The organism is Companilactobacillus baiquanensis (genome assembly GCF_003946605.1).
Lineage (GTDB): Bacteria > Bacillota > Bacilli > Lactobacillales > Lactobacillaceae > Companilactobacillus > Companilactobacillus baiquanensis.
The window spans coordinates 1-56,308 of sequence record NZ_RHOQ01000008.1 but is presented as its reverse complement, the minus strand read 5'-3'; the positions used below and the strand labels follow the sequence as shown (position 1 = coordinate 56,308).

The 56,308-nt window shown below is 34.0% G+C and carries 62 protein-coding genes, 1 pseudogene and 1 other annotated feature (1 of these 64 cut by a window edge); of the genes and pseudogenes, 34 read left to right on the top strand and 29 right to left on the bottom strand.

Features of this window, described 5'->3' with window-relative positions; genetic code table 11:
• Positions 1-81 (bottom strand) — a binding site (T-box leader) (it extends 171 nt beyond the left edge of the window).
• A 68-nt stretch (positions 82-149) separates the two neighbouring features.
• Positions 150-758 (bottom strand): LysE/ArgO family amino acid transporter, encoded by a 609-nt coding sequence (locus tag EKM77_RS09815; protein ID WP_125593888.1) that lies wholly within the window; start codon positions 756-758, stop codon positions 150-152.
• Between the two features lie 136 nt (positions 759-894).
• Here EKM77_RS09815 and EKM77_RS09810 point away from each other — a divergent pair, with 136 nt between their 5' ends.
• A complete protein-coding gene (locus EKM77_RS09810) occupies positions 895-2,349 on the top strand; it encodes an aminotransferase-like domain-containing protein (RefSeq protein WP_125593887.1) in 1,455 nt (484 codons plus the stop codon).
• A 152-nt stretch (positions 2,350-2,501) separates the two neighbouring features.
• Here the strand turns inward: EKM77_RS09810 and EKM77_RS09805 are convergent, their stop codons facing one another.
• Entirely contained in the window at positions 2,502-3,230 is a 729-nt protein-coding gene (locus tag EKM77_RS09805) for a matrixin family metalloprotease (protein WP_125593886.1), read from the bottom strand.
• Between the two features lie 103 nt (positions 3,231-3,333).
• Between EKM77_RS09805 and EKM77_RS09800 the strand changes: the two genes are divergently transcribed.
• A complete protein-coding gene (locus EKM77_RS09800) occupies positions 3,334-4,017 on the top strand; it encodes a CPBP family intramembrane glutamic endopeptidase (protein ID WP_125593885.1) in 684 nt (227 codons plus the stop codon).
• Here the strand turns inward: EKM77_RS09800 and EKM77_RS09795 are convergent.
• Entirely contained in the window at positions 4,010-4,843 is an 834-nt protein-coding gene (locus EKM77_RS09795; RefSeq protein WP_125593884.1) for a mechanosensitive ion channel family protein, read from the bottom strand. The two genes, EKM77_RS09800 and EKM77_RS09795, sit on opposite strands and share 8 nt — an antisense overlap.
• Positions 4,844-4,928: 85 nt before the next feature.
• Between EKM77_RS09795 and EKM77_RS09790 the strand changes: the two genes are divergently transcribed.
• The 4 genes from EKM77_RS09790 (at position 4,929) to EKM77_RS09775 (ending at position 7,346) form a co-directional block, all read left to right on the top strand.
• A complete protein-coding gene (locus EKM77_RS09790; protein ID WP_125593883.1) occupies positions 4,929-5,432 on the top strand; it encodes a PAS domain-containing protein in 504 nt (167 codons plus the stop codon).
• Positions 5,422-6,345 (top strand): FAD:protein FMN transferase, encoded by a 924-nt coding sequence (locus EKM77_RS09785; protein WP_125593882.1) that lies wholly within the window; start codon positions 5,422-5,424, stop codon positions 6,343-6,345. The genes EKM77_RS09790 and EKM77_RS09785 overlap by 11 nt, the downstream gene beginning before the upstream one ends.
• Before the next feature lie 44 nt (positions 6,346-6,389).
• On the top strand, positions 6,390-6,692 hold the full coding sequence (locus EKM77_RS09780; RefSeq protein WP_125593881.1) for a bacteriocin immunity protein: 303 nt from the start codon (positions 6,390-6,392) through the stop codon (positions 6,690-6,692).
• Between the two features lie 72 nt (positions 6,693-6,764).
• The gene (locus tag EKM77_RS09775; protein ID WP_125593880.1) at positions 6,765-7,346 is read left to right on the top strand and encodes a peptidylprolyl isomerase; all 582 of its coding nucleotides are present in this window, start codon (positions 6,765-6,767) and stop codon (positions 7,344-7,346) included.
• Between the two features lie 65 nt (positions 7,347-7,411).
• Here the strand turns inward: EKM77_RS09775 and EKM77_RS09770 are convergent, their stop codons facing one another.
• Positions 7,412-7,762: a DUF2200 domain-containing protein gene (locus tag EKM77_RS09770; RefSeq protein WP_125593879.1), complete on the bottom strand. Its 351-nt coding sequence runs from the start codon at positions 7,760-7,762 to the stop codon at positions 7,412-7,414.
• A gap of 490 nt (positions 7,763-8,252) precedes the next feature.
• Here EKM77_RS09770 and asnB point away from each other — a divergent pair, with 490 nt between their 5' ends.
• Complete coding sequence (gene asnB / locus EKM77_RS09765; protein ID WP_125593878.1) at positions 8,253-10,211, top strand: asparagine synthase (glutamine-hydrolyzing); 1,959 nt, start codon at positions 8,253-8,255, stop codon at positions 10,209-10,211.
• A 62-nt stretch (positions 10,212-10,273) separates the two neighbouring features.
• Here the strand turns inward: asnB and EKM77_RS09760 are convergent, their stop codons facing one another.
• From EKM77_RS09760 to EKM77_RS09750, 3 genes are read right to left on the bottom strand one after another with little or no spacing between them, the layout of a single operon-like run.
• Positions 10,274-10,915, bottom strand: coding sequence for a TetR/AcrR family transcriptional regulator (locus tag EKM77_RS09760; RefSeq protein ID WP_125593877.1), 642 nt, complete (start codon positions 10,913-10,915; stop codon positions 10,274-10,276).
• A gap of 11 nt (positions 10,916-10,926) precedes the next feature.
• A complete protein-coding gene (locus EKM77_RS09755; protein ID WP_125593876.1) occupies positions 10,927-12,060 on the bottom strand; it encodes an ABC transporter permease in 1,134 nt (377 codons plus the stop codon).
• Positions 12,060-12,782, bottom strand: coding sequence for an ABC transporter ATP-binding protein (locus EKM77_RS09750; RefSeq protein WP_125593875.1), 723 nt, complete (start codon positions 12,780-12,782; stop codon positions 12,060-12,062). The genes EKM77_RS09755 and EKM77_RS09750 overlap by 1 nt, the downstream gene beginning before the upstream one ends.
• 138 nt (positions 12,783-12,920) lie before the next feature.
• On the opposite strand from EKM77_RS09750, the gene EKM77_RS09745 reads away from it, so the two are divergent.
• The 3 genes from EKM77_RS09745 (at position 12,921) to EKM77_RS09735 (ending at position 14,470) form a co-directional block, all read left to right on the top strand.
• Complete coding sequence (locus tag EKM77_RS09745; RefSeq protein WP_125593874.1) at positions 12,921-13,142, top strand: DUF2829 domain-containing protein; 222 nt, start codon at positions 12,921-12,923, stop codon at positions 13,140-13,142.
• Positions 13,139-13,867 (top strand): 3-oxoacyl-ACP reductase, encoded by a 729-nt coding sequence (locus EKM77_RS09740; protein WP_125593873.1) that lies wholly within the window; start codon positions 13,139-13,141, stop codon positions 13,865-13,867. The genes EKM77_RS09745 and EKM77_RS09740 overlap by 4 nt, the downstream gene beginning before the upstream one ends.
• A 99-nt stretch (positions 13,868-13,966) precedes the next feature.
• Entirely contained in the window at positions 13,967-14,470 is a 504-nt protein-coding gene (locus EKM77_RS09735; protein WP_125593872.1) for a QueT transporter family protein, read from the top strand.
• A gap of 24 nt (positions 14,471-14,494) precedes the next feature.
• Here the strand turns inward: EKM77_RS09735 and EKM77_RS09730 are convergent, their stop codons facing one another.
• The 3 genes from EKM77_RS09730 to EKM77_RS09720 all read right to left on the bottom strand — a co-directional run bounded on the left by EKM77_RS09730 (position 14,495) and on the right by EKM77_RS09720 (position 18,593).
• A complete protein-coding gene (locus tag EKM77_RS09730) occupies positions 14,495-15,202 on the bottom strand; it encodes a TVP38/TMEM64 family protein (RefSeq protein WP_125593871.1) in 708 nt (235 codons plus the stop codon).
• Positions 15,203-15,230: 28 nt separating this feature from the next.
• Positions 15,231-15,416 (bottom strand): DUF6440 family protein, encoded by a 186-nt coding sequence (locus EKM77_RS09725; protein ID WP_125593870.1) that lies wholly within the window; start codon positions 15,414-15,416, stop codon positions 15,231-15,233.
• A gap of 234 nt (positions 15,417-15,650) precedes the next feature.
• Positions 15,651-18,593, bottom strand: a complete 2,943-nt coding sequence (locus EKM77_RS09720) for an LTA synthase family protein (RefSeq protein ID WP_164507767.1) — start codon at positions 18,591-18,593, stop codon at positions 15,651-15,653.
• A gap of 290 nt (positions 18,594-18,883) precedes the next feature.
• On the opposite strand from EKM77_RS09720, the gene EKM77_RS09715 reads away from it, so the two are divergent.
• A complete protein-coding gene (locus tag EKM77_RS09715) occupies positions 18,884-19,729 on the top strand; it encodes an aldo/keto reductase family protein (protein ID WP_125593868.1) in 846 nt (281 codons plus the stop codon).
• 63 nt (positions 19,730-19,792) lie between these two features.
• Here the strand turns inward: EKM77_RS09715 and EKM77_RS09710 are convergent, their stop codons facing one another.
• Positions 19,793-20,851: a permease gene (locus EKM77_RS09710; protein ID WP_125593867.1), complete on the bottom strand. Its 1,059-nt coding sequence runs from the start codon at positions 20,849-20,851 to the stop codon at positions 19,793-19,795.
• A 208-nt stretch (positions 20,852-21,059) separates the two neighbouring features.
• On the opposite strand from EKM77_RS09710, the gene EKM77_RS09705 reads away from it, so the two are divergent.
• Positions 21,060-22,211 carry a MalY/PatB family protein gene (locus EKM77_RS09705; RefSeq protein WP_125593866.1) on the top strand — a complete coding sequence of 384 codons (1,152 nt, stop codon included), beginning with the start codon at positions 21,060-21,062 and terminating at the stop codon, positions 22,209-22,211.
• A gap of 203 nt (positions 22,212-22,414) precedes the next feature.
• Here EKM77_RS09705 and EKM77_RS09700 read toward each other — a convergent pair whose 3' ends face one another.
• Together EKM77_RS09700 and hemH are read right to left on the bottom strand one after the other, a co-directional pair.
• Positions 22,415-23,731: an Nramp family divalent metal transporter gene (locus EKM77_RS09700; protein ID WP_125593865.1), complete on the bottom strand. Its 1,317-nt coding sequence runs from the start codon at positions 23,729-23,731 to the stop codon at positions 22,415-22,417.
• The gene (hemH, locus tag EKM77_RS09695; protein ID WP_125593864.1) at positions 23,724-24,662 is read right to left on the bottom strand and encodes a ferrochelatase; all 939 of its coding nucleotides are present in this window, start codon (positions 24,660-24,662) and stop codon (positions 23,724-23,726) included. Before hemH ends, EKM77_RS09700 begins: the two co-directional genes overlap by 8 nt.
• Positions 24,663-24,753: 91 nt before the next feature.
• Between hemH and EKM77_RS09690 the strand changes: the two genes are divergently transcribed.
• The gene (locus EKM77_RS09690; RefSeq protein WP_125593863.1) at positions 24,754-25,563 is read left to right on the top strand and encodes an SDR family NAD(P)-dependent oxidoreductase; all 810 of its coding nucleotides are present in this window, start codon (positions 24,754-24,756) and stop codon (positions 25,561-25,563) included.
• A gap of 70 nt (positions 25,564-25,633) precedes the next feature.
• Here the strand turns inward: EKM77_RS09690 and EKM77_RS10980 are convergent, their stop codons facing one another.
• From EKM77_RS10980 to EKM77_RS09680, 3 genes are all read right to left on the bottom strand, one after another.
• The gene (locus EKM77_RS10980) at positions 25,634-25,744 is read right to left on the bottom strand and encodes a putative metal homeostasis protein (protein WP_164507766.1); all 111 of its coding nucleotides are present in this window, start codon (positions 25,742-25,744) and stop codon (positions 25,634-25,636) included.
• Positions 25,744-26,643 carry a metal ABC transporter solute-binding protein gene (locus tag EKM77_RS09685; protein WP_125593862.1) on the bottom strand — a complete coding sequence of 300 codons (900 nt, stop codon included), beginning with the start codon at positions 26,641-26,643 and terminating at the stop codon, positions 25,744-25,746. Before EKM77_RS09685 ends, EKM77_RS10980 begins: the two co-directional genes overlap by 1 nt.
• A gap of 198 nt (positions 26,644-26,841) precedes the next feature.
• On the bottom strand, positions 26,842-27,468 hold the full coding sequence (locus EKM77_RS09680) for a CBS domain-containing protein (RefSeq protein ID WP_125593861.1): 627 nt from the start codon (positions 27,466-27,468) through the stop codon (positions 26,842-26,844).
• Between the two features lie 289 nt (positions 27,469-27,757).
• Between EKM77_RS09680 and EKM77_RS09675 the strand changes: the two genes are divergently transcribed.
• Positions 27,758-28,198, top strand: a complete 441-nt coding sequence (locus tag EKM77_RS09675) for a Fur family transcriptional regulator (protein WP_125593860.1) — start codon at positions 27,758-27,760, stop codon at positions 28,196-28,198.
• Between the two features lie 114 nt (positions 28,199-28,312).
• Here the strand turns inward: EKM77_RS09675 and EKM77_RS09670 are convergent, their stop codons facing one another.
• A complete protein-coding gene (locus tag EKM77_RS09670; RefSeq protein ID WP_164507765.1) occupies positions 28,313-28,528 on the bottom strand; it encodes a hypothetical protein in 216 nt (71 codons plus the stop codon).
• A 154-nt stretch (positions 28,529-28,682) separates the two neighbouring features.
• Here EKM77_RS09670 and EKM77_RS09665 point away from each other — a divergent pair, with 154 nt between their 5' ends.
• On the top strand, positions 28,683-28,949 hold the full coding sequence (locus EKM77_RS09665) for a hypothetical protein (RefSeq protein ID WP_125593858.1): 267 nt from the start codon (positions 28,683-28,685) through the stop codon (positions 28,947-28,949).
• A gap of 51 nt (positions 28,950-29,000) precedes the next feature.
• On the opposite strand, the gene EKM77_RS09660 is transcribed toward EKM77_RS09665, so the two are convergent.
• Complete coding sequence (locus EKM77_RS09660) at positions 29,001-29,915, bottom strand: metal ABC transporter solute-binding protein (RefSeq protein WP_125593857.1); 915 nt, start codon at positions 29,913-29,915, stop codon at positions 29,001-29,003.
• 185 nt (positions 29,916-30,100) lie between these two features.
• Between EKM77_RS09660 and EKM77_RS09655 the strand changes: the two genes are divergently transcribed.
• The 4 genes from EKM77_RS09655 to EKM77_RS09640 all read left to right on the top strand — a co-directional run bounded on the left by EKM77_RS09655 (position 30,101) and on the right by EKM77_RS09640 (position 33,747).
• Complete coding sequence (locus tag EKM77_RS09655; RefSeq protein WP_125593856.1) at positions 30,101-31,126, top strand: sugar kinase; 1,026 nt, start codon at positions 30,101-30,103, stop codon at positions 31,124-31,126.
• Positions 31,127-31,295: 169 nt separating this feature from the next.
• Positions 31,296-32,153: a GRP family sugar transporter gene (locus EKM77_RS09650; RefSeq protein WP_125593855.1), complete on the top strand. Its 858-nt coding sequence runs from the start codon at positions 31,296-31,298 to the stop codon at positions 32,151-32,153.
• Between the two features lie 126 nt (positions 32,154-32,279).
• A complete protein-coding gene (locus EKM77_RS09645; RefSeq protein WP_125593854.1) occupies positions 32,280-32,882 on the top strand; it encodes a TetR/AcrR family transcriptional regulator in 603 nt (200 codons plus the stop codon).
• A gap of 22 nt (positions 32,883-32,904) precedes the next feature.
• Positions 32,905-33,747, top strand: coding sequence for an aldo/keto reductase (locus tag EKM77_RS09640; protein ID WP_125593901.1), 843 nt, complete (start codon positions 32,905-32,907; stop codon positions 33,745-33,747).
• A gap of 82 nt (positions 33,748-33,829) precedes the next feature.
• Here the strand turns inward: EKM77_RS09640 and EKM77_RS09635 are convergent, their stop codons facing one another.
• Complete coding sequence (locus EKM77_RS09635; protein ID WP_125593853.1) at positions 33,830-34,567, bottom strand: sugar phosphate isomerase/epimerase family protein; 738 nt, start codon at positions 34,565-34,567, stop codon at positions 33,830-33,832.
• A gap of 224 nt (positions 34,568-34,791) precedes the next feature.
• Here EKM77_RS09635 and EKM77_RS09630 point away from each other — a divergent pair, with 224 nt between their 5' ends.
• Entirely contained in the window at positions 34,792-35,310 is a 519-nt protein-coding gene (locus EKM77_RS09630) for a helix-turn-helix domain-containing protein (protein WP_125593852.1), read from the top strand.
• Here EKM77_RS09630 and EKM77_RS09625 read toward each other — a convergent pair.
• Positions 35,307-35,525, bottom strand: coding sequence for a DUF3923 family protein (locus EKM77_RS09625; RefSeq protein ID WP_125593851.1), 219 nt, complete (start codon positions 35,523-35,525; stop codon positions 35,307-35,309). The two genes, EKM77_RS09630 and EKM77_RS09625, sit on opposite strands and share 4 nt — an antisense overlap.
• Positions 35,526-35,730: 205 nt before the next feature.
• Positions 35,731-36,195, bottom strand: a complete 465-nt coding sequence (locus tag EKM77_RS09620; protein WP_125593850.1) for a Fur family transcriptional regulator — start codon at positions 36,193-36,195, stop codon at positions 35,731-35,733.
• A gap of 207 nt (positions 36,196-36,402) precedes the next feature.
• Here EKM77_RS09620 and EKM77_RS09615 point away from each other — a divergent pair, with 207 nt between their 5' ends.
• From EKM77_RS09615 to EKM77_RS09605, 3 genes are read left to right on the top strand one after another with little or no spacing between them, the layout of a single operon-like run.
• Complete coding sequence (locus EKM77_RS09615) at positions 36,403-37,092, top strand: VIT1/CCC1 transporter family protein (RefSeq protein WP_125593849.1); 690 nt, start codon at positions 36,403-36,405, stop codon at positions 37,090-37,092.
• A 13-nt stretch (positions 37,093-37,105) separates the two neighbouring features.
• Positions 37,106-37,810 carry a VIT1/CCC1 transporter family protein gene (locus tag EKM77_RS09610; protein ID WP_377728779.1) on the top strand — a complete coding sequence of 235 codons (705 nt, stop codon included), beginning with the start codon at positions 37,106-37,108 and terminating at the stop codon, positions 37,808-37,810.
• Between the two features lie 56 nt (positions 37,811-37,866).
• On the top strand, positions 37,867-38,703 hold the full coding sequence (locus EKM77_RS09605) for a putative RNA methyltransferase (RefSeq protein ID WP_125593848.1): 837 nt from the start codon (positions 37,867-37,869) through the stop codon (positions 38,701-38,703).
• A gap of 68 nt (positions 38,704-38,771) precedes the next feature.
• Here the strand turns inward: EKM77_RS09605 and EKM77_RS09600 are convergent, their stop codons facing one another.
• On the bottom strand, positions 38,772-39,041 hold the full coding sequence (locus tag EKM77_RS09600; protein ID WP_125593847.1) for a metal-sensing transcriptional repressor: 270 nt from the start codon (positions 39,039-39,041) through the stop codon (positions 38,772-38,774).
• Positions 39,042-39,212: 171 nt separating this feature from the next.
• Between EKM77_RS09600 and EKM77_RS09595 the strand changes: the two genes are divergently transcribed.
• A complete protein-coding gene (locus EKM77_RS09595) occupies positions 39,213-39,536 on the top strand; it encodes a thioredoxin family protein (protein ID WP_125593846.1) in 324 nt (107 codons plus the stop codon).
• A gap of 135 nt (positions 39,537-39,671) precedes the next feature.
• On the opposite strand, the gene EKM77_RS09590 is transcribed toward EKM77_RS09595, so the two are convergent.
• On the bottom strand, positions 39,672-40,694 hold the full coding sequence (locus tag EKM77_RS09590) for an LCP family protein (RefSeq protein WP_125593845.1): 1,023 nt from the start codon (positions 40,692-40,694) through the stop codon (positions 39,672-39,674).
• A gap of 204 nt (positions 40,695-40,898) precedes the next feature.
• On the opposite strand from EKM77_RS09590, the gene EKM77_RS09585 reads away from it, so the two are divergent.
• Positions 40,899-42,242 carry a M20/M25/M40 family metallo-hydrolase gene (locus tag EKM77_RS09585; RefSeq protein WP_125593844.1) on the top strand — a complete coding sequence of 448 codons (1,344 nt, stop codon included), beginning with the start codon at positions 40,899-40,901 and terminating at the stop codon, positions 42,240-42,242.
• Positions 42,243-42,414: 172 nt separating this feature from the next.
• Positions 42,415-45,084 (top strand): HAD-IC family P-type ATPase, encoded by a 2,670-nt coding sequence (locus EKM77_RS09580; protein ID WP_125593843.1) that lies wholly within the window; start codon positions 42,415-42,417, stop codon positions 45,082-45,084.
• Between the two features lie 151 nt (positions 45,085-45,235).
• Here EKM77_RS09580 and EKM77_RS09575 read toward each other — a convergent pair whose 3' ends face one another.
• Positions 45,236-45,754: a MarR family winged helix-turn-helix transcriptional regulator gene (locus EKM77_RS09575; RefSeq protein WP_125593842.1), complete on the bottom strand. Its 519-nt coding sequence runs from the start codon at positions 45,752-45,754 to the stop codon at positions 45,236-45,238.
• Positions 45,755-45,905: 151 nt separating this feature from the next.
• Here EKM77_RS09575 and EKM77_RS09570 point away from each other — a divergent pair, with 151 nt between their 5' ends.
• Both EKM77_RS09570 and EKM77_RS09565 read left to right on the top strand, forming a co-directional pair.
• Positions 45,906-46,841 (top strand): ATP-binding cassette domain-containing protein, encoded by a 936-nt coding sequence (locus tag EKM77_RS09570; RefSeq protein ID WP_125593841.1) that lies wholly within the window; start codon positions 45,906-45,908, stop codon positions 46,839-46,841.
• Between the two features lie 15 nt (positions 46,842-46,856).
• The gene (locus EKM77_RS09565) at positions 46,857-47,633 is read left to right on the top strand and encodes an ABC transporter permease (RefSeq protein ID WP_125593840.1); all 777 of its coding nucleotides are present in this window, start codon (positions 46,857-46,859) and stop codon (positions 47,631-47,633) included.
• 191 nt (positions 47,634-47,824) lie between these two features.
• Here the strand turns inward: EKM77_RS09565 and EKM77_RS09560 are convergent, their stop codons facing one another.
• Both EKM77_RS09560 and EKM77_RS09555 read right to left on the bottom strand, forming a co-directional pair.
• On the bottom strand, positions 47,825-48,391 hold the full coding sequence (locus EKM77_RS09560; protein ID WP_125593839.1) for an LOG family protein: 567 nt from the start codon (positions 48,389-48,391) through the stop codon (positions 47,825-47,827).
• An 87-nt stretch (positions 48,392-48,478) separates the two neighbouring features.
• Entirely contained in the window at positions 48,479-49,507 is a 1,029-nt protein-coding gene (locus EKM77_RS09555) for a lipoate--protein ligase (RefSeq protein WP_125593838.1), read from the bottom strand.
• A gap of 131 nt (positions 49,508-49,638) precedes the next feature.
• Between EKM77_RS09555 and EKM77_RS09550 the strand changes: the two genes are divergently transcribed.
• The 4 genes from EKM77_RS09550 to EKM77_RS09535 all read left to right on the top strand — a co-directional run bounded on the left by EKM77_RS09550 (position 49,639) and on the right by EKM77_RS09535 (position 53,524).
• The gene (locus EKM77_RS09550; protein ID WP_125593837.1) at positions 49,639-51,066 is read left to right on the top strand and encodes a C69 family dipeptidase; all 1,428 of its coding nucleotides are present in this window, start codon (positions 49,639-49,641) and stop codon (positions 51,064-51,066) included.
• A gap of 153 nt (positions 51,067-51,219) precedes the next feature.
• Positions 51,220-51,891: an L-serine ammonia-lyase, iron-sulfur-dependent subunit beta gene (gene sdaAB / locus EKM77_RS09545; RefSeq protein ID WP_125593836.1), complete on the top strand. Its 672-nt coding sequence runs from the start codon at positions 51,220-51,222 to the stop codon at positions 51,889-51,891.
• 11 nt (positions 51,892-51,902) lie between these two features.
• Positions 51,903-52,769 (top strand): L-serine ammonia-lyase, iron-sulfur-dependent, subunit alpha, encoded by an 867-nt coding sequence (gene sdaAA / locus EKM77_RS09540; protein ID WP_125593835.1) that lies wholly within the window; start codon positions 51,903-51,905, stop codon positions 52,767-52,769.
• Between the two features lie 215 nt (positions 52,770-52,984).
• Positions 52,985-53,524 (top strand): ClbS/DfsB family four-helix bundle protein, encoded by a 540-nt coding sequence (locus EKM77_RS09535; protein ID WP_125593834.1) that lies wholly within the window; start codon positions 52,985-52,987, stop codon positions 53,522-53,524.
• A gap of 192 nt (positions 53,525-53,716) precedes the next feature.
• Here EKM77_RS09535 and EKM77_RS09530 read toward each other — a convergent pair whose 3' ends face one another.
• Together EKM77_RS09530 and EKM77_RS09525 are read right to left on the bottom strand one after the other, a co-directional pair.
• Complete coding sequence (locus EKM77_RS09530; RefSeq protein WP_125593833.1) at positions 53,717-54,151, bottom strand: nuclear transport factor 2 family protein; 435 nt, start codon at positions 54,149-54,151, stop codon at positions 53,717-53,719.
• Positions 54,152-54,216: 65 nt separating this feature from the next.
• On the bottom strand, positions 54,217-55,326 hold the full coding sequence (locus EKM77_RS09525) for an SLC13 family permease (RefSeq protein WP_125593832.1): 1,110 nt from the start codon (positions 55,324-55,326) through the stop codon (positions 54,217-54,219).
• A gap of 190 nt (positions 55,327-55,516) precedes the next feature.
• Here EKM77_RS09525 and EKM77_RS10975 point away from each other — a divergent pair, with 190 nt between their 5' ends.
• The gene (locus tag EKM77_RS10975; protein ID WP_164507764.1) at positions 55,517-55,669 is read left to right on the top strand and encodes a hypothetical protein; all 153 of its coding nucleotides are present in this window, start codon (positions 55,517-55,519) and stop codon (positions 55,667-55,669) included.
• A gap of 70 nt (positions 55,670-55,739) precedes the next feature.
• Positions 55,740-55,937: a hypothetical protein gene (locus EKM77_RS09520; protein WP_125593831.1), complete on the top strand. Its 198-nt coding sequence runs from the start codon at positions 55,740-55,742 to the stop codon at positions 55,935-55,937.
• Positions 55,938-56,090: 153 nt separating this feature from the next.
• Here the strand turns inward: EKM77_RS09520 and EKM77_RS09515 are convergent.
• Positions 56,091-56,294 (bottom strand): annotated as a pseudogene (locus EKM77_RS09515) (helix-turn-helix domain-containing protein); the annotation flags it as partial.
• Between the last annotated feature and the right edge of the window lie 14 nt (positions 56,295-56,308).

Sequence of the window (56,308 nt, the reverse complement as noted above, 5' to 3'; positions counted from 1 at the left end):
AACCAACGCTGCTTGGGTTCTCACCATTCCCAATTCACTGTCAGGTTAATTAAACTTACTCTTCTTTCTTGTCGTCTTTATCTTGTGACATTTATACTAGCATTATTTTTTGAAATGTAAACAGTTATTTTAAAATAAAGTTCAGAAAATTAAATTATTGTTAGAAAACTATATAGTAATTTTAATCCATAAATTATGATGATGGAGCCACAAATAATATTTATGTATCTTAATACTTTCGGATTAAACCAATTACTGAACATAGATATTATCAAGGTCAAACTGGTAAACCAGATTAAAGAAGCCGATGCCACACCAGTAATAAACGGAGTAGAGCTCGATACTGGAAGTGTTGCATTAAAGGCTCCCAGCATCATAGTACCGTCGATAATTGCCTGCGGGTTGGCCCAAGTTACTATGAATGCCTTGGTAGTGGTTTTTTTAATTGAAGAAGGGGATCTTGTATTATGAATTTCTGATTTATTAGGTCTCAATAGTCCAATTCCAATATATATCACAATTAAACTCCCGAGTAACAGGATCACCAATTGCAGCCATTTGTAGTTTTTCATAACTAAACCAATGCCAAAGAAACAGCTAATGGACAAAGCTATATCAAAGAATATTACGATGAAAGTGGTTAATAGTGCTCGACGCCTAGTGTGTGTTAAAGCTGAATTGATTACAAATAAATTTTGCATGCCGATAGGTGCGACATAAGCTAATCCCATAGTTAATCCTTGAAAGAAAAAATGCATTTTATCTTACTCCTTACCAGCCAAATTACGTATAATTAAAAATGATTTATTATCACTTTTACGATTATAAGGTGAACTTAGTGATAAGTAACCAACCAAAATACCAATTTGTACCCAACCAAAAGGAAAAATTATTATGAAAAAAATTTCACCTATTCAAATTCATTGGCAACCGAATAAGACTAGTAATATTCCAATCTATAAGCAAATCGTTCAATTTGTTTGTAATAAAGTATCGAATGGAGAATGGAAAGTGGGGACTATTCTGCCTTCCCAAAGAGCATTAGCTGAGTTATTCAAAGTTAATCGAAGTACCGTTATAACGGCAATTGAAGAATTAACTTCCTATGGGATCATTTCAGGACGGTTTGGCGCTGGAACAAGGATTATAAGCAACACTTGGTCGTTACTTTTACCGAATACAGCAGAATGGAATGAATATCTATCATCAGGTTATTTTCAAGAAAACAATATGATTGTCCAAGCTATTAATAAGCTGGAATTTGAACCTGATGTTATTAGAATTGGTACCGGTGAAATTGATCCCAGACTATTTTCAAAAAGTATGTGGAATGATGTTTTGAATAAAATAGGTTCAAAGATCAGTTCTTTAGGATATTTAGAGAATTTAGGATTATTGGAATTGAGACAGGCAATTGCTAAACATATTGCCAAATCAGGCATAATTGCTAAACCAGAAAATATTTTGATAACGTCTGGTTCACTTCAAGCACTGCAATTGATAGCAGTGTCTTTATTACAGAAAAATAGCGATGTTTATACCGAAGCACCTAGTTATTTAAAATCTTTACAAATGTTTCAATCTGCGGGGATGAATTTAAAAGGTATACCTATGGACGAAAAAGGCTTAGAGTATTGGAAATTATCCACAAGTGGAAAACAAAATAGTATTTTATATACGATTCCGACCAATCAAAACCCCACAGGTATAACTATGACTAAAGCAAGAAGACAGGAACTGATGAATTTTTGTTTAGAAAATAGGCTCCCAATTATTGAAGATGGAGCGTATCAAGAACTCAATTATAATGGATCAATACCACCGCTAAAATCTATGGATAGCAACGGAACTGTAATTTATCTAGGAACATCTTCTAAGACTTTGGCACCAGGTTTAAGAATTGGTTGGGTAGTCGCTTCAGAACCAATTGTTCAAAGATTGGGCGATGTAAAAATGCAGATGGACTATGGTGCAAGTTCCTTATCGCAGTGGGCGTTGGTAGAATTCTTGAATAGTGGTTTATATGATCAATATTTAGAGGAATTAAAAATAGAATTAAAAAAGCACCGTGATCAGGCACTTCAAAGTTTAAAAAAATATTTTTCTAATTTGGCCAGCTGGAATAAACCATCTGGTGGATTTTACATTTGGTTAACTTTTAAGAAGGATATTAAAATTGAACGACTTTTTGAAGAAGCCATTAAAGAAAATATCTTACTGAATCCTGGTGATATATATGATTTCAAAGAAAATCATTCTTTAAGATTGTCATTTGCATATGTTGATAGTGAAGAATTTGCAAGAGCAATGGAGAAATTATCTATAATAACAAAATCGAGAGTGGGATAAAACGTGTTCAGCTTTCGAGCATTAAGGCGAAAAGATCCAGTAATCTGATTTTAGATTACTGGATCTTTTCGTTTTAAGCGGAAAAAGCTATGTTTTATTCCACGTTTATGCTGCATATTTCGGAATAAAATAGTTTTGTCACACACCTCGTTTTAATAAATATTCTTCAAGCCATCTATATCACCTTGGGATAATTGAGTGACATTTTTATTAGTTGGATACATGACGGAATTCATGTCATCGCTGTGATCCAAACCTAAGGCGTGACCAACTTCGTGCATCGCTACGGATGTTGTAACGGATTCAGAATAGTTTAAATTGATTGAAGCCGTTGCATGATTGATGGCGTGTTTATTAACGTCGGCAGTGTTGTAAATTAATTTAGGTCCACCAGTACCTAGTTCCACAGTAGAAGTGGTTGCGCCTTCGTCTTTATAGTAAATTGAAAAGGTGATTCGATTTTGTTTAGAAGTACCTTTACCAGCGACTAAGTTAACTAAGCCAGTATCATTATAAGCACTGACAGCATTTTTAAAGATTTGTCTAACAGCTGCCGGAGTTTCTTTGGTGAAATGATAATAGTATGTGTTATCGACTGAAAATCCATCCATGATTGATAAAATTGGAGTTTGATCAGCTGATGTAGTTTGACTTTCTGAGGCTGTTTTAGTTTTTTGATTTACGGGATCGTTAGTTGAACTAGTTTGGTTTGTTTGTTCATTTTGAATGAAATCATTCATTTTAGATTGTGCATAAGAAGCAGCGTTATGCGCTTTACTTGAGACCTCTTCTTTGATGTTGTTAGCAGTATTGGAGTTCGATTCGTTGATGGCAATTCCACCAACGACAACTAATCCAAGTAAAAGGATACTTTTGTTCATATAACATTTCTTTCCTAGTTAGAGTTAATTTAGTTTACAATCAAAATAGAAAAATGTCTATAATAAAGAATTTTATGAAAATGATGGATGAGGATATAAATTTATGCAACGTATTCGGGTGCGACAATTAATAATTTCAATAGTGGTTTATTTAGTTTCAGCAGAATTTCTGTATTCATGGTTACGGCCAATAACTTCACAAAATACATCTAGTGATATTGTCGTTTTACTGGAATATCTTGCCTGCGCAATGGCGCTGTTTTCATTGACCGATGCAATGATCTTAAATCTAGATGATATTAGTAAAAATAGGAGAAAACTCTGGCTAATACCATTATTTGTGATCTTAGATTTTGGGCTGCAAATTATTCTACAAAATATTTTTACAGTACAATCTGCAAACCAAGGACATGTTGAAAATGTTTTACATGGAAATAGTAATCTTTTAGGACTTATTTTCATGTTTATTATGGTTGTGATCGTTGGTCCGATAATGGAAGAAATCATTTTTCAGTATTTGTTTCAGAAAGTCATCTTTAAAGGCCTGTTAGAGAGACTTAAATTTAATAAATTAGTAATTAGTATTTTATCAATTCTTCTAGCAACGATTCTATTCATGCTGTATCACGTCACAAGTATCTCTGATTTTACAACTTTGGCGATTTTCACTTACAGTGATTTAGTGTTATTTGCAATTATTTACGAAATTACTGATGATAACTTGATTTATCCAATTGTCGTTCATAGTTTGGGTAATTTAATTGGATTTGTTTTAGTTCTTATTTAGGTAATTTTATCCCAGCTTCATTTAGAGCTACCAAGTATTTTCTTAGTAGTAAATTTTTAACGGCATATTGAGAACCATGTTTAGTAAAAGCTTGGACTTGTAAAACAAGCGTCCCATCATTTAAAGTTGAAAATCCTAATACAGTAGGTGCTTTAGTTATCTGAAGACTTTTAATGCTTAATGTTGCATTAACTTCTCGGATAACTTTTTTTATTTCCTCAAATGGTGAATTGGTGTAAACGGGTATTTCTATCAAAGCTTGCATGTCGTTACGTGATTTATTGCTGACGACAGTTATATTTCGGTTAGGAATAAAGTTAAGTGTGCCATCAGTGCTTTTAATTTGGGTGGTTCTGATCCCAACGTAAGTTACGATACCTTCGATATTGTTGACCTGAATCGTATCGCCAACACTTATTTGTTGCTCAAGCAAAATAAAAAAACCGTTGACCATATCAGAGACGAATCCCTGGGCACCAAGTCCAATTGCTAAACTAAATATCCCAGCACCAGCTATCAAAGTACCGACAGGAATACCGATGGCTGAGAGAATGGCGTAGATCCAAAAGAATAGTAAAACGTAACGAAAAATGTTTAAGACGATCGTATAAATCGTGTCCAGTTTGTTTTGAGGAATCGGGTTTTTACTTAGTTTTAAATTATTTTTGAAGATACGTCGAATAATTTTTTTACCGATCCAATTTATTAAAAGTAAAACGATAGTTAGAAGAACTAACTGCGTTATAACGGATAAGATGTGCTGTACTAAATTTTCCCAATTTACTTTAAAGAAGATATTTTTAAAAAAGGTATTAAATGAATTCAAGTTATTTGCGTCCTTTCTGGTAAGTCAGAACTTATTATAATAGAATGAGATTGTGAATGATATTACTAATTAGGGAGTGGATATTATGTCAGAACCAGAATTTAAAGATGGATATGTAAATTTTAAGACTGGAAGATTGTCATTAAAAGAAATTCAGCAAATTTTTAATACATTACCTTTTGAAGTTGATTTTATCGATCAAACTGATCATTTTCGTTATTTCTCAGACAAAAAGGATCGTGTACACAAACGTTCAGTAGATATTTTGGGAGAAACAGTTGAGGAATGCCATCCAGCTAAAGTTTTGCCATTTGTAAAAAAAGTGATTGATTCATTTAAGAACGGCCAAGAAGATCAATACGAAATGTGTATGCCTTTGGATGGTAAATTAGTTTATATTCAATATTTTGCGATTCGCGATGAAGACAAGAATTATTTAGGAACGATGGAATTTACAGGCGATATTAGTCACATCAAAGAATTAGTTTCAGATAAACCAGATGCTACAACTGGCGCATCAAAGCATGATGGGGTTAAAAAACCGATCCCCGATGCAATGACAGGTGCTTCAAAACACGATGATAAATAATCTATCGCAGAAAAAAATTCAAAAGAGTATCTATGCACTAGGGACACAAATAAATTTGACTGTTATTGGAACTAATAATGATCTGGCACTTGAAAAGTCAGTTGACTTGATAAAGTATTTTGAAGATCTATTTACAGTAAATCGGACTAATTCAGAAGTTATGAAAGTTAATCATTTTGCTGGGGAAATGCCAGTTCAAGTCAGCTCGGCTACGTATTATTTGATAAAAAAAGCCGTGCAATATAGCCGCGATAATTTTGGCTTTAACGCAGCCATAGGGCCATTAGTTAAATTATGGAAAATCGGTTTTGCAGGTGCTAACAAGCCGAATGATAAAGATATTCAGGCGAAGATGAAGTTAATTGACCCATTTCAAATACAACTAGATGATAATAATCTAGCTGTATTTTTGAAATATTCTGGGATGGAGCTGGACCTTGGGGGTATTGCTAAAGGCTATATTGCTGATCGTATTAGAGATTTATGGAGATCATTAGGCATAAATTCTGGAATTATAGATCTAGGTGGCAATTTATTATTTGTTGGAGACAGTTTGCATGCTGATAAAAAATGGATCATCGGTATTCAAAGTCCTCTAAATGACAGAGGAATTTCTTTAGGAAATGTTAGATTACCAGCCTGTTCTGCTGTCACCACAGGTATATATGAGAGATTTTTAGAAATAAATGGGAAAAAATATCACCATGTGATCGATTCTAGGACCGGATATCCATTGAAAACAAATCTTGCCAGTGTGACAGTTTTTACTAAGGATTCAATTATTGGTGAAATCGAAGCTAAGAGATTATTCTTTTCTGGGAACACAGAAGTAAAACTTAATGAAAATTTATATGGAGCAGTATTTATCTATCAAGATGGTTCATGTAAAGTTACTGGTGTTCAATTAATTTAATAAGTGCTAAATTTGTAAAAGTGTTCAGAGAGGAATGAATTACTTTGAGTAAAGATAAAGACGTTGAATTGATGTTAGATCAAATTAGTAAAGCTTATTCAGATGAAGAAATTAAAAAACTACCTGCTGCAAAGAAAATGTTATTAAAGTATGCGACTCAATTAGAAAAAGATAATTATTGTGACTTGGTAGCAACTAAATTATGTAAAGAAATATCGCTTTATTATTTTAAAAATAAAGAAAATTTTCCCAAAGCTTTAGTTGAACTATATGGTCAATTAAAACCTAGGGCTGTTAAGTATGATGCAGAGGCGGTAGCTAGTTTCATGTTGCCGATTTGGTTTTAGATTAATAGTGAATGTAAAGTTGTATAATTAATTTATAATTATTTTCGCAAACATAACGAAAAGAGGAAAAGTATGTATCCACAATTAGATTTAGACAACGCAACTGGAACAAAGGTGACTATTAAGACAAATCATGGCGACATTAAGATTCAACTGTTTGATGAGCTTGTTCCTAAAACAGTGAAAAACTTCGTTGAACTAGCAAAAAAAGATTATTACAACGGAATTATTTTTCATCGAGTAATCCCTGACTTTATGATTCAAGGTGGCGATCCAACTGGAACTGGTATGGGTGGCGAAAGTATCTATGGTCAATCCTTTGAAGATGAATTTTCAAATCAGCTCTACAATTTAGATGGAGCATTATCAATGGCCAACTCAGGTCCAAATACTAACGGCAGCCAATTCTTTATTGTTTCAAATCAAAACTTGCCAAAGCGTATGATCAAACAAATGGCTCCTGCAGGTTATCCAGAAGAAATCATTGCCGCATATAAGAACGGTGGTACTCCTTGGTTAGACCAAAGACATACTGTTTTTGGACAAGTGATCGATGGTATGGATGTTGTAAGAGAAATTGCTCGTGCCAAAAGAGATCAAAATGATAAACCACAAGAAGATATTGTTATGGAATCAGTAGAAGTAACAGAATAGTTTTGATAATACAAAAATAGACTCAGTGATCCGATTGGATTCCTGAGTCTATTTTGTTGGGAAAATTAATGCCTAAGAATATTTTCCATTTTCTTTCCCTTAGCAACTTCATCAACAAGTTTATCTAGATAGCGTATTTTTTGCATCAATGGGTCTGTGATCTCCTCAACTCTAATTCCACAGATCACACCCTTGATCAAATCAGCGTTTTGATTGAACTGAGGAGCTTGGTCGAAAAATTCTTTAAGAGTTTTATTTTGATCAATTTGATTTTGCATAGAAGTTTGATCATAACCAGTTAGCCAAAAAATAACTTTATTCAAATCATTAAGATCTTTGCCTTTTCGTTCGACTTTTTGAACATACATCGGGTAAATACTACTGAAGGTCATTTTTAAAATGCGATCGTTTGCCATAATGCACACCCCTTTAATTAGTTAAGTAGAGTATAACTGATTTGAGCTATTTTCGTTGGATTAGTAATCTTCAGATGTATTTTATGAATTTTTTTCAGAAATCACTCATTTTTTGTAAGTAGATTATTTTTTCTGATTACTTATACTTAAATCGTTAAAGAAAAACAATAAAATTAATTCAATAAACTGGACAAAAAGGATAATTACGTGTGAAAATATGTATAAACATCTCTTGAATGTGTCTTTTTATAATCAAAAAGCAAACTAATAACTTTCATATAATGATCCTAGAACTTCTATCATAATTTTTTTAAAATTAAAAGGTTTTCAGACTAAAAAGTCACTTGGATAAGTATGACGAATCGTCTATCATTAATTAAGGAATTTTCACAAGGAATTATTTTATGATGATATAATGAAATTTCATGAATTAATATGTAGTAATAAATTTTCAGAGATGTATGTTTTTAAAAGATGGAGGAAACAATCAATGTGTGGAATTATTGCCTTTAGCGATATAGCAACTATGCAAAAGGAAACAACGATTGAATCAATGATGGAAATGATTCGTCATCGTGGACCTAATGTCGATGGTGGTGGTCACTATATTAAAGATCAAATTGCTATGGGATTTTGCCGATTGAGTATTATTGATTTAAACGGTGGGGCACAGCCTTTATCAAATGAAGATGGTTCGATAGTTATAACTTTTAATGGTGAAATTTATAACTTTAAAGAACTTCGTGAAGAGCTGTTAGAGAAAGGTCACACATTTAAAACTAAAGCTGATACAGAAGTATTATTGCATGGATATGAAGAATGGGGTATGGAAGGTACTTTGAACAAAGTTCGTGGTATGTTTGCCTACCTAATTTGGGATGACAATAAAAAGGCACTTTACGGTGCTAGAGACTTTTTCGGTATCAAACCACTGTATTATTACAAACGTGGCGATACATTTATTGTTGGTTCAGAAATAAAATCATTCTTAGAACATCCTCATTTCAAAAAAGAATTTAATAAACGAGCTCTAAAATCATATTTAATGAATCAGTATAATGATTTGAATGAGACTTTCTTTAAGGGAGTTTACAGATTTCCTGCTGGTCATTGGTTTGAATTGAAAGATAATAAATTTACCACTCATAAATATTGGGATGCTAAATACGATATCAATAAAACTAGAACTGAAGAAGAAACGATCGATGAGATTGATAAAACGGTTCAAGAATCAATCAAGATGCATAACGTTGCTGATGTTCCAGTCGGAAGCTTTTTGTCTGAAGGTGTTGACTCAAGTTATGTAACTTCTGTTTTAAAACCTCATGAAGTTTTCAGTGTTAACTTTGATAATGGTCCTTATAATGAAGCGACTGCAGCTGAAGAATTGGCTGATCGTGAAGGTCTAAACTTTAATAAAACAACGGTTACAGGTGATGAGGCCTTTGAAGATTTCGCTGAAATTCAATATCACATGGATGAACCTGATGGTAATCCTTCAGTTATTCCTTTATGGTACCTATGTCGATTAGCACGTAAAAAAGTTACTGTTGTTTTATCTGGTGAAGGAGCCGATGAGTTATTTGCCGGATACTTAAATTATGGTATGCACACTGAAAGTAAAATCGTTAAGCATATTTCAAGTGCTTTGAAGAAGCTTCCTAAGGGTGCGCGTTATACTTTGGCTAAGGGAATCAATAAGATGCCTGCTTTCCCAGGTAAAGTTCATATGTATACTTGGTTAGCTGATCCAGCTAACTACTATACTGGTGAATCAGTTGTATATGATCTTGATCAGCCAGTTATCTTTACTTCACGACAAGCTAATAATATTTTGAAACCCGAATATCATAATGACAGAACCGTTAAAGATTCTTATTATGAAGATTTCCAACGAGTAAAGGATGCAGATGGTGTTAAACAGATGCAGTATATCGATTTACATCACTTTATGTTAAATGATATTTTGCAAAAAGCCGATAAAATTTCGATGGCACATTCTTTGGAATTGCGTGTACCTTTCCTAGATAAAAAGGTTGCCGAACTTGCTAATACCATTCCGACAGAAATGTTATTTAATAGTAAAGGAACTAAATGGGCTTTACGTCAAGCTGCCTTAAGACATCTGCCTGAAGATTGGGCTAATCGTCCTAAATTAGGTTTCCCTGTTCCTGTTAAATCATGGTTGCGTGAGGAAAAATATTGTAATAAAGTTCGCGCTTTATTCAGTGAAGACTGGGTTAAAGAATTGTTTGATCAGGATAAGATTTTGAAATTACTAAATGATAATTTTAATGGTAAGATCGATGGCCGTCGTCAAGTCTGGACGATTTTTACATTCTTAACTTGGTATAAGTTATACTTTGTTGATTTTGAAAAAGCACGTAAGAAATATGAACACGTCCAACCGGATGTTAAAGGTTTTATGGACAGTGGAAAATTAGTATAGAGCAAAATAGACATAGTAATCCCAAATCGGATTACTATGTCTATTTTTTAGCAGTAAAATTATTATTTTCCTAGAGTAGTTATAATGATTTTTTCAATTGATTTTAGAGTTTCTTCTTCATTTTTAATAGTTTCGGGGAGGAAATGCATTTGAAGAAAGAATGGGAGTAACTGCCCAACGATTGTTCTAATTGCTTCTGCAGGGGAGAAGTTTTCGCTTAATTGACCAGTATCTTTGAGTGATTTTAGTACGGTCTGTGTAAAAATTGGACGGGAATCTAAAACTAATTTGGCAAATAGATCTCTGACATCTTGATTTATCAATAATTCTGAAAGTAAGATCAAGATAGAATCACTATTTTCCTTTAAAAATTTATAACGATCATATAGTGCAAAATGTATTAAACCAGGAAGGTCGTTGTTATATTTTTCAAAATTGCTGAAAAAATCATCTCTATAAACTGGTATAAAATTTTCAATTATTGGAGTTAATATATTCATCAATAAATCTTGTTTAGTTTTGAAGTATTTAAAAATGGTTGCTTGACTAATTCCAGCGGTTTCTGCAATTTGTGCTGTTGAAGTTCCATCATATCCATTTTTTGCGAATAGTTCCAGGCCGGCTAAAAGAGCTGATCGTTTGCCTTTTGGCATTTTTTGCTCATTTAACCACTCACGATAATTATTGAACATATTATTTTCCATAATTGACTCCTTTATACTTTACGATAACGTTTTAATCCTACTACATTAAGAATTGTTAAAACAATTAAGAAGATGAACAAGACACCAAAGTCTAGTCCTAATGAACCTAATCCTTGACCTTGCATAATAACTCTTGATGCCGCATCACCGGAATATTTAATCGGGATGATATATGAAATATCTTTTACCCAGCCAGCCATAGAATCTAGTGGGATAATTCCTGAGAAGAATACTTGAGGGATGACTAGAATCGGGATGAATTGCATCATTTGGAATTCTGAATTGGCAAAAGTTGAAACTAGAATACCAAATGCTAAAGCAACTAAAGCTAATATTAAGTTGATCAATATTACATAGAAAATATTTCCAACTACTTGGATCCCTATCAACCAGACCGTTACTATAACGATAATAATAGTTTGAATAACAGCTAGGATACCATAACTTGCCATGTACCCGAAGACGATTTCGTATCTTTTAACCGGTGTAGCTAGTAAACGATCTAGGGTTCCACTTGTACGTTCTTTTAACAGAGCCATACCAGAGATCAAAAAGACGAAGAAGAAGACGAAGAATCCCATAAGAATAGGTAAAATTTTATCGAAGAAGCCAGTGTCGGAATTTCCGTAGACATAATGATTAGTGATCTTAGGTGTAGAACTAGTTTGCTTTTGTTGTGTAGTTGTACCAGCTGCATTAGGAATTTGACTTTGTACTTTTGCTAAAGCAGTTGAAGCTAAAGTTAATTTAGATTTTAAAGTTGAGATAGTTGTGTTAGTCATAGCATTTTTGAAAGCCATTTTAACAGCAGCTGTTTTAGTTGAATCAGTATTAGAATATGTTAAATCATAATTGTCACTTTTCTTTTGAATTATGGCATCAACCTTGTCATCTTTCAAAGCTTTGTTGGCAGCTTTTTTGCTGCTATATTTAGTTACATTGACATGTTTTGTGTTATCAAGATTTGAATTAATATTTGATGGCATGGAAACTGTGGCTATATCAACATTAGTTGTCGAATTTGAATTAAAAATGAAACTCATTAGTAATAATATTAAAATCGGAGCTAAAAACATTAGTGCTAAAGTTCTCTTATCTCTGAAGAGTTCTTTTAGAACTCTATTCATAATTGATATTGTCCGCATTATAAATCACCTTCCGCTTTTAAGAATACGTCTTCGATAGAATCTACTTCATATTGCATCTTTAGAACATCTGGTTTATCAAAAGCCATTACTTTTCCATCAAGTAATAATGCAACTTTATCAGTCAATTCAGCTTCATCCATAACATGGGTAGTAATTAGAATACTTCTACCTTCATCACGAATATTTTGAAGTTCCTTCCAAATTTGTCTACGTAAAGCTGGATCGATACCGACTGTTGGTTCATCTAAAATCAATAATTTTGGTTTACCCAAAAGAGCAATTGCGAGAGACAAACGGCGCATCATCCCACCAGAATACCCACTAACTCTTTTATTTAAGTCTTGTGTTAAATCAACGACCTTAGCAACGTGATCTATTTCTTTAGAAGTCTCATCTTTGGTTAGTCCCTTCATAACCGCAAAAAACTTCAAATTCTCTTTTCCTGATAGATCATAATATAAGGCATCGGTCTGTGCCATATAACCGATATTTGCTAGAAGTTCACGATTTGGCATTGTCGTACCAAAAACTTTTGCTGAACCGCCATCAGCTACTTCCATTCCTAAAGCAGTTTTGATAACGGTCGACTTACCAGCACCTGATGGTCCAATCAAGCCAACGATTTCATGTGTATGAACATCCAAATTTATATCTTTTAAAACAGTTTGATTACCAAATTTTTTTACTAAATGTTTTAGGGAGATTGTTAGATCAGCCATAAAAATTCCTCCTTTAGTAAGTGAGTAGTTACTCACCTTTCAAAAATTAGTATATCATCATTTGACCTACTGTCAAACATTTTTTTAAAGATATTTTGATTGTGATAAAATACCAATAGCACAAAAGGAGGGAATCAAATGACATTTGAAAAGATTTTACCTAACATTAAGAATGGTGAAAAAGCCGTTCGTACAGGTTGGGAAGGTACTGAATTATTTATTGTCTTGCAACAAGAGAGTAAATTTGATGGAGATATTTTAAATCCATATTTTTTGATCAAAACTGAAGACGAAGCATATAGCATGTGGTCGCCAACAGACTGTGACATTTTGGCTGATGATTGGGAATTAGTTAAATAATGGCAGAAGATTTTACCGATAAAGTTGTTTTAGTAACTGGTGCTGCTTCAGGTATTGGTTACGAGCAGGCTAAACTATTTTATGAAAACGGCGCAAAAGTAATTGCAGTTGATAAAAAGAAAGTTACTTTAGATGTTAAATCCTTTAAAGGCGACGTTAGCCAAAAGAATTTTATTGATCGTGTATTCAAATCTATCAAAACTGAATTTAAAAGAATTGATATTGTTTGCAATACTGCCGGGATTTTAGATGGATATAGCCCGGTTATGGAAACGAGTTTAGAACAGTGGCAAAATATTTTGAATACTAATTTGACTAGTCAATTTATGGTCATAAAAAAAGCCTTACCGATGATGCTTGAGCAAGGCAAGGGTGCTTTTGTCAATATGGCATCAATTGCAGGTCTAGTTGCCGATGGTGGCGGAGTTGCTTATACAGCTTCTAAACATGCTGTGATCGGGATGACTAAGCAATTAGATATTGACTATGCTGGTCGTGGTATTAGGGCCAATTGTATTGCTCCAGGGGCAATTGATACACCTATGAACCAAGCTGATTTTGCCGGTGATGGTAAAATGGCAAAGTGGGTCGCTGATCAAACACCAGCTAAACGTTGGGCTAAACCAGCTGAAGTTGCTGAATTGACTCTTTTTTTGGCTAGTGACAGATCAGATTATATTCACGGAACAGTGGTACCGATCGATGGTGGTTGGACTGCAAAATAAAAATTAAATGAAATGTGGTAATCCACATTCACTACGACACTTAATCTACCTTTGGTCGTAGTTATTACTAACCTAATATGGTTACAAAGGGGAATAATAATGAAAAACTTTTCTAAGACATCAGGAATTTCGATCCAAGATATTGTTAGTACAGCAGTAGTGGCCGCTTTATATGTGGCAATGACGGTAGTATTTACACCATTGAGTTTTGGTGTGGTACAAATCCGCTTTTCAGAAATGTTCAACTACTTAGTACTCTACAACAAACGATATATTTGGGGAGTTACTCTTGGTGTCTTTTTATCTAATTTTATGTCACCAACATGGACTTTGGACGTACCAGTAGGTACTATTGCAACCTTGTTAGTTTTATTATTTGTATCATGGTTAACTAAGATGACTAAAGATATGCGTTTAAAATTTATAATTACTGGGATAATTTTTGCATTCTCTATGTTTACAGTTGCCGGACAATTATACTTTGTCTTTAAAACTCCATTTTGGATCAGTTGGTTTACGATAGGTATTGGAGAATTGTTATCTATGGCAATTGGTGGCCTGATTATTTATGCATTAGGTAAAAGATTTGATTTGACTAGGTAAGATAAAAAGCCATATCACGTAATATTATCGTGATATGGCTTTTTTTATTTTCGAATAACTAGCAGTATGAATAATTCTTTGGTCCCGACGAACTATTTCGTAAAGACTGATCAATAGCAGAATTAGAATTACGATAATAATAACTGTTTTTATATTTCCTAAAATTAAGGCGTTGCCACCAAAAGCATATAGGAATGAAACAGGTAAGGATCCGATAATAATACAAAGAGCCCGGTTCTTTAATGACATGCGCATTTCGATCGAGGCATAATTAACTAATAATGTGGGTAACATTGGTATGGCATATCCAATACTTAGACCTAACCTAGGATGGTTCATATTTTTAAGATGATCTGCTAATGGTCTAAAACGACTTGGTTTCACTTTGTGGGGAAATTTGTCCAAAATATAGACAGCCAATAAATTGCCTAAGAAAATACCAGCTATATTAATACCAAATCCGATCCAATTACCAAAACAGACCCCAGTTAGTATTGCTACCGCAGAGATAGGCATTCCTGGAATAGCTGATCCAATAGCAAGTACAGCTATAAATAGAATGATATTGTGTTTACCTTGGCTTCGTAACAAATGCATTAAAGATTGTCGATTTAAAGCATAATGAAAGAAGTTTTCAATAACTTCACGATAGTTATTCCAAATTGCAAAACATAATCCAATCAGTATTAGGATTCCTAACGTAATAAAGAATATTTTATGCCAGATTTTCATTATTGCCCCCCAAGAAAAGGTATCTGGATTAAATTTTGGCTGTATTATTTAATAATGGTTTGCCATCTTTATCAACTAAAACAGTCATTCCAGATCCTAGTCCTGGATTAAGGCCTAGTAAGTATTGAACGCCTGTCTCTGTGTCAGTAATAATTTGGACCATCCCACCTTTGGTTTTAGGTGTTTCGACGATGAAACGTTTTTCTTTTGCCATAATTTTCTCCCGTTTACTTCATTATAACGAAAAAGACGCCAACAATGTGGCGTCTTTTAGAGATTAAAGATTCATCGGGAAATGGATTTTAATCTATTCGTTATTGGCATGGCTGGACAAGTATTTGACCAAAATAGGAGTGAATCTTATCATAGGACAGAATAATTTACCAATACCAACAATTAAAATATATCATTGTAGTTTTTTTAAGACAAACAATTAGATTTTGAATAATTACTTAGGCATCTTCATAAAGCCATTTTTCAAGGAATACTGTTTACCGGCTGTGATGTCATATTGTAGTAATTCATAGTCGTGCATGATCTCTTTTTGGTTCTTGTTTAAGTCATTAACCAATTTACCATTTTCATCCACATATTCTGAACTGGAGTTAACACTATTATTTTTAGCAGAATTGAAAGAATCTAAAGTCATTGCGGGTAGGTCAGTATAGACCTTAGTTTGTAGAGCGTAGTATGGTGAAACTTTCATATTCATTTTGTATAGAGCCATTGCAGCAAAGTTATTAGGACTGACGATTTTTGTTTTAGGTAAACTAGAATTTTGTTGGCGACTATATTTGTTGCTGTATACGAAATAGTCAGTTTCATGCAGTTGCAGGCCATATTTTTGCATAGAATCGCCATTGTATAAACCAGGCAAGTGATCGCCATACCATATAAATGTAATAGGACGATCCATACTATCGATTTTTTCAATAAATTGTTTTAAGGCTACATCGGTATAGTGAATACCTTGAGTATAATTTTCAATTTGTTGTTTATGACTATTATTTGTGTAAGCTGTACCACTCACAGAGTAGTCATTATTTTTATAGTAGTCATCAAAAGGCATGTGATTTTGCATAGTTACTAAATTAATAAATTGACCGCCTTGATGATCATTCATGACTTTTAACGTTTGCTTGTAAGCAGATTCGTCAGAAATATAAGGACTATTTTCGATTTTCTCTGTATAGCTTAATTTATTTCCGTCCACTAAATGATAAAACTTATCGAATCCAAATTTCTTATAAACTTGTTTTCGACTATATAAATTGGCGGAAAAAGGATGGATCCCAGTTTTGTAGTCAAATAAATCAGTGAAAGCCGGCGCTGTTTTTTGATATGGAACTAGTTGAGAATATGGCGTTGGTAAGGTAGGTGAAAAGTTGTTAATAGCCATACCGGTCAACGTTTGATATTCAATATTAGCAGTACCGCCACCGTATCCACTTGTTAGCATTTCACCAGCAGGGGTGCTCTGTTTCATTTGTCTAATAAACGGAATGGGATTGCCATGGACAGTTAGATTAGGGACTTTAGCAGGATCAGAAAAACTTTCACTTAGATTAAAGATAACAGTTTGTTTACTCATATCATTATTGGTACGAGTTTTATTTATTTCTGCGGCAATATTTTGATATTTTTTGGATAGTTGAGCCATTTTTGCTTTTGAATATCCATCAGGCTTTTGCATAATCGTTACGTCTAAATTATTAGCAAATTGAAGTAGCGTACCGTTCAATTTGGCGCCTCTTAATTGGGCATAAAAATAAGGTTTATCTTCAATATCTTCTAGTAATAAAGCAATCGGTGTTTTGGGATGATTGGCCGTAAAAAAGCTTCCTAAAGAAAGAACCGCAGCTAGTAGAATAAAACCGCGCATTTTAAAGGTAAGGTGGATTTTATGCTGATCTTTTCTTTGAATCCAGATTGCTAGTATTGCTAAGATAACGATTGCCACTAGAGCACCGATGATCAATTTAGAAGAGACCATATTTAATAGTTCAGACATCGATGTCACCATTGACATATCTGATGGCAAAATTGGTTCAGATCGAAAATCAATTTTGATGAAAGTAGCGATAAGCCAGATGATATAAGCTGTCATAGTTATGATGAGTGAATACCAGTAACGGTTTAAAATGGACCAGATGATACCAAAAATTGCTAATAAGATAATTATATTGATAAAAATAATAGGTTCACGATGAATAATTATCCATTGAGTCATATTAATATCCCAGTTCCATAATTTGCTCATTGATAGAACCGTGATAACCCATGATAATCCTAATAGTAACCAAAAATGCCAAGCGGTTGCGATACGTTTGAGATACTTGTTGGCGTGGCTTAAATCAAAACTGAAATTCTTGAGTGGTTTAAAATTATTATTAAAAATGATCAATTTTGAATAAACGAATTGGACTAGTAGAACGATTATCGATGTAATCAAAATAATAACAATAACGTTAATGATTGTTGAAGTATGATCAACAAATCCTTGCAACCATGAGAAACTAAAGATAATTAATTTGGGATTGTTGGCTAGGATCAAAACTAATCCAAAAGTAAATATATTAGAAACTTTCAAGTAGACAGATTGTTTTAGGATCTTATTAAGTAGGATCAAACTTAAAATTGCTGTAATTAGAAATAATGGCTGACTACTAATAATACTTCCTAGGTAATGGGATGTTAGAGTCATACCATGATGAGGATCGTAATTAACTTTGTTGGTCGTTAACCAAGATGAAATAAAAGATCCGATTAAAGAAAGAATTAATAATAGTGATAAATTTAATTTTGAAACTTTCGACCAATTCTCATTTTTTATCCAATAGCCAATTACAAATAAATATAAGTACCAAATAAGATTTTGACCGTGGCTAAATCCCATAATGTCCTGACCTAGGATCATATTAGCAGCTACAAAAATAATGAAAATTATTATTAAAATTCGCCTTATTTTTTCCAAGGAATGCTGTTTAATTATTCCAATTATGAATGGACCGATTAACAGGATACCAATATACGATAGAAAAATTCCGGTACTACTTCTAAGCAGATATAATTCAGGTCGTGAAATAATCTGATTACTAAAGATCGGCGTGATCAATTGAATCAAAAGATCTAATATCAATAAGAAGAGAATACTGCGATTAGGAACTTTCGAATCTTTTTTATAATCCATTCCAATTAGGATAGGAACGAAAAGACTGGCAATAACAGTAATGGTTTTGAACAGCCAGACGCCCCAAAATCCTGGTTGCATATAACTTTGATTACTTAATAAATGTAGTGCGGTCATAAATATGCCACTAAGTATGGCAATGCTTAATACTGAAAAAACTTTTGACCAGCTTAAACTGTTCTTTTGCTTCAAAAAACTCATATTTAAGAAAATTTCCCCCAATAATAAAAATCCAGCACTAATAACTTTGCATTCTAGTGTTGGATTTTGTCGTTTACGATTAGTAATTAATATCATGTAAGTATATAACTATTGTAATAATTATCAAACTGCAAATCAAAACTATTTTATTTTATGAATTATTTTCGACGGTTTTTAAGTTAGTGGGTATTAATAATATAAAATACTTGCCTTAAAGCTAACTCCAAGGTATAAGATAACGACTATTGATTGGATAACCTCAATCAAACCTAATGAAGAGGGTAAATTAAATGACAAAATTAACTGAAACATATCAATTATCAAATAAAGTAAATATTCCTAAAGTAGCTTTTGGAACTTGGCAAATTCCCGCTAATAAAGCACGAAAGGCAGTCCTTGATGCTTTAACAGTCGGTTATCGACACATTGACACAGCTCTAGTTTATGAGAATGAAAAAGAAGTTGGTCAAGGGATCCGTGATTCTGGAGTTGAACGTAATGAGATTTTTGTTACTTCAAAACTTCCTGCTGAAACTAAAAGCTATGATGGTGCAATGAAGGATTTTGAGGAAACTATGAGTAATCTTGATATTGATTACTTGGATCTTTACTTGATCCATGCTCCATGGCCATGGGGTCAGATCGGTTCTAGTTACGACAAAGAAAATCAAGAAGTTTGGCGCGCAATGGAAGATATTTACGCTACTGGACGTGTAAAGGCAATCGGTGTTTCTAACTTCAACGTTCATGATTTACAAAATGTTTTAGAGACAGCTAAAGTAAAACCAATGGTCGATCAAATTCAATATTATATTGGTTATACAGAACCTAAAATTACTAAATTTGCTCAAGACAACGGTATTTTAGTGGAAGCCTACTCACCATTAGCAACTGGTGGCTTAGTAAATAATCAACAAGTTAAAAAAATTGCTGAAAAGTATGACGTTAGTGTGCCACAATTAGCAATTCAATTTGTTGTTCAAAATGGCGTACTACCATTGCCAAAGGCAACCCAATTACCACATATTCAAGATAATGCAAAACTTGATTTTGAAATAAGTGCTGCTGATATGAAGACACTAAACGAAATGCCAGATACTGCTCCAAGTGCGTTTCATAATTCTACTCAAGGTTAAGTCGTTGTATTGAAGAAAAAATAGGGGTGTGACTGTCGTCACACTCCTATTTTTGTATAATTTCTATAAAATAAATACGCCAACTAATCCGGCTACTAAACCGAAAGCAAAGACACTGGCTGCGGTAATACCTAAACTCTTCCAACTAAGGACAGGTTTTAGTAGTGCCAATGAAACGATACTTACGGCTGGTAAAGTCATTAGAAGTGCTGCAGTTGGACCTGCAGTTAGACCTAATGCCATTAGAGCTTGGATAATTGGAATTTCACCAGCAGTTGGAATAACAAAGATCGTTCCAACAAGTGCGAATAAGATAACGGCACCAACACCGCCACTAAGTCCACCTTGGATTGCTGGGAATAATACGCCTTCAAAAGTACCTAAGATAAAGACGATAACGACGTAGGCAGGAATACTGTCAATTACTAGTGTATAAAATGCTTTCCACCAGCGTTTTAGTAAACCTTCAGTGTTTTCCTGAACAGGATCAAACTCTGAACCTTCGTCAACTTCAACTTCTTTTTTAGTACTCAAGCGTCCTACTAAAGTAGCAATGCAGACTACCATTAAGATACCAAAGACGATTCTAAAGAATGTGAATTTCCATCCTAATACCAGACCCATAAAGATTAATGTGGCTGGATTTAAGATAGGGTTAGCTAAGAAAAATGCCATAATACTATTTACTGAGGCTTTTGATTTAGCCAAACCAACAGTAACAGGTGCAGAACAACAAGTACACATCATAGTTGGAACACCCATCAATGTTCCAATAAGTGTATTTCTAAGTTTTGTACCACCTAGATAACGACGGATCCAACGTACAGGTAGTAATACTTGAACTAAAGAACCGACAATTAGTGCAACTACTAAAGCTTTCCAAACAGATAGGAAATAGGCTATCGTGAATGAAAATCCAGTTTGAAGTGATACGCCCCCAGTGGCAGTACCAACTCCTGCGATGATAGAATCACCTACTGAATGTGTTGAAGCAGCGGCAATAGCTTTTTGATAGTATGGCCACCACTTAACATAGGAGATCCCAGCAACTAAGATAACGAAAAATAAAATAGCGAAAACTATTTGCTGCTTATTTTTGTTACGTGAAATCTGTGTATCCATGCTTCTTTCCTTCTTCCCTCAAAGAATTTTTATGAATGTATGCCTTTACATACAATTATTATTATAACCTTATAAGAATAGATTATAAGGAGAATGTGTGTTTTTTCACAAAAATAGGGAATTCACTAAGATTTTAGAAATAATTATTGCCTTGGAGTCGACTTTAGGGTGTTTAATGATGATAGAGATAAAAATGGAGGTCGATTTCATGTACGATTTTAAGAACAGTATTGATCGTCGAAAAACAAATTCATTAAAATGGGATGTTGGTGATAATGAGTTGCCAATGTGGGTGGCTGATATGGATTTCAAAACAGCCCCAGAAATTGTTGAAGCAATTCATAAAAAGGCTGATCAGTCTATTTTTGGATACGAAGAACCAAGTGAAGATTATTTCAATGCCGTAGCGAATTGGTACGAAAAAGAGCACGATTCACGCCCTGATACCGATTGGATGTTGTTTGTTACCGGCGTTGTTCCAGCCATTTCGTCTATCGTTAGACGAGTAACATCCGTTGGTGACAATGTTTTAGTCCAAGCACCTGTTTACAATATTTTCTATAATTCAATTTTAAATAATGGACGACACGTCATTTCAAATGATCTAGCATTTGATGGCGTCAAATATCAAATCGATTTTAATGATTTGGAAGAAAAATTGTCAGATCCTTTGACTACTTTAATGATCCTATGCAATCCTCATAATCCAATAGGTAAAGTATGGAGTCGCGAAGAATTAACTAAGATAGCAAGATTGTGTAAAAAGTATCATGTTAAATTGTTGAGTGATGAAATTCATGGTGATATTACGTTTGATCCGTATACGCCAGCATTTTCTTTAGATAAGGAATTGATCCAAAATTTGATGGTTTGTGTATCACCAAGTAAAACTTTCAATGTAGCGGCGATTCATGCTGCAACAATTATTATTCCCAATGAAAATTTACGTAATATAGTTGATCGTGGAATAAATAGTGAAGAATTGGCCGAACCAAATTCATTTGCGATGCCTGTGTCCATTGCTGCATATGAAAAAGGACATGCATGGTTAGCAGAATTAAAGCAACAAATTTTGGATAATAAACAATTAGTTCAGGACTTTTTGGAAAGTGAACTACCAGATGTTAAATTGATCTCTTCAGATGCAACGTATTTATTATGGCTGGATACTAGCAAAATTTCTGATGACTCAAAGAAATTAGCAAGTTTTATCAGAGCTAAAACTGGATTGTACTTATCCTCTGGCGATGTTTATGGTGGCGATGGATATGACTTTTTGCGTATGAACATTGCTTGTCCGATTGAAACAGTTAAAGATGGTTTGAAGCGGTTGAAACAAGGGATAGAGATGTATCGTTAAATTAAAAATGATTTTTTCGATCAAATTAAAGAGGATGTGGAAGCCACATCCTCTTTTCGTATTACGATTATTATTTATTGAAACGCGTGCCATAAGGCAGAGACCTCCGCTTATCTACGAATATCTAATAATTGAAAGTACACAATTATTAGATATTCTAGGATATGCTCAGTCTCTAATCGCCTTATGTCACGCTCTTTTTGTTATAAAATTGAAACTATCAATCTGAGATTAAGAAAGGTAATAATAGTTGTTAAAATTATGCCGATAATCAAGGTCAATTTACTATTAACATGTTTACCCATTAACTTTTTATTACTAGTCAGGAAAATCATCGGAAATAACGTGAACGGCAGGGCGATACTTAGAGCAATTTGAGCGTAGACAATTAAATTTTCAAAATCTTGCTCTTTGAACCCGACGGCGAATCCGATGAATAGGATAGGAATCAACGTAACAAAACGGGTTAGTAATCTTCTTTGCCATAATGGTAAACGGATGTTTAAATAACCTTCCATTACGATTTGACCTGATAAAGTGCTAGTTATTGATGAAATTAAGCCGGTAATTAATAGTGCAAAGGCAAATAATCCACTCATAACAGGGCTAGCAAGACTGCCAACAATATGAGAATTATTTAAACCGTTAAATACATCTTCAAAGTTAGCTAAATTACTAGTGGTATGAAAAAATAAAGTCCCGCCTAATACTAGTAATAAGGCATTAATAAAAAATGCTGCAACTAAATGGACATTTGAATCCCATTTGGCAAAACGCAGTGCTTCGTCAACTTGTTTTGGATCATTGTGATCATAACGTCTGCTTTGGGCTAAAGATGAATGCAGATAGATATTATGCGGCATGATAGTCGCTCCCATTATACCGAGGCTTATCACTAATTTTTTGTGATCTTGCCAAAGAGAATTGGTCGGTAATAACCCCTTCATAATTGAAACTGTATTAGGACTGGCTCTAAATACTTCTACTCCAAAAATAATACCAACAGTTAAAATTGCTATTAAAACGATAAACTCAATTCTTCTAATACCAAATCGTAAAAATAGTAAAACAATTAAAACATCTAAAATAGTTAATAATATTCCATAAATTAGTGGTAGATCAAATAATAATTTTAAAGCCACTGCAGTTCCGATCACCCCGGTCATATCAGTAGCAATCATGGCCAATTCATTGATTATCCAAAGAGTATATCGACCTGATTTAGGTATCTTCATAGAAATAGCTTGGGCTAGATCTTGCCTAGCAACGACACCTAATTTTATCGAAAGAGTTTGCATGAACATCGCAACGATAATTGACATTAGTAAGACTGATAATAGCTGATAACGATATTCAGAACCACCCGATAAAGATGTTAACCAGTTTCCTGGATCCATATATCCAACCGCTACTAAAGCACCAGGGCCACTATAAGCTAAAAACTTTTGGAAAAATGAGGCTTCATAAACGCTGGGAACATTTACGCTTTCGTTTATTTCTTCTAAACTTTTTTTACTCATTAATTTTTTCCCCAGATACCAATTCAGCAATAAATTTACTAAATTTTGGATCATCATTCATTGGTTCAACTAATTTAAACCGATCTCCGCCACTTGCTTTAAAACTTTGATAATTTTGAACATTGTCCTCTTCAAGAGTTTCTAAACAGTCAACGACAAAAGATGGAGTTACGATTAAAACATTTCTTTTTCCCATGGCAACTAATTGTGATAATTCATTTTTTAAGTATGGTTTTAACCAAGGCATAGGACCAAATTTAGATTGGTAGACGGTTTTAATTTTTTCATCAGGAAAAGTTATAAGTTTAGAAACAGCTGCGGTAGTTTCAATACATTGCTTTTGATACGGATCACCGTGTTTGACCATGGCAGAAGGGATTCCGTGATAACTAAAAAGCAATTGATCATAATCAGATTCATCAATTGATTTTTGGATATGTTCGGCCAGGATTTTTTGATAAGCTGGTTTTTCATAAAAATGTTCGATGATCTTAATAGGTACATTGGCAGATTTTGCCTTATCGATGATTGTTTTATGAGTGCTCTGTGTGTATTGAGGGAACAGGGGCAGAACTGCTATTTCATCACATTTGTGGGACATCTCTTGTAAAGTATCGACAATTTTAGGATTACCATAAGTCATTGCCATTTCAACATCCCACTTTGGAAGGAGTTTTTGGACCTGGTTACGAATGATTTTTGTATAGGCAATTAATGGTGAACCGCCTTTTGTCCAAATATGTTTATAAAAAGTAGCTGAGCGCCAAGATCTAGTTGGCAAAATCATTCCTTGTAAGATTGGCTGCCAGACTGCCTTAGGCATTTCGATAACATTTTGATCACTTAAAAATTCTTTGAGATAAGTTTTTACATCATTTGTTTCTGGTGATGCAGGGGATCCTAAATTTACTAGTAATAGACCGTATTTCATATTTTTTAAACCTCCTAAATCATTACATCAATTATAGACTAAAAGGTTTAGAATTTAACTAAACGATTGTTCACTAAAAAGGAGAAAAATCATGACAAAAGTAGCGATTATTACCGGAATTTCATCAGGAATGGGACATGCAGCAGCTCTCTATTTTCATGAAAATGGTTTTGAGGTTTACGGCGGAGCTAGAAGAGTAGAAAGATTGCAAAATCTTAAAGAAGCCGGAATACATACTCAGAAATTAGACGTGACGGATAAAATTTCCTTAAGAGATCTGGTTGATACAGCAGTTGCTGAACAAGGTAGGATCGATGTTTTGATCAATAATGCTGGATATGGTGAATTTGGACCTTTGGAGGAAATTCCAATCGAGAATGCTCAAAAACAATTTGATGTTAATTTATTTGGAGTAGATAGGATCACTAAATTAGTTCTTCCAGTCATGCGTCGTCAAGGATATGGCCGGATCGTTAATATTTCTTCAATTGGTGGAGACGTATACTCACCTTTGGGTGGTTGGTATTATGCAACAAAAGCTGGTCTTAATATGTGGAGTGATTCTTTGGATCTTGAAGTAAAAAAATTCGGTATCCGCTCTGTTATCGTACAGCCTGGTGCGACAAAATCCGAGTGGAGCAAAGTTGCTTTTGATAATGCCAAAAAGAATTTAACTGAAAATTCACCTTATGAACCACTATTTGATAAAGTAGAAAATCTAGTTTCCAAAATGTCTGGTAATACGACTTCGGAGGATCTTGCCAAAGTATTCTATAAAGCGGCAACAGATGTTAAACCTAAACGTCGTTATTTCAATTCCATTACTGATCATGCGGTTGTTGCTTTCGCCAGAACATTGCCAGGAGCATATAAGGGAATTGTTTCTAAGATTATTAAGTAGTAAATATCTGATACTGCTCAAAATAATAAAAGAGCTCAATGATCCAACTTTGGATTATTGAACTCTTTTACTATTTTTTCTTCTTATTACTATTTAAAACTTTTTTTGCACGTCTTCTAGTTTTGATATTCTTTGATTTTAAGCGACGTAATGAACTAGCACGATCGATTTTTTCTGCCATTATTCTACCTCTACTAATATTTTATTAAGTTGTTTATATTGCGACAGCATCCATTCTTTGTAAGTTTTATCGGCTGGTAAAGTTTCAGTTACTTTTAAAACAGGAATGTTATTTTTATTGGCGAGTTTTACTATGTTATCAACAATTTTGCTGTCGGATTGTGAATTATACACTAAAAAAGAGATTTTATGTTCGATAATGCCTTGACGCATATTCTTAACTATTTTTGGAGCTGGATCGGTGCCTTTTTCAATCGATTCTTCAAAACTACTATTTCCGACTTTAAAGCCCATAGAGTCAATAGAATAATCAAAAACAGGTTCACTGACATAGACTTCTTTATTGTTAGTGTTTGCTGCTATTTGTTTTAGCTTTTCTAATTCTGATTGAACTGGCTTTAGTGAGTCAATGTATTCACGAGCATTCTTTTCAAAATAGGATTTATTTTTAGGTTGCTGTTTACCAAGTTCCTTAGCTAAATACTTTGCCAACTTTGGCATTGTCTGTGGATCATACCAAATATGGGGATTGGCACCCATTTTTTTACTCATGACATTTTCACCAACCAAAATTTTCGACGATGAATCATTCTTAGTTAGTTTATTCATCCAAGGATCATATCCTAGACCATTAGCGATAGTTATATCAGCCGTAGAAACGTCTTTAGCTATACCGGTCGTTGGTTCGTAGTCGTGAGGATCAATGCCGGGTTTATTAATGATCGACTGAATGCTGCCTTTATTTCCAACAACTTTTTTAGCTACTTCTCCGTAAAAATCAGTGGTTGTAACGATTTTGATTTTTTCATTATCAGCTTGTTTAGTACAGGCTGTAAAGGTTATTCCTAGGAGAGTCACTCCCGTGATAGTGATGATAAGTTTTAAAGCTTTCTGAAACATGTAAAGTTCTCCTCTAAATAGTAATTATTACTATTAAAGAATATATGAATTTATTGTGAATGTAAATAGTAATTATTATCATTTACGAAATTTAAAAAATAATCTGGAATAAAACATAACCTTTTCCGTGTAAAACGAATAGCTCCAGTAATCTAAAATCAGATTACTGGAGCTATTGGCCTGAACATGTTTTCGTTATTATTCTGTATATTTAATTCCTAATTCGATGAAGTATTCAAAAAGGCGATTCTTAGTTATTTTTCCGACAACTTGTCTGGGATGACCTTTTTTTGTAACGGGAAGAGAGTCAACTTCATGCTTAAAGAGCAGTTTTCCAACTTCGATAATCGACATATCGGAAGTGACGGTTACTAGGTTAGGCATTCTTGTCATCACCATGCTAGCTACCATTGATTCAGTATCGGTATTATTGACCGTTACTGATAGTAAATCTTTACGAGATATTAAGCCTAGTAAGTTTTGTTTATCATCAATAACGTAGAGTGATCCGGAATCTTTTAGAAAAAGGATATTAACACATTCTTGCAGGGTGGTATTTGCTTGAACAAAAATTGGCTTTTTTATTACATTTGAGATATCACTATTGTAGAGTTCATCAAAGTTTATCCCTGATTTGGGCATTTCTGAAAATTCATAACCAACTTTTGGCCGTGATTTTAAAATTTCAGTAGCAGTCAGCAAACGTAGATCCCCGCGAATTGTAGGTACACGAAGATCTAACTTTTCAGCGATTTGCTCACTAGTCATAGGACTTTTTTCTTTAGTCAGTTCTATAATCTGTTTTTGTCTTTTTGTTAGATACATAATATTTCTCCAAAGATATTTTTGGTTGTTCAAAGTTACATTCATTATATATATAATTATATTTACTATCAATATCACGTTATATTTATTTGCTATAATTCGTCTTGAAATTGGTGGATTAACCTTATGAGCTTCTTTGATGTAAATATTTTTATAAGGCTCTACAATAGATTTGAGATAGTTATTAATTCAATGATTATAATTATTATCAAATTTGTATACCGTACAGGTACGTAAATCAGAATCCATTATGTGTTAAACTTAAAAAAATAATTTAGATAGGTGAACTATGTTGAAAGAAGCACTTCAAATATTAAAAGATAATAATTATAAGGTGACTAAACAACGAATTGATTTGATCGACTACTTGAGTAAATATGTTGATAGTTATGTTCAGATCAGTGTTGTAGATGCTTATATGCGATCGTTATATCCGGGTATAAGTCACAATACTGTTTACCGAAATATTAAAGAATTTTCAGATATTGGTTTGGTTGAATATCAGGAGAAAAATAAAACGATGATAAAGTTTCAATGTGACTTTGACCAGCCGCATCATCACCATTTTATTTGTTCTAACTGCGGCAAGGTAATTGAATTAAAAGAGTGTCCTATGGAATTTTTCACTAAACAATTACCTGGCTGTCAAGTTGATACACACGCTATTGAAATTTATGGCCTGTGTCCTGACTGTGTAAATGCACAAAGTAAAAAAACCAAACCTCTTTAATAGAAGTTTGGTTTTTATTTCTTTGTTAAACATTAAAAAGTTTATTAATCGAAATTCTCCATTCTAAAAATCCCCCCAAATAATTTATGCAAAGTAACTACCTGCAAAGGTGTGTTAGATTGATCCTTCGTTGGACTCATCTTTGTGAAAGAAGACTTCAAAGGGAATTTGATAGGCATCGTGAAGTATAATAATTTCCTTTTGAGTGAAGCCTAGATCCTTATTCTTACGGTGAACAGTAGATTTAGATTTCTCTAGCAAGTCTGCAATGTCACTTTGTTTGATGTGATTCATAATACAGAAAGTTTTAAAACACTGATTATCATACATTGCAATCTTTCCTTTGTGGAATATATTTTCCTTCAATAAGGATTACAATTACATATTAAGTTACTTAGTAGAACTTTTCAACATATTTTTTTCGCAAAGTGTCATAATTTACGCTAAAATATCATATATGAAAGGTAGAGGTTATATTTGACAGATGATAACAATCGGAAGATATTTAAAAACTAAAAGATTCTTTTCAGAACTTACATTATTGCAAGTAACTCATATTGCTAAAGATAAATATGGTTACTCTACTTCAACGTCAGTTCTAAGCGCCATCGAAACTGACAAGAATAAGATAATTGATGGTGAACTATTATTTGTTCTATCAGATATTTATGATTTTGACTTAAATGAATTTAAAGAAGTGGTTTTAGGGAATATTAGTAATATTCGCGAACGAAGAAAAAGTAATAAATAGATTCACCTACCCAGATGGTGTTTATTTAAATTACGAAAAAAGAGAGTGGAATTATTTTCCAACTCTCTTTTCTTTTAGAATTTTGTTCAATTGTTTGTATTGAGACAGCATCCATTCTTTATATGTTTTTCCAGATGGCAATGTTTCAGTGACTTTTAAAACTGGAATATTGTTTTTATGAGCTATTTGAACTAAGTTATCGACGGTTTTACTTTGAGCTTGTTCGTTATAGACCAAAAATGAGATTCGTTTGTTCTTTAAACCATCACGCATATCTTTAACTACTTTTGGTGATGGATCGGTACCATTTTCTATGGCTTTTTCAAAGCTTTTATCACCGATCGTGAAGCCCATTGCTTTTATTGAGTAGTCAAAAACTGGTTCACTTACATAAACATCTTTGTTTTTAGTATTTTTAGCAGTTGTTCTCAACTTGCTTAATTCGTTATTAACAGGTTTTAAAGAATCTATATACTTTTGGGCGTTTACCTTGAAGTATTTTTTGTTTTTAGGCTGTTTTTTACCAAGTTCCTTAGCTAAATAATTGGCGTATTTGGGCATGGTTTTAGGATTGTACCAGAGGTGAGGATTGTCGCCACTTTTTTTATCCATAATGTCTTCACCAACTTTAATAAAGACAGCATTACTTGAGTCACTAGATAATTTATTCATCCAAGAGTCGTAACCAATACCGTTGGCTACTGTGATATCAGCGCGACTGACTTCTTTAGCTATTTCGGTAGTTGGCTCATAGTCGTGCGGATCAATGGCGGGATTATTGATTATAGAAGTAACATTTCCCTTATCACCAACAACAGCTTTGGCAACTTCTCCGTAAAAGTCAGTTGTCGTCACGATATTTATTTTGTTACTGTGCTGAGACGTTGGCTTAGAAGAGCAACTGGACAACAAGATACTTAATAATATAAGTCCTAAAGTCAGAATGATTTTCTTTGATTTTTTCATGATTTTTCCTTATTAAATAATACTATCTACATTAAATGATTAGTTAAAATTTGTAAACTGTAATACTTACGGTTTACAAAGTAAAAAAGCTTATTAGTAAAGAAAAGGCTTCCATTGATTGGTAAATAGGTTTTATAATATTACCAAATGATACTTTTAGTTTATGTATAAGAAAGGATATAAAAATGAAAAATGTACTTACATTTGGTGAGATGATGTTGCGCTTAAAACCATCAGCCAATAATAGAATCGTTCAATCTAATGCGTTTGAGGCATCTTATGGAGGTGCAGAAGCTAATGTTGCTGTATCTTTAGCACTTCAAGGAGACTCTGCATCTTATCTAACTAAGTTTCCAGAAAATTCATTAGGCGACACGGCACTAGGAACATTGAGAAAATATGGGGTCAATACTAGTCATATTTTACGTGGCGGACCTAGATTAGGTATTTATTTCTTTGAAAAAGGTGCTAGTGTACGTGGAACATCAGTTGTCTATGATCGTGCTGGTAGTTCTTTAGCGGTTTCTAAAGCAAACGAATATGATTGGGAGAAAATTTTTGAGGGCATAGATTATTTCTATTTTTCAGGTATTACTCCGGCAATTTCTGAAGAACTCCAAAATGCTGTTTTGAGTGCTTGTCAATATTGTAAAGATCATAATATTCAAATTGCTTGTGATATGAACTATCGTGGCAAGATGTGGACGCCACAAGAAGCTCAAGAATTTAGCAAAAAAGTTATGCCATTTGTAAATATTTGTTTAGTACATGATGAAGACTTTGAAGCTAGTTTAGGTATTAAAAGTTTCGATGGCGATATGAGTCGTGGTATTGAACAAAAAGATAGCTTTAAAAATGCTATGAGACAAGTCTATAATCGTTATCCTAATTGTCATACAGTGGCTAGTGTTTTAAGAAATATTTATTCAGTTGAAGATAGCCAATGGTCAGCTTTGTTGCTTAGAGATGGAAAATTCTTTGAAAGTCCTGTTTATAAGGTTCATGTATATGAAGGAGTTGCTGGCGGGGATGCTTTTGGTGCCGGATTGATGCATGGATTTTTGAATGATTATAAAGGGCAAGAACAAGTTAACTATGCGATAGCTGCCAGTGTTTTGAAATTAACTATTGGTGGAGATTTAAATCTCGTTAGCGAACAAGAAATTCGTGACGTTATGAAAAAGGATAGCGCCTCGGCTATGAAGAGATAATCTATAAGACATGTTAAACCACTTCCAAAAATTTCAGTGTTATGATGTATATCATGTATTCATGGTTGTAGTTATTCAAAACAAAGTATATAATTCTTTGGTCTAGACAACTAGAAACCGTAATAGATTAGTTACGTAATTTGAAATTTTTGAAGAAAAGAGTGATTTTTTGGGTGTCTTGTTAGCGCTTATTCCAGCTATTGGATGGGGTATTCAACCTCTTATTGCCAGTAAAGTTGGAGGAAGCCCATCAAACCAAATTTTTGGTACAGGATTTGGTTCTGTAATTATAGGTTTATTTATTTATTTAATGTATGGAAGTGTCACAGGAATTAATTTTTGGATCAGTTTTGGGGCCGGATTCCTTTGGTCATTAGGTCAAGTTGGACAATATATTTCCTTTACCCAAATCGGCGTTACAAGAACAATGCCGATAACAACTGGTTTACAAGTTGTCGGAACTTCATTGATCGGAGTTATAATCTTTGGCGAATGGAGTGGAACGGTTTCTAAGTTAGTTGGTTTATTAGCAATTATTTTAGTTGTTCTTGGTGTTACATTTACGGCTATAACAGATAAGAAAGCTGGTAATTCCGCAAAGGGATCACTAACAAAAGGGCTAGCCGTTTTAGTTCCAACAACTGTTGGTTATTGGGCATATAGTGCTTTACCAAAGGCCGTATCAGCATCAGGTCTGCATTTATTCTTCCCTGAAATGTTAGGAATTTTTGTTGGTGCAGTTATTTATAACTTAGTTATGACAAAAGGTAAGAGCTTTGTACAAAAAGAAAGCTGGCTCAACGGCCTAATTGGACTTGATTTTGGTATTTCTTCATTAGCATATATCTTTGCGGCCCAAGCTGCAGGTGTTGCTTCAGCCTTTGTTATTACACAATTAAACGTTGTTGTTGCTACACTAGGTGGCCTATTGATTTTACATGAGTCGAAAACATCTAGAGAGCTTAAATTTACGCTATCAGGATTAGTATTAATTGTTGTAGGTAGCGTTATGACAGCATTCTTATAAAAAAGTGTTTAAAACAGACACAGTAATCCTTGATTGCTATGTCTGTTTTTTATTCATTTAGTTGACCAGTAGTCATTGACTTTAAGTCAATAAGATATTATTATATTTTTTGAAAGGAATGATCCTATGAATAAACGACAAGAACAGGCTGAGGCAACAAAGGAAAAAATAAAACAAACAACATTGAGATTAATAAAAACTAAAAATTTTTCTGACCTTTCTGTTGAAGACATTACTAAAGCCAGCGGAGTCGCTAAAGGAACTTTTTATCATTATTTCAAAAAGAAAGAAGATATTATCTTACTTTTAGGATTACAATCTTTCGTTCAATTAGAAGATTCTACTTTGCGGTATGAAGAAGGCAACATCAACGAACGTTTACGATATTATTTCATTAATTTTATGAAAATAATTGAAGATCAAGGAATTGAATTAGCTCGCCAATGGTTGAGTTACGTTGTCGTTCCTAAATTATCGGAAAGTAAGTTCTATAAATGGGACACTGACATTGCTGCAATTGAAAAAATCTTAAGAGACGGAATAGATCAGCATGAATTGGCTAAAAATACACCGGTAGACGTAATTGCCAATATTTTAGGAACTGAATTATATGGAATGGTTTCTGTTTGGTGTATGACTGATTCTGAATTTGTACCAAGTGAGTGGACTGGTCGTTTCTGTGATATTCAATTGCCACAATTACTTAAGCCTTATCTAATTGAAAGATAATATAGGAGGATGTTTAATGAATATTCCAACAGTTAAATTAAATAATGGCGTGGAAATGCCAATTGAAGGATTTGGTGTATATCAAGTTTCTGATTTTAATGAATGTAAACAAGCCGTATTAGATGCTCTTGATTCTGGCTATCGAGCAATTGATACAGCACAAGCCTACGATAATGAAGAAGCAGTTGGTGCTGCTCTTAAAGAAAGTAACATAGCCCGTAAGGACATTTTCTTAACAACAAAAGTATGGATTTCAAATTATAGTAATGCTAAAGCATCAGTTGAAGAATCAATGAAAAAATTAGGTGTGGATTATTTAGATTTAGTATTGTTGCATCAACCATTTGCTGATTACTATTCAGCTTATCGCGATTTAGAGGATCTATACAAAGAGGGTAAAATTCGTGCCATCGGTGTATCAAACTTTTATCCTGATCGACTGATCGACCTTGTTTCTAATACAGATGTAGTTCCAGCTATTGATCAAGTGGAAACGCATGTATTCAATCAACAAGTTGAAGCTCAAAAATACATGGAAAAATATAATGTTCAAATTGAGTCTTGGGGCCCATTTGCTGAAGGTAGAAATGATTTGTTCACCAATTCAGTTTTGACAGAAATTGGTAAAAAATATAATAAATCTGCTGCGCAAGTAGCTTTGAAATATTTAACACAGCGCAATGTTGTTATTATTCCAAAATCTGTTCATAAAGAACGTATGCAACAGAACTTAGATTTGTATGATTTTGAGTTAAGCGACGAAGATATGAAGAATATTTTGGCACTAGATACAAAGAAATCATTGTTCATGAACCATGAATCTCCAGAAACAGCTGAAATGTTCATGAATTGGTCGAAGAATTAAGACCGTTATAACGAATGAATTTTAAAGAAAAATCGGGTACTAGCAGAAAATTATAAAAGTTTTCTACTGATACCCGATTTTCTTATACGCTTTGTTCGATTGCGTCTTGAACAAGTTTGAATTCACTCTTTAATTCTTCTAGTGTCATTGGATATTCGATTGCAACAGGAATATCTGGTGTAACGGCGTTGATCAAATTCTTCCAGTTTGTAGCACCTTTATCTAAAAGAACAGTACCTTTATTTTGAATATTCTTTAGATGAAGGATCGTCACATAACTGCTTAATTTATCCATAGCTTTTTCAGGATCTTCATTGATCCAGTACCAGTTACCGGCATCAAATGTGTATCCGATTGGTAATCCAGCTTGTTTGATTTCTTTGTTGATCTCTAAGACATGATCCATATGGCCATGTTCATTTTGTTCGTTTTCAATAGTTAGTTGAACGTCGTAGGGTGCTAAAGTATTTTTCAATTCAGCTACTAATTCATCGTTTAGAGTATCTATTTCGCCTAGACTGATTTTTAATGATCCAATTGAATATTTTTTGGCAAGGTCAAGGTAAGAAGTTAAGTTTTCATTGATCTTGTTTTCTACAAAGAGTTGTTCGGGGATTGAAAAGTATAAGAGCCAGTTCTTTGATTGAGCTAAATCTTTTAAGGCAGTCAATTCTTGGTCACGATCCTCACCAAAGAATTCGCCACGAACTTCCACACCATCAATACCTAGGTCAGTGATTTTTTTGATCATATCTAATTGTGATGATCCGTTCTTTACATCTTTTTCAAATACAGCTGTATTAACCAAAATCTTTGTCATTGTAATTCCCTCCAAATTGCTTGATAAAAAGTTAATAGACTAACTTTATACCAAGAAAATACAGTTGTAAACGTTTTCATCAAAAACGGTTTAGTTTTCGTGAAAAATTTCTCAATCATAAACTTTTTTAGCAATTATTACGTTACATTGCCCAATGCAACCACAAGGTGCTATCCTTTTTAAGGCGATTTCACGTAAACTTTAATTATTAAAAGGAGAGAATTATGCAAATAGGTGAACAGTTACAAAGACAGCGTAAAGAACATGGAATGTCACAGGAAACTTTGGCAAAGAAACTTCATATTTCAAGACAATCAATTTCAAAATGGGAAAATGGAACTTCTCTACCTAGTTTTGCTAACGTCGTTGCGATCAGTGAACTATTTGAAATCTCTCTGGATGAATTAATCAAAGGAGATGTGGAACTTATGGATCAATTTGAACACAGTACAAAAATCAATAAGGCATACATAATTACCATTACAAGTATCGTTTTAGCAATCGTTGCGTTTGTATTTTCCAATAATGTTTATTCAATTTCTCAATCAACTTTGGAGAATGTTTTATTTCTTCCTTTAATGGCTAGTTTTATTTGTTTAATGTTTAGTATCGATTGGAGAGCATTAGAAAAGGCCATTAACAAATGGACAATGTTGTTTGGAATAATCTGGTTAACATTGTTGTTATGGCCTTCGTTTTATGATTTTATTGGTGGTTTTGTAGCAGGTTGGAATGCTCACTAGTGCGGTGTCTTATTATTCAACAATAGGTTGTAAACAGTGTAAGCTACGGTTTGAACAATAGCGATTAGAATGAATATTCCAATCCAAACTACTAAACTACCTAATTTCAATGTTGCTTGATCGTTTGATTTGGGAATTGCGTTAATAAAAATAACAACTGTTCCGATGGCAAATATCACGATCCAGACTAAACTTAAAATGTGCCACTTTGACATAATGATCCCTCTATTTAATTAATTTGTTTATTATTTAAATTGTAATTCATGATAATAAAAAGACAACTCGATATATTTAAATTGTAATTTTGATGGTTATCTTTTGATAAAAAATTAATCAGGTGTAACAATAAGGCCATTAAACTATTGGGAGTTTAATCAATGTATCTAAAAAAATAAAGCTGAGGGATAATTTCCCTCGGCTTTATTTTTTTTGCTTTATACCAAGTTTTACTTGGCATTCAGGACATAATCCATAAACTTCCATGTGGTTTCCAGAAATCATATATCCTGAAATATCAGCTGTTTTTTCTTCGAGGGCTTTTTCGTCTTTATCAAAACCAGGGTAAGTGACATCGACGATTTTACCACAGTTAGTACAAATGGCATGATAGTGCGGTGTGCCAAAGTAATCATAGTGAGTACTACCATCGCCGTTTTGCAATTCAACTACTAAACGGTGATCGACGAAAGTATTCAAAGTGTTATATATCGTTGAGGAACCCATATTCGGAAGTTCTTTGCTTAGAGCATCACGAATGGTTTCAACTGTTGGATGGTTATGATGGCTGGCAAGATAAGCCAAAATGATGTGACGCTGTGGAGTGACACGAAGTTTGTGATCCTTTAGAACTTTTAAAGTATCCTCCATGACAGAGCTATTAGTCATAAGCAATCTTCCTTTCTAGTTTGGAATCATTACAAGTTAATTATAATACCTATCTAATAAAAATATCAATTATTGATTCTTATTGGAATAAATTTAGGAATATATTCATAAATGTTTACTTTCAACTAAAATTGATTTATCATGTACTCGTTACTAGATGAGAATCATTCCAACTTAGAAATGATTTCAAACAAGGAGTGAGCAAAAATGCAAAAAGCTAAAAAGACGAGAAGTTTAGCTGAAAAAATAAATGTCATGCGTGCCAGTGTTATGGGGGCAAATGACGGCATCATTTCAGTTGCTGGTATTGTTATTGGTGTTGCTGGTGCTGGTAGTAACAACTATGCAATTTTTCTAGCCGGTATTGCAGGGATGCTAGCTGGTACTATCTCTATGGCGATGGGGGAATGGGTTTCAGTTAGTACTCAACGTGATAGTGAGAAGCGTGCTATCGAAAAAGAATCCGCTGCCTTAGATGGTAATTATGATGGAGAATTTGAATTCATCAAAAATAAATATCAAAAAACAGGAATTTCAGAAGCGCTTGCTCTAAAAGCTACCAAAGAAATGATGGGTGACGATCCGTTAGATGTTGCTGTACGTGAACGTTTTGGATTCAATCCTAAGGAAGAAACAAGTGCGATCGCTGCCGCTATTGCTTCGATGATTTCATTTCCGACCGGATCGATTTTACCGTTAGTTTCGATTACGTTATTTCCTGCTAATATACGTGTGTTTGCGACAGTCATTGCTGTTGTTATCGCATTGGTCATTACTGGATACACAGCCGCATATCTGGGCAATGCTAATAAGTTAAAGGCAGTCTTTAGAAACGTGGTTTCAGGATTATTAACGATGTTTGTAACCTATTTGATAGGTACATTGTTCGCACATTAAAGGAGTGACAAGAATGATGAAGGCAGTAAACTTTCCTAAGCAAAAAAAGAGTAAGAAAACAATGGCAGAGCGCTCCAATACATTACGTGCTGGAGTTTTAGGATCAAATGACGGTATCCTTACTGTTGTTGGGGTACTATTTTCAGTTGCCGTTGCAACAACAAACCATTTTACGATCTTTATCGCTGGCCTATCTGATCTTATTGCATGTGCTTTTTCAATGGCTTCTGGCGAATACGCATCAGTTAGCTCCCAAAAGGATACAGAAAAAGCAGCTATTGAAAAAGAACGTGAATTGATCAAATCAGATTTTCAATCTGAACTAAACGTTGTGGCAAATTATTATGTTGATAGAGGGGTTTCTAAGGAAACTTCATTAGATATTGCCAAAGAATTGATGAAAAAAGATGCTCTAGGAACAGTTGTTAAAGTTAAATATGATTTGGATCTAGGTCATTATATGAATCCGTGGGATGCAGCCTTTTCTTCACTAGTTGCAGCATCTTCAGGTGGTATTTTCCCACTAGTTGCGATGACTTTCTTGCCAGTATCAATGCAGTGGCCAGGAACTATTTTAGCGGTTACGTTATCAGTTGCTTTGACAGGATTTTTAAGTGCTAAATTAGGTGATGGATTAGTTAAAACTGCTATTATCAGAAATGTTATTGTTGGTATTATTACTATGATCATTCACTATTCAGTTGGATTGATGTTGTAATTTAAAAGTTTAGCTATGATAAAATTAAGTTACTATATAAGAATTCAGGTAACTCAATGAATAAAGAAAAATTAATTAGATTTAAGGATAGTAATGATTTTTTTGTTTGCCCAATTTGTAATGAAAAATTAAGTTTAGAAAATACGAGTTTGGTTTGTTCTAATGGACATAATTTTGATATTGCTAAACAAGGTTACGTCAACTTTCTTTTGAATATGAAGCAGCAAAAAAATTACGATAAAGCTAACTTTGAGAATCGTGGCTTGATTTTAAAAGATGGTTTATATGATCATATTTTAAATAAAATAATCGAGATCATTAAAAATTTATCAATTGAAACTATACTGGATGCTGGTTGTGGTGAAGGTTATTATTCTCGTGAAATTCAAACTCAACTGGATAAGACTGTATTGGCGTTTGATATCTCTAAAGATTCTGTCCAACAGGCAGCTAGAAATGATGCGAATAATTCTGTTAAATGGTTTGTCGGGGATTTAGCAAACTTGCCGATAAAAGATAATAGTGTTGATAGTATTTTAGATATTTTCTCTCCAGCTAATTATCATGAATTTCACCGTATTTTAAAGAATAATGGCTATTTAATAAAAGTTATTCCTGGAGAAAAACATTTAACTGAATTGAGACAACAAGCAAGCGAGTATCTTAGAAGTGAAAGTTACTCTAATCAGAAGGTATTAAGTTATTTTGAAGAACATTTTCAAGTTGTCGATGAGATCAATGCCACAAAGACATATTCAGTTTCTGAAGACGAGAGGACGGCCTTTATCAATATGACTCCATTACTTTTCAATGTAGATAAATCTAAAGTAGACTGGTCCACTGTGACGAAAATTACCGTTGATTCTAAGATATTGATCGGTAAAAATATTTAACTAAAAAATCGAATATCTGCTAAAAACTTATTTCAAAAGTTTTTGCGGATACTCGATTTTAAATTATTTTATTTAGTTTTGAGCAATAGTTCTAGTGATGTTTGTAGATCGGTCAGCTGTTGTTCATTAACGCAGTTAACGTTTTTACGAATATTTTGAGCTATAACTTGTTTCATAGCTTTATCAACTCCGGATTTTACAGCCGATAATTGAACTAAAACTTCATCACAAGGTCGCCCATCGTCCATCATTCTTAAAATACCATCTAATTGTCCGCGGGAGCGTTTGATCTGACTAGTTATTTTTTTACTGGCTAGTTCTTCAGTTGGTTGAGACATATCGGCCTCCTTTTAAAATTAATAACATAGATATTATACCCAGACGGGTATCGTACATCAAATTATATGCTGATAGGTCCTTTTTAAAGGAGAATCAAAATAATTGCTAAAAATTACCCTAGGGGGTATATTACTTATATAAGTAAGATGGTAAAAAGGGGAGACTTGCAAATGAGTAATATTAAAGAAATTTCTGACAAGACTTTTAATGATGAGACAAGCACTGGTTTAGTAATTACCGATTTCAACGCTGACTGGTGTCCTCCATGTAAGATGATGAATCCAATTTTGGAAAAGTTATCTGCAAATGATCAATTAGGTGATAAGATCAAATTCACATCAATGAACGTTGATAAGAATCCTAAGACACCTAATAACTTTGGCATTCAAGGTATTCCTACATTTATCGTTAAAAAAGACGGTGAAGTAGTTGGCAGAATGGTTGGTTATCAACCAGAACCTAAGTTCCGTAAAGCTTTGGAACAGTATATGTAATTTGTGAGAGAGTGCAGTTAAACATGTTCAGCTTTCGAGCATTAAGGCAAATAAGGAGATGTGACGAAAGTCACATCTCCTTATTTGTTTTAAGCGGAAAAAGCTATGTTTAACTGCACGTTTAAGCTGCATATTTTAGTAAGTAGAATTAGTATAATAAGTCTTATCTAATCCGTTAGTATTGTAATCAGTATTATCTGGATCATTGAAGAAATCAGCATTCAATTTATTCAATTTTGTTTCAGTATTTGAAATAGTTTCAGTATCCAACCCAAGGTTTTTCCGTAATTTGTCTGATCCATCTTGTAATACTTTTGTCGGTAAAATTTGATAAGAACTACCATTTATCCAAGCTGACTGGCCTTGTAATTGATACGATTTGATCTTTTTACCACTGCTATTGTATTTCATGGGCAATTCTTCTAATTGTTTATCAGTAAAATCGGTACTTATATCTGGACCCAATTCTTTAATTAATTTAGGTAGTTTAACCAAATATTTTGGTTGAGCTATTTTTTTTGCAACAGCTTTTAAAACTTGTTGCTGTCTGATTTGTCTTCCGTAGTCGCCAAGTGGATCTTCATAACGCATTCTGACATATGTCAAAGCTTCTTTACCATTGATATGGTGAGTACCTTTAGGAACGGTAATGCCATCGTAACTGACTGCTAAATCTGATTTAACAGTGACACCTCCGACAAAGTTCACAGTTTTTTTAAGAGCCCCCATATTGATCGCAACACTGTAATCAACAGGAACATTTAATAAATCGCTGACGGTATTTTTTGCCATATTTGACTTGCCAATATTGTAGGCGGCGTTTATTTTCTGCATATTTTTTGTTTTATCTCCTACCATTACTGCCAAGGCGTCTCTAGGAATGGAGTAAATGATAGTTTTGTGTGTTTTAGGGTTTAAAGAAAGCAGCATCATAGTATCTGAATTACCACGATCGATTCGACCATCTGCCCCAGTATCGGCACCTAAAAGTAAAACAGAAATTGGTTTTCCCTGATCAACCTTTTTAGAAACACTATTTTTATTAGTATCGACAGATTTTAAGGCTTCCTTATTTTGATAAATATAAATCCCAAAGACGATTGCTAAGATGACTATTACTATGCCTATAACAATCATAAAACGTTTAAAAATTTTCATAAAATACCTCGAAGTTTAAGCTTAATAGTTTATTATAATATAATTACTAAATAATACAAGGTAGTTGAATCTATACGATTTCCTATACTATTTCATCTTTATTAGTTAAATACAAATAGAAAGCTTGATACTTTTTTGACTAGTTCACTGTTATTAAAAAGGTCTACAATGATACTAATATTAGGTTGAGAAGGAGGAGATCATTTGGTTTCAAGAGATAGTTTCATTAAAGACAATAAGCCTGAGTTTGAAAATTTATTTAAAAAATTGATTGGACTTAAAGGTGTCAGTGCCACAGGCGAAGGTATCAACGAAACGATTGTATTATTACAAGAAAAATTAAAGGATTTGGGAGCTCATGTAGAAGTAATTCAAACTGCAGGATCACCTACCATTTTGGCCGAGATCGAAGGTCAAAGTGATCGTACAGTTTTGTTTTATGGCCATTACGACGTTATGACGCCAGGAATTGAAGCTGACTGGGATACAGATCCGTTTACATTGACAAAAAAGAACCATCGTTTTTATGGACGTGGAGCAGGTGATAATAAGGGTCAGTTACTGGCTCAAATATTAGGACTATATGTCTATAAACAATTGAATGGCGGCTTTCCATTTAATATTAAGTTTTTAATTGAGGGTGAAGAAGAACAAGGTAGTAAAAATTTGCCATTTACGGTTAAGAAATTAGCTGATAATAAATTAAAAGATGTTGATTTAGCAATTGTCGTCGATGGATCTTTTAATCAATCAGGACAACACGTCTTAAGACTTGGTAACCGCGGTGCTCTAGGATTTCAAATTACTGCTAAAACAGGTACACAATATAATCATTCTGGCAATTTAGGCAATATTATGAAAAATCCAGTCGTAATTTTGATGGAATTATTACAAAAAATATATGACTTTGAAAGCGATAAAGTTTTGATCCCAGGCTTTTACGATGGAGTGGAAGATCCAAGTAAAACTGAAATCAACTGGATGAAACAATTGCCTTATGATAAAAAATCAATTTCTGAACAAACTGGTGTTAAAGGGTTGCCAGATACTGGATTGGAATATTATCAAAAATTAATGTTCCGACCTACTTTTAATATTTCCGGGATCAATGCTGGATATACTGCTAAGGGGATGAAGTCGATCATTCCTCATGAAGCAATTATGAAAGTAGAAACAAGATTAGTCGGCAAACAAAATATTCAGGAGATTCAAATTGGAATCAATAATTTGCTGCAAAACGAGATTGATAATGGTGATATAAAGGTTAAATATCTAGTTCAAGTTCCACCATGTAAGACGATCTCTAGTGATACACATATTGAATCACTCGTTGAATCAATTAAAGCCGCGACTGGATCAGGTCTTATCGAACCGACAATGCCCGGGACCGTTCCTAACTATGTCTGGTCGGATATTTTAAAAGTACCGGTATTTACAATTCCTTATGCTAACTTTGATCAGCGTAATCATGCACCAAACGAAAATATTACTGAAAAAGCTTTTTATGACGGGATTAAAATTTCTTATGAATTGTTGAAACATCTTTAGAGCGTGAAATAAGGCAGAGGCCAAGCTTAGGTCTCTGCCTTATTTCATGCATTTTTATATATTAGTTTTTAGTGATTATAATCATATGACTTTACTTGAATAAAAATATTTGTTATCGTTTATATACACGGATAGCTTTATGATCCCACTTTATATGAAAGCGAGGTCTTAGATGGACAGAAAAAACTATCAAATAGATTTACAAGAATTAACAAAACAAAATAATATTCAAGATTTTGAGCAAGGTCTTTCAACTAAAGAGGCTAACAAGCGTTTAGAAGAATTTGGACCCAACAAACTTGAGTCGGAAAAAACTCCCAAATGGAAAATGTTCCTTAGACAATTTAACAATATGGTAATTTATGTTTTGATAATTGCCGCAATAATTACTTTAGTGTTAGGGCATTATTCAGATTCAATCATAATTGGTCTGGTTGTAATTATTAATTCTCTAATTGGATATTTTCAAGAAGCCAGTGCTTCTAATGCCTTAGAACGTATCAAAGAGATGCTTTCGATCAATGCCACGGTATATCGAGACGGCCAGAGAAAAGAAATTTCGGCTGAAGAATTAGTTCCAGGGGATACAGTCTTTTTAGAAGCTGGAGATAACGTACCAGCGGATCTTAGAATAATCAATTCAGATAATTTGAGGATTCAGGAATCTTCATTAACTGGCGAAACTAATTCGGTAGAAAAAATTTCTGATGTTATCTCAAAAGAAGTAGCACTTGCTGATCAAGTCAATATGGCATTTGCTTCAACGGCGGTTACTAAAGGTAGTGGTTTAGGATCAGTTGTGGCAACAGCAGAGAAGACTGAGATCGGTAAAATATCTGCCGAAGTAAGTTCGGTTAAGAAGCGTAAAACACCATTGATGCAAGTGATCGATAAATTAGGTAGTAGTGTATCGTACTTTATCGTTGCTGCAGCGATCGTGACATTCTTTATTGGATTGTTATTCAATGTTTATTCTATTTCAGTTCTATCAATGGCAATAGTTTCAATGGTGGTTGGTACGATCCCAGAAGGATTACCAGCGACTACTTCAGTAATTTTGGCTAAGGGTGTAAATGATATGGCTAAGAACCAAAATACTATCATTAAGACACTACCAGCTGTAGAAACTTTAGGTTCAGTCGACGTTATAGCGACTGATAAAACAGGTACTTTAACCAAAAATGAGATGACAGTAACAGATATTGTTATTGGGGATGAGAATTTTCAAGTAACTGGTATAGGTTATGAGCCAGTTGGAGATATTGTTAAAAATGAACAACCAGTTGAAATAGATGAAAAGATGCAACTATTTTTAGAGTCAGGTTATCAAGCTAATGATACGCATTTAAACAATGATAATGGTAAATGGAATATTGCCGGAGAACCAACGGATGGAGCTTTTTTATCGCTTTATCATAAGGTATTTCCACACGGTGAGGATTCTAATTATCAGAAAATAGATATCTTACCATTTGATTCTGATTTCAGATATATTGCTAGATTAGTTAGAAAAGATGATCAAAATTATCTATTTGTAAAAGGTTCTCCTGATAAACTATTTCAAATGGCCAAGAATAATGATGATAATTTTGCTCAAGATACTTGGTCAAATCGAGTTAAAGAATTTTCTAAAGATGGAAAACGAGTAATTGCCGTGGGTTATAAGAAAGTTTCGGACGAGACCACTTCAATTACGCATGACCTCATAAATAACGGACTGAACTTCTTAGGACTTGCTGCCATCATAGATCCACCAAGAGAAGAAGTAATTGATGCGCTTAAAGAAATTCGCTCCGCTGGTGTTGAAGTTAAAATGATTACTGGTGATAGTCCGATTACTGCATCAGCTATTGGTGAAAAGTTAGGCTTAGCTGATAAAATCAACGCTATAACGGGTCCTGAATGGGACAAATTGTCGGATGAGGAACGTATTAAAGCAGCCGATGAGAATCAAGTTTTCGCTAGAACAACTCCGGGAAATAAGATTGAAATAATTGAAGCTTTACAAAAAAATAATAAAGTTACCGCAATGACCGGTGACGGCGTGAATGATGCTCCTGCCTTGAAACAAGCTGATATCGGAGTATCAATGGGAATCAAAGGAACTGATGTTGCCAAAGATTCTGCCGATATGATTTTGACAGATGACAACTTCGCGACAATTTCCAAAGCTATTAGAGAAGGTAGACGTATCTTTGATAATATCAAGAAGAGTATTCTGTATCTTCTACCAATCTCTTTTTCAGAAGGGTTGATCATAGCATATGCCATTCTGACTAAAAGTGAGATTCCACTTCACCCGACACAATTGTTATGGATCAATATGGTTTCAGCAATAACGATCCAATTTGCTTTAACCTTTGAACCTGCTGAAGCGGGAATAATGAAGCGCCCGCCTAGAAAAACAGGTGCTAAATTAATGAGTCGACATGACTTATTCCAAGTTACTTACGTTTCCATTTTGATGGCAGTCGTCAGTTTAGTGATCGACGCTTTCTTACGTGGAAATGGTGTGAGCGCCGTGATTTCAAGTACAACGATGATTAATGTATTGATCATGGGTAAGATCTTTTACCTATTTAACATTCGTTCGCAAAAATCAGCTTTTTCAAAGAATTTCCTTTCCAATCCTAAAGCCTTTTATTTTGTGGGCTTAATGCTATTACTGCAAGTTATCCTTACTTACGTACCATTTATGCAGGGAATTTTCTACACAGGTTCTCTAGGCATGATGGAGTGGGGATTAGCAATAGTAGGTGGGTTTATCGTCTTGATAATCGCTGAGTTTGATAAGTATATTCGTAATTTGAAATTAAAAGGACAGTTTCAGCTTTTAGAATAAGAAGAATAGAGCGTGACATAAGGCGTTTAGAGACTGAGCATATTAGTAGATAAGCGGAGGTCTCTGCCTTATGGTACGCGTTTCAATAAATAAAAATCGTGATACAGCAAGAGGGTGTGACTTTCGTCACAGCCCTCTTTTTTTTGCAATTTTACAAAAACCAATCTCTGAAGTGGTCTTTAATAATTTGTTGAGACTTCTTAAATAACGTTGGCTGTTCGGAATTATTTATTTCGTCATAAAGGCTGTTGTTTATTTTAGTCAGTATATTAGTAAGTTGATCAAGTTCTTCATCTGATAACACTTCCAAAAAATCAGGGATTTTTGACGATTCAGTGTCGATTTTTTGCCTTCCTAAATCGGTTAAATGAATGACTGTCATACGACGATCTTTGTCGGATTTTTCTTTGGTTACAAGATTTTTCTTAACTAGTTTATTTACAAATTCGGCAGTTGATTGTGCAGTTAAATCAAGATTAGTAGCTAATTCTTTTTGTGAAAGTCCATCATTTTGTGACAAGGCCAATAGTATTTTACCTTGCCCTTGAAAGAAAGATTGATGTTCATTCTTATCATTATTTCTTTGTGCTATATTGTCCGCAGTGTGACGAACCATACCAAATTCGATTAGTTTACCTGCAGCGGCTTTTTGTTTAAGTAAATTGGACATTTGAGTATCCTCCTAGATTCATTATAATGGTTGATTTGAAAAAAGATAGTCAGGTATCCTGAATAAAACTCTTGCAATGTTAATCAGGTACCCTTACAATGTATTTGTTCAGGTAACCTGATTAATATTTTTAAAGCAACGAGGTAAGAAAATGAAAACAAGTAATGCAGTTGAAGTTAGAAATTTAACAAAAACATTTAATAATAATATCGTCGTAAATAATGTTTCATTTGATGTCAAAAAAGGTGAAGTCTTTGGATTACTAGGACCTAATGGTGCTGGCAAAACAACGACTTTACGAATGATGACCACTTTACTTAAGGCAGATAGCGGCAGTGTTAAGATCTTCGGTCACGATACTAGAAAAGAAGGGCGATTGTCACGATCAATGTTTGGCTTGACGGGACAATATGCTTCAGTTGATGAAGATATTTCTTCTCGAGAAAATTTGATGATTTTTTCACGGTTAAATGGATTATCAAGGACAGATTCTAAGAAACGAACTGTTGAATTGTTAGAAGAATTTTCATTAGTTGATTCGGCTGATAAGGCATTGAAAAACTTTTCTGGTGGAATGCGGCGCAGATTGGATTTAGCGGTTAGTTTAATCACTCGTCCAAAGTTGATTTTTTTAGATGAACCAACTACAGGATTGGATCCTCGTACTAGATCACAGATGTGGGAGACGGTCAGAAATTTGGTAGCAAATGGATCAACGGTCGTATTAACGACACAATATCTTGATGAAGCAGATCAATTAGCAGATAGAGTGGCAGTTATCGATCACGGAAAGCTAGTCAAAATTGGGACACCTTCAGAACTAAAAGAACAAGTTGGCGGTACTAATTTGAACTTTACCGTAAATAAATTAGATCAAGTAAATACCGCGGTTAAATTAGCAAAAGAACAGACTGGAACATTGGTTAACTTAACTAATCAGCAAATAAACGTCAAATTGGCCAAAATTGATCAATTAACGCCGTTATTAGTGGATTTAAAAAAATCTAAAATTTCTATAAGTAATCTAACAGTTCAAGAGCCTTCTTTAGATGATGTCTTCATGAAATTAACAGTAGGCAAGAATTAAATTGGAGGAATAATTATGGACGTACAAACACATCGTGGCAATTTAATAATGAATACAGCAACAATGGCTTATCGAAATTTACTAAAAACGATCCACAATCCTGATAGATTTATGGACGTTATCATTCAACCAGTTATGTTTATGCTGATGTTTGGATATTTATTTGGAGGTGCAGTTGCTGGTAATGTTAAGAACTATTTACCTACGATCGTTCCCGGAATCTTGATCCAAACAATGTTATCGGCAGCTTCTGGATCGGGATCTCAAATAAGAGAAGACCTAGATTCTGGAGTATTTGATAGATTTAAATCGTTGCCAATGGCACATATTGCACCTTTAGCGGGACAGCTTTTTGCTGATATTTTACGCTTAGTAATTGCCGCTATAACTTCTTTAACAACTGGATATTTAATGGGATGGCGCCCAATTGCCGGATTTGGTTGGGTAGTCGTTAGTGGATTACTGGCTATTTTTTCTGGCTGGGCATTATCTTGGGTCTTTGCTCTAGTAGGATTATTAGCTAAAAATGCAACTACGGTTGAAAGTCTATCGTTAGTAACAATGTTAGTATTATCATTCTTATCGAATGCTTTTATACCAATAAAAACTCTTTCAAAAACGATGCAAGTAATTGCATATATGAATCCGATAACCTATGTTATTACAGCCATTAGACAAATTCTGGCGACTGGCAGTCTGACTCATGAGGCTTTGTTGGTGCTTGTGTTTGGAATTGGAATCGTTGTGGTTTTTGCTCCATTGACCGTTTGGGCATATGATCGAAACAATTAGTTATTCAGAGCGTAACATAAGGCGGTTAGAGACTGAGCATATCCTAGAACATCGAATAATTGTGTACTTTCAATTGTTCGATGTTCGTAGATAGGCGGAGGTCTCTGCCTTATGCTACGCGTTTCAATGTGCCATAATCGTATATAGAAAAAAACACCGGTAATCTAAAAATCAGATTATCGGTGTTTTTTTTACTTAGCGTAAGTTCTTATCTTGGGTGGTATGTAATTTTCCATGAAGTGATAAATATTATCTAATGAGTCGGAAAAGAGCAGTTTTTCTCGATCTTCGACGCTTAGAAATTCTTTATTAGTCATTTGATCGAACATAGTTTTTAGTGGATCATAGTATCCAGCAACATTGAAGAACGCACTAGGATTACTGTTATCACCTAAACGTGCCCAGGAGAAGGCTTCTATTATTTCTTCTAAAGTTCCAGGACCACCGGGCAAAGCGATACAGCCATCGGAAAGATCCAGCATAGTTTTCTTACGTACGGACATGTCAGAAACTATTTGTAAATCACAATCTTTAAAAGCAGTTTTGCGGTCGTATAATTCTTGAGTTATGACTCCATGGACAATGCCGCCTTGTAGTCTGACTTCACTTGCCAGTATTCCCATTAGTCCAACTTTACCGCCACCGTAAACTAGCTCTAGATCGTTAGCAACTAACCAATCGGCTAATTGTAAAGCCGACTTTTGGTAAATTTTGTCATTTCCACTAGCTGCTCCGCAATAAACTGCAATTTTTTTCAAATTATGATCTCCTTTATTGATACTATTGTGAAAGTATTTTAGCATAGGAGATCAAAATAGTGGGAATGTATTTGCTAACATAAATATTTACTTAGAAAGCAATAAATCTACTAAAGGTTCGGCATCAATTTTACCTAAATTACCGGCAATATCTACTTTATTAAGGCTTGCAATTAGACTTTCTTTATCGAACTTAGTATTCAATAGAGCATCTTCAAGTACAGAAGGTTTACCACCAGTAATAAAGTCACCATAGATCTTAATAGCAGAAATTTCATTGTTATCATTTAATGAGAAGTTAAAGGCTACTGTACCAATGTCAAAGTGTTTTGATACGTAATTAGTAAATCCAGGGTTCTTACCGTAGTTCCATTCGTCAGTATCATATTTGTCAGCTAGACGTGAGTCGATGATCTCCCAGTCATGATCTGTCAAAGTGTAAGTTTCAATATCATCTACTGCATCAACTTTGAAAATGCGCTTTAATAATTCAAGCTTGAAGTGATCGGCATCCATACTCTTGAATGGTTCATCTAAGTATTGTTTGATGTTTGTAATACGGCTGTTAACTGACTTAACACCTTTTGATTCAAGTTTATCTTGTTCTGGAGTTAGAACTTTTGTGGCAGTATCCATATCAAGATCAAACATCAATGTACCACCGGCAGCATATGAGTCGCCGACTTTAAACATTGTCATTCCTGAGAACTTTTTACCGTCAATAACGATATCATTTCTACCACGCATTTCAGCACCAGTTGCACCCATTTCATGCAAAGCGTCAATGATAGGTTGGGCGAAGTAATTATAATCACCGAAATGATCATCATTACCTATAATAATATTTTCAAAGATCATATTTCCATAATCGTGATAGACTGCGCCACCACCAGAAGTACGTCTTACAAGTTGAATATTTTTCTCTTTTAGATATGGGAAATTTACTTCAGCGTAAGCGTTTTGGTTAACACCAACAATAACTGAAGGATTATTGATATACATAATTAAACCGTGACCTTTTAATTTAAGATCATTTACCAAATAGTTATCTAATGATTGATTAACAATTGCATTGTAAACAGGCTTCTTATTCTTTGATGTATCTATGAAGAACATCTAATCACACTCCCTCAAAAAATTATGACACATATTAATTGTAAGCCTTAACATATTAAAAGAAAACGTATTTTATTTTTGCATATATTCTGTTACTCTTAACTTGAAAACTGAATTGGAGGAGAGAAGATATGATTGATCGTTTGAAAGCATCTGCATGCACGTCGATTTTGGTTGGCAAAAAGGCCAGCATGGATGGATCTACTTTGATTTCCAGAAATGAAGATAGACATGCTGCTATTGAAGGAAAAAGACTGATTGTTCAACCTGCTGTTTCGGGTCGTCAGGAGACATATGTTTCACCTTATAATAAGTTAACCGTTCCATTACCAGAAAGCGGTTACAAATATATTTCTATGCCTAACTCAGATCAAACTGCTGGTCCTAATGAGGAAAACGGATTTAACGAGAAAAATGTTGGTGAGAGTGCCACAGAAAGTATTTTTGCGAATGAACATGTTTTAGCACTAGATCCATTTATTAAAAACGGTTTAGCTGAAGACTCAATGACAACACTTGTATTGCCATATATTGATTCAGCTCGAGATGGAGTACGTTATTTAGGTGAACTAGTTAAGAAATATGGATCTGCCGAAGGTAACGGTGTTCAATTCAACGATAAAGATGAAGTTTGGTATATGGAAATTGTTACTGGACATCAATGGGTAGCGGTTCGTATTCCTGATGACTGTTACGCTGTTACAGGTAATCAAACTTCAATTCAAAATATTGATTTCAATGATCCTGATAATTATATGTGGGCTGACGGTATTCAAGACTTTGTTAACGACAATAATCTAAATCCAGATTTTGAAGGATTTAATTTCCGTCGTATTTTTGGTACTGATACCGAATTTGATCGTCATTACAATACACCAAGAGTTTGGTATGCTCAAAAATACTTTAATCCATCACTTGAACAAGATCCTGAATCATCAGATATGCAATTTATTCGTAAACCAGAATTCAAGATCACACCAGAAGACATTCAATTTGTTTTAGGATCACATTACAATGAAACAAAATATGACCCACTAGGTACAGGCTGTGAGAAAGATAAACATATCTATCGTTCAATTTCCCTAGCTCGTACAGCACAATCACACGTATTGCAATTACGTGATTCAGATAAAAATGGTGCCGCAGCTATCGAGTGGGTTTCACTAGGTGTTCCATCATTTTGTCCATATGTTCCATTCTTTGCAAATGTTAATGATATGGATTCATCATACACAGATGTTCCAGAGAAATTAGATTTGAAGAGTGCCTTTTGGATGTATGAATCACTAGCAATGCTAGTAGAATCACATTATAAAGAATTCATTCAAGATGATATTGATTATAGAAAAGAATTGTCAGAATGGGCACATAGAAAGATCGATGAAGTTGATAAGAAAGCTGTCACAATGTCAGGTGATGAGCTAACAGATTATCTAACAAAACAAAACGCAGAGATCGTAAAGCATTATAACGATAAAACTAAAGAATTAATGGCAAGTTTAGTAACAAAAGGAACAGAATTATCCAAGTTACAATTTGTTAGTGGACAATGGCATTAAAACAGAGCGTTTTTGTTAACTTAGCTGTGTATTTGTACTAAAATAAGCGTTATAAATAGAGGGGAACCATATCCGTAGATGGATATGCCCCTTTTATTTTTGCCAAAAAATATATATGGGGAAAATATTTTGCCAGAAATAAGGGAGTAAATTATGAAAAGTTTACGTTTTAATAGTGTTTTTGACATAATAGGTCCGGTCATGGTTGGACCTAGTAGTTCGCATACAGCTGGGGCTGCCAGAATTGGCAAAGTTGTACGCAGCATTTTTGGTGAAGAACCAGATAAAATAACGATTGATCTGTATGAATCATTCGCCAAAACTTATCGTGGCCACGGGACTGATGTCGCTATTGTCGGAGGTTTATTAGGCATGGCTCCAGATGATGAAAGGCTGTCTGAGTCTTTAAAAATTGCTTATGACAAAGGAATAAAAGTAGCATTTGTTCCTAAAAGTGACAAAGTTGATCATCCAAATACGACTAAGATCACAATGTTTAAAGGTGATCGTAAACTGACTGTTACAGGGGTTTCAATAGGTGGTGGAAATATTCAAATTTCTGAGATCAATGGATTTAAGATCTCATTGAGTATGGGGACACCAACTTATATAACGATTCATCAAGATGTTGCCGGTATGATTGCCAAGGTAACGGACGTATTCTCAGATCGAGATATAAATATTGGTACTATGACCGTTACACGTGAATCAAAAGGTGAAAAAGCGATTATGATCATTGAAGTTGATGATAGAAAAGATCATGAAGAGATATTAAAAGAATTGCAATCACTAAAAAATATGGATAACGTTACGTTCTTTGAATAGGAGGATATATTATGTTTTATACAGTTAAGGATTTAATTGAACAAAGTCATGAGTATCCTTCAATAGCTGATTTAATGATTTCTGTGGAGATGGAAAATACTGGACGTAGTAAAGAAAAAATTCGTTCATTAATGGAATGCAACTTTGAAGCCATGGAAAAATCAGTTAAACAAGGAATTGCCGGTGTTAAGTCAGTTACTGGACTAACTGGTGGGGATGCTAAGAGACTCGATCAGTATATAGCTGATGACGATTTTTTAAGTGGTAAACCGATTCTGGAAGCGGTCAGAAATGCAATTGCCGTTAATGAAGTAAATGCCAAAATGGGACTTATCTGTGCAACACCGACGGCTGGTAGTGCTGGTGTTTTAGCTGGTGTCTTGATGGCAATGCGTGATCGTCTTAAAATGACTCGAGCAGAACAAGTTGATTTCTTATTTGTAGCTGGAGCTTTTGGTTTAGCAATTGCCAATAATTCGTCTATTGCCGGCGCAGAAGGCGGATGCCAAGCAGAAGTAGGGTCGGCAAGCGCAATGGCTGCAGCGGCCTTAGTTTACGCTAAAGGAGGCACTGCTGAACAGTCTGGTTATGCTGTAGCAATTACTTTGCAAAATATGATGGGATTGATCTGTGATCCAGTTGCTGGACTTGTTGAGGTTCCTTGTGTAAAAAGAAATGCTTTAGGATCATCTCAAGCCATGATCTCGGCTGACATGGCATTAGCTGGAATTAAAAATGTTATTCCAGTTGATGAAGTTGTTGAGGCTATGCATAAGGTTGGACAACAAATGCCAGGTATCTTCAAAGAAACAGCAGAAGGTGGATTAGCAACGACTCCAACAGCATTAAAACTCAAAAAAGAAATCTTTGGCGATTAATTATAATAAAGGAATATACCAAAAATAATAAAATTGGTATATTCCTTTTTTTGATTGATTATTTGTCGCTATGGCCCATTGCAGCAGCATATATAGGAAGAAAAATAGTTTACAAAATGCTATCGTGAAATTTTTCATAAGTTCTTTTATAACAATTGTGACATTTTGAAGTCTATAATAAATATTGGAGAAGTCCCGAGTAGGACTCAAAATCAATGAAAGGTAGCGACGGTATGCGGGGATATAAGAATTCAGCAGAATTAATTGACCAAATAAAAGAGAGTTATCATAAATTCATTGATGAATATCAGGGTATTACTGATGGTGTGGCCGATGAAAGAATCGACCAAGTTGAGAAGACACCACGAGAAATGCTCTCTTATCAAGTCGGGTGGATTAATATGATTCTTTCTTGGGAAAAAATGGAAGAAGGTGGCGGAGAAATTACTACTCCAACACCTGGATATAAGTGGGATCAAATGCGTGAGTTATACCACGACTTTAACGTTAAATATGGTTCTGATGGTTTGGAAAATGAGGAAGAAGAACTTAAAAAAGTCGTTAAAGAGTTGATCAGTTGGGTAGATCATATGTCCTCAGATGAATTATTCAAACCAGGCGAAAGAAAATGGGCCACTACTAAGGCAATGTGGCCAGTAGCAAAATGGATCAGGATCAATACGATCTCACCATTTACTAATTACAGTCGTCAAGTTAGAAAATGGAAGAATTATAATTTAAGACAAAGAGCATAAAAGTGAATTGAAACAGGAGTCTGGGACAAAACAGTTTTGTCTCGAAATATGCAGCATAAACGTGGAACAAAGCATAGCTTTTTCCGCTTAAAACGAAAGGGTCCAGTAATCTAAAATCAGATTACTGGACCCTTTCGCCTTAATGCTCGAAAGCTGAACATGTTTTGTCCCACTCTCCTGTTTTGTCGTGTTCTATTTATTCAATGGTAAATTCAAAATAAAATTATTTTCTAATTCTTGAATCTTCCAAAGACCATTTATTTTTTTGAATTTACAAAGATACTTGGCATTTTGAATCATACCCGTTTCTTTGTCATCTTGAATGCCTGTCCATGTAACTTGATTGTAAGTAATACTAGAAGCACTGTTGCCACTTAATTTGATCACACTTTGTCCATTTAGATGATAAACGCTTTTAAAAGTTATACCGGTATCAGAAAATGCCTTATATATAGCATCCTTACCAGTGATCTCAGCAACTTTTTGACCTTCATTGATAACTCTAAAGGTAGCATCATCGGTAAAATCTGCTACTTGTTTTTCTGGATTTAACTCGTCTGAACTGATCGACAAATTATCAATTAATTCTTGAATTTCAAGCTTATCAGATATTTCTTGTAAGTTCATATCATCACCTCTGATTAAAATATAGCATTAAAAAATCCGCATTGAATGATCCAATGCGGATTTGTCTATTGAAATAAATCGATCATGAAATAACCGATAGTTCCGATGATTATTAACATTGTAAAGTTAATAATTGAAAAAGCAATTAAATATTTGCCGGGATTCTTTTTAAAGAAGAATTTATATTGTTTGAATGCTAGTAAGTTTGCTAATGAAGCAACAACAGTTCCCAAACCACCAATATTAGTACCTAAGAAGATAGCATGAACATAAGTCGAAAACTTAGAAACTAAAATAGTAGTTGGTACGTTACTAATAAACTGACTAGTAACGATCGAAGTTAGGTAGGCACTGGTCCTTGTTTGGATAAAACCTGACAAGTGACTAACTATTTGCGGATCACGGTTGATATTTCCAACGGCTATGAAGAAACACATAAAAATCAAGACGATAGAATAATCAACCGATTTTAAAATATTCGGATTTATAAAAATAACTAGAAGTAAAGCTGCGACCAATGATCCCCACATAGGAATAACAGAAAAAATTCCTAAAAATATAATAACTGTAACAAAGGCTGCCAAAGCCAAACTAGGAATATTTAGTTGTACCGCCGTTAATTTCGTTAACTCAACTTTATTTTTTGGAAAAAATCGAGTTATAGCAAAAATTGCTAGAAAGTTGACGATAGTTATCGGAGCCGACATAACGAAAAATTGCATGATTCCAAGATTGTAGTGAGTCAATAGGAATAAGTTATGCGTATTACCGAAAGGAGTAAAGATACTTCCCAGATTAGCCGCCATAGCTATGATTATGACTGGATAGATCGGATTTACTTTTATGTGTTTAGATAACTCATAAAACAATGGTACTAAAGTTAAGATAGTAACATCATTTGTTAAAAACATAGCTCCGAAGAATGCCAGTGATGCCAAAGTGAACATCAGTTGCTGCGTAGTTTTAGCTTTATGTGTTAAGTAAGCTGCATAATATTTTAAAAAGTCTAGATAATCGTATATTTGAATGATTATCATCATTGAAAGCAAAGATGCGATCGTCTTCCAATTTATATCCATAAGTCGCGGTGGACTGATGAAAATTGAGGTGAGGATCGCTGCAATACCAGCGATCCACAGCACCTTATCTGAAAATACTCGTTTTAAAACTACCATTTACGTTTCCCCTAATAAAAGAAGTGCCTCTAACTAGTATAAAGATTATTTGTTCAATGAAAAAGACAAATATGTAAATTTTTATTAATTTAGCTCTCAAATCTTAAATTTTAAGAAAATCTTTCCCATTAAAAACCTTATTCATTGTAACTTAGTTATACTAGATAGCAATAACAAGGAGGTAGGTAAAATGTATTTATTATTAATATTCTTAACGTTTATTGTTGGAATTGCCATTGCCACAGTATCTTTCAAAGCTAAGAAAGAATCATTATATTACCTGCTGCTATCAACAGGAACGATGATGTTTTTCCTAGGCATTTATATGGCAGTTCCCAAGTAAAAAAAGTAGTGCGTTTTAGGCGGTATCTTGATATAATTTCCTTACTTTTAAAGTATGGGGGTAACCGCTTATGATGAGAATGCGTATAGCACTTTTAACATTAGTATCAATGTTATTAACAATTACTGAAATGACTGTTAATCCGATGTTTTATGTAGGGAGAATTTTCTTAATACTTTCATTGGCGATAGCGGTGCTTGCTGGATTTAATTTTATAAGATCAAACTGGCAAGTTAATGAGGATGACGATTTACCAGATTCAGAATAATTCTAAAATTCAAAGAAATAAGAGAGTGGAATAAAACATGTTCAGCTTTCGAATATTAAGGTAAGCAGACCCAGAAATCCAAAATTAGATTTCTGGGTCTGCTTATTTTTTTGCGATTAGTGTATTTGATATACCTCGAGAAGGGTTTTTTAATCTTTGTTTGAGTGTTTTGATTCGTTCTTGTACAAGTGCTATTGGTATTTTTACCTGACGAAGCTTAAATAATTCAGTATTCATACCATTCATTTCATTATAAATAAAACGACTAGCATCGCTGTTACGCTTGATCAAATTTTTTTGAGCATTGGATGGAAAAATTCTAAGTTTTACACCGTAATGATATGGAAGCTGTGACATGGTCTTACTCAATT

What these genes read in the sequence shown, in the direction of transcription:
- EKM77_RS09815 (WP_125593888.1), bottom strand. Translation starts at nt 758, where the DNA reads ATGCATTTTTTCTTTCAAGGATTAACTATGGGATTAGCTTATGTCGCA.
- EKM77_RS09810 (WP_125593887.1), top strand. Translation starts at nt 895, where the DNA reads ATGAAAAAAATTTCACCTATTCAAATTCATTGGCAACCGAATAAGACT.
- EKM77_RS09805 (WP_125593886.1), bottom strand. Translation starts at nt 3,230, where the DNA reads ATGAACAAAAGTATCCTTTTACTTGGATTAGTTGTCGTTGGTGGAATT.
- EKM77_RS09800 (WP_125593885.1), top strand. Translation starts at nt 3,334, where the DNA reads ATGCAACGTATTCGGGTGCGACAATTAATAATTTCAATAGTGGTTTAT.
- EKM77_RS09790 (WP_125593883.1), top strand. Translation starts at nt 4,929, where the DNA reads ATGTCAGAACCAGAATTTAAAGATGGATATGTAAATTTTAAGACTGGA.
- EKM77_RS09785 (WP_125593882.1), top strand. Translation starts at nt 5,422, where the DNA reads ATGATAAATAATCTATCGCAGAAAAAAATTCAAAAGAGTATCTATGCA.
- EKM77_RS09775 (WP_125593880.1), top strand. Translation starts at nt 6,765, where the DNA reads ATGTATCCACAATTAGATTTAGACAACGCAACTGGAACAAAGGTGACT.
- EKM77_RS09770 (WP_125593879.1), bottom strand. Translation starts at nt 7,762, where the DNA reads ATGGCAAACGATCGCATTTTAAAAATGACCTTCAGTAGTATTTACCCG.
- asnB (WP_125593878.1), top strand. Translation starts at nt 8,253, where the DNA reads ATGTGTGGAATTATTGCCTTTAGCGATATAGCAACTATGCAAAAGGAA.
- EKM77_RS09760 (WP_125593877.1), bottom strand. Translation starts at nt 10,915, where the DNA reads ATGGAAAATAATATGTTCAATAATTATCGTGAGTGGTTAAATGAGCAA.
- EKM77_RS09755 (WP_125593876.1), bottom strand. Translation starts at nt 12,060, where the DNA reads ATGCGGACAATATCAATTATGAATAGAGTTCTAAAAGAACTCTTCAGA.
- EKM77_RS09750 (WP_125593875.1), bottom strand. Translation starts at nt 12,782, where the DNA reads ATGGCTGATCTAACAATCTCCCTAAAACATTTAGTAAAAAAATTTGGT.
- EKM77_RS09745 (WP_125593874.1), top strand. Translation starts at nt 12,921, where the DNA reads ATGACATTTGAAAAGATTTTACCTAACATTAAGAATGGTGAAAAAGCC.
- EKM77_RS09735 (WP_125593872.1), top strand. Translation starts at nt 13,967, where the DNA reads ATGAAAAACTTTTCTAAGACATCAGGAATTTCGATCCAAGATATTGTT.
- EKM77_RS09730 (WP_125593871.1), bottom strand. Translation starts at nt 15,202, where the DNA reads ATGAAAATCTGGCATAAAATATTCTTTATTACGTTAGGAATCCTAATA.
- EKM77_RS09725 (WP_125593870.1), bottom strand. Translation starts at nt 15,416, where the DNA reads ATGGCAAAAGAAAAACGTTTCATCGTCGAAACACCTAAAACCAAAGGT.
- EKM77_RS09720 (WP_164507767.1), bottom strand. Translation starts at nt 18,593, where the DNA reads ATGAGTTTTTTGAAGCAAAAGAACAGTTTAAGCTGGTCAAAAGTTTTT.
- EKM77_RS09715 (WP_125593868.1), top strand. Translation starts at nt 18,884, where the DNA reads ATGACAAAATTAACTGAAACATATCAATTATCAAATAAAGTAAATATT.
- EKM77_RS09710 (WP_125593867.1), bottom strand. Translation starts at nt 20,851, where the DNA reads ATGGATACACAGATTTCACGTAACAAAAATAAGCAGCAAATAGTTTTC.
- EKM77_RS09705 (WP_125593866.1), top strand. Translation starts at nt 21,060, where the DNA reads ATGTACGATTTTAAGAACAGTATTGATCGTCGAAAAACAAATTCATTA.
- EKM77_RS09700 (WP_125593865.1), bottom strand. Translation starts at nt 23,731, where the DNA reads ATGAGTAAAAAAAGTTTAGAAGAAATAAACGAAAGCGTAAATGTTCCC.
- hemH (WP_125593864.1), bottom strand. Translation starts at nt 24,662, where the DNA reads ATGAAATACGGTCTATTACTAGTAAATTTAGGATCCCCTGCATCACCA.
- EKM77_RS09690 (WP_125593863.1), top strand. Translation starts at nt 24,754, where the DNA reads ATGACAAAAGTAGCGATTATTACCGGAATTTCATCAGGAATGGGACAT.
- EKM77_RS10980 (WP_164507766.1), bottom strand. Translation starts at nt 25,744, where the DNA reads ATGGCAGAAAAAATCGATCGTGCTAGTTCATTACGTCGCTTAAAATCA.
- EKM77_RS09685 (WP_125593862.1), bottom strand. Translation starts at nt 26,643, where the DNA reads ATGTTTCAGAAAGCTTTAAAACTTATCATCACTATCACGGGAGTGACT.
- EKM77_RS09680 (WP_125593861.1), bottom strand. Translation starts at nt 27,468, where the DNA reads ATGTATCTAACAAAAAGACAAAAACAGATTATAGAACTGACTAAAGAA.
- EKM77_RS09675 (WP_125593860.1), top strand. Translation starts at nt 27,758, where the DNA reads ATGTTGAAAGAAGCACTTCAAATATTAAAAGATAATAATTATAAGGTG.
- EKM77_RS09670 (WP_164507765.1), bottom strand. Translation starts at nt 28,528, where the DNA reads ATGTATGATAATCAGTGTTTTAAAACTTTCTGTATTATGAATCACATC.
- EKM77_RS09665 (WP_125593858.1), top strand. Translation starts at nt 28,683, where the DNA reads ATGATAACAATCGGAAGATATTTAAAAACTAAAAGATTCTTTTCAGAA.
- EKM77_RS09660 (WP_125593857.1), bottom strand. Translation starts at nt 29,915, where the DNA reads ATGAAAAAATCAAAGAAAATCATTCTGACTTTAGGACTTATATTATTA.
- EKM77_RS09655 (WP_125593856.1), top strand. Translation starts at nt 30,101, where the DNA reads ATGAAAAATGTACTTACATTTGGTGAGATGATGTTGCGCTTAAAACCA.
- EKM77_RS09645 (WP_125593854.1), top strand. Translation starts at nt 32,280, where the DNA reads ATGAATAAACGACAAGAACAGGCTGAGGCAACAAAGGAAAAAATAAAA.
- EKM77_RS09635 (WP_125593853.1), bottom strand. Translation starts at nt 34,567, where the DNA reads ATGACAAAGATTTTGGTTAATACAGCTGTATTTGAAAAAGATGTAAAG.
- EKM77_RS09630 (WP_125593852.1), top strand. Translation starts at nt 34,792, where the DNA reads ATGCAAATAGGTGAACAGTTACAAAGACAGCGTAAAGAACATGGAATG.
- EKM77_RS09625 (WP_125593851.1), bottom strand. Translation starts at nt 35,525, where the DNA reads ATGTCAAAGTGGCACATTTTAAGTTTAGTCTGGATCGTGATATTTGCC.
- EKM77_RS09620 (WP_125593850.1), bottom strand. Translation starts at nt 36,195, where the DNA reads ATGACTAATAGCTCTGTCATGGAGGATACTTTAAAAGTTCTAAAGGAT.
- EKM77_RS09615 (WP_125593849.1), top strand. Translation starts at nt 36,403, where the DNA reads ATGCAAAAAGCTAAAAAGACGAGAAGTTTAGCTGAAAAAATAAATGTC.
- EKM77_RS09610 (WP_377728779.1), top strand. Translation starts at nt 37,106, where the DNA reads ATGATGAAGGCAGTAAACTTTCCTAAGCAAAAAAAGAGTAAGAAAACA.
- EKM77_RS09605 (WP_125593848.1), top strand. Translation starts at nt 37,867, where the DNA reads ATGAATAAAGAAAAATTAATTAGATTTAAGGATAGTAATGATTTTTTT.
- EKM77_RS09600 (WP_125593847.1), bottom strand. Translation starts at nt 39,041, where the DNA reads ATGTCTCAACCAACTGAAGAACTAGCCAGTAAAAAAATAACTAGTCAG.
- EKM77_RS09595 (WP_125593846.1), top strand. Translation starts at nt 39,213, where the DNA reads ATGAGTAATATTAAAGAAATTTCTGACAAGACTTTTAATGATGAGACA.
- EKM77_RS09590 (WP_125593845.1), bottom strand. Translation starts at nt 40,694, where the DNA reads ATGAAAATTTTTAAACGTTTTATGATTGTTATAGGCATAGTAATAGTC.
- EKM77_RS09580 (WP_125593843.1), top strand. Translation starts at nt 42,415, where the DNA reads ATGGACAGAAAAAACTATCAAATAGATTTACAAGAATTAACAAAACAA.
- EKM77_RS09575 (WP_125593842.1), bottom strand. Translation starts at nt 45,754, where the DNA reads ATGTCCAATTTACTTAAACAAAAAGCCGCTGCAGGTAAACTAATCGAA.
- EKM77_RS09570 (WP_125593841.1), top strand. Translation starts at nt 45,906, where the DNA reads ATGAAAACAAGTAATGCAGTTGAAGTTAGAAATTTAACAAAAACATTT.
- EKM77_RS09565 (WP_125593840.1), top strand. Translation starts at nt 46,857, where the DNA reads ATGGACGTACAAACACATCGTGGCAATTTAATAATGAATACAGCAACA.
- EKM77_RS09555 (WP_125593838.1), bottom strand. Translation starts at nt 49,507, where the DNA reads ATGTTCTTCATAGATACATCAAAGAATAAGAAGCCTGTTTACAATGCA.
- EKM77_RS09550 (WP_125593837.1), top strand. Translation starts at nt 49,639, where the DNA reads ATGATTGATCGTTTGAAAGCATCTGCATGCACGTCGATTTTGGTTGGC.
- sdaAB (WP_125593836.1), top strand. Translation starts at nt 51,220, where the DNA reads ATGAAAAGTTTACGTTTTAATAGTGTTTTTGACATAATAGGTCCGGTC.
- sdaAA (WP_125593835.1), top strand. Translation starts at nt 51,903, where the DNA reads ATGTTTTATACAGTTAAGGATTTAATTGAACAAAGTCATGAGTATCCT.
- EKM77_RS09535 (WP_125593834.1), top strand. Translation starts at nt 52,985, where the DNA reads ATGAAAGGTAGCGACGGTATGCGGGGATATAAGAATTCAGCAGAATTA.
- EKM77_RS09530 (WP_125593833.1), bottom strand. Translation starts at nt 54,151, where the DNA reads ATGAACTTACAAGAAATATCTGATAAGCTTGAAATTCAAGAATTAATT.
- EKM77_RS09525 (WP_125593832.1), bottom strand. Translation starts at nt 55,326, where the DNA reads ATGGTAGTTTTAAAACGAGTATTTTCAGATAAGGTGCTGTGGATCGCT.
- EKM77_RS10975 (WP_164507764.1), top strand. Translation starts at nt 55,517, where the DNA reads ATGTATTTATTATTAATATTCTTAACGTTTATTGTTGGAATTGCCATT.
- EKM77_RS09520 (WP_125593831.1), top strand. Translation starts at nt 55,740, where the DNA reads ATGATGAGAATGCGTATAGCACTTTTAACATTAGTATCAATGTTATTA.